The sequence below is a fragment of the Nonomuraea sp. GTA35 genome, from assembly GCF_041950525.1.
Taxonomy (GTDB): Bacteria; Actinomycetota; Actinomycetes; order Streptosporangiales; family Streptosporangiaceae; genus Nonomuraea.
In genome coordinates this window covers 677956-734626 of sequence record NZ_JBGNUV010000004.1, presented here as the reverse complement: position 1 = coordinate 734626, position 56671 = coordinate 677956, and the positions used below count along the sequence as shown (strand labels likewise).

The window sequence follows — 56671 nt, the reverse complement described above, 5'->3', positions numbered from 1 at the left end:
CGCGAAGATCATGGGCTCCCTGCACATGACGATCCAGACGGCCGTCCTCATCGAGACGCTGGTCGCCCTCGGCGCCGAGGTGCGCTGGGTGAGCTGCAACATCTTCTCCACCCAGGACCACGCCGCCGCCGCGGTCGTCGTCGGCCCCAACGGCACGGTGGACGACCCGCAGGGCGTCCCGGTGTTCGCCTGGAAGGGCGAGACGCTGGAGGAGTACTGGTGGTGCACCGAGCAGGCGCTCACCTGGCCTGACGGCGACGCCCCCAACATGATCCTCGACGACGGCGGCGACGCGACCCTCCTCGTGCACAAGGGCGCCGAGTACGAGAAGGCCGGCGCCGTGCCCCCGGCCACGGCCGAGGACCCGGAGGAGTGGCACGTCATCATCGACCTGCTCACCCGCACGGTCGGCGCCGACAAGAAGTGGACCCGGATCGCCGAGAGCATCAAGGGCGTCACCGAGGAGACCACGACCGGCGTGCACCGCCTCTACGAGATGCACAAGAACGGCCAGCTCCTCTTCCCGGCGATCAACGTCAACGACTCGGTCACCAAGTCGAAGTTCGACAACAAGTACGGCTGCCGCCACTCCGTCATCGACGGCCTCAACCGCGCCACCGACGTGCTGATCGGCGGCAAGGTGGCCGTGGTCTGCGGCTACGGCGACGTCGGCAAGGGCTGCGCCGACGCGCTGCGTGGCCAGGGCGCCCGCGTCATCGTCACCGAGATCGACCCGATCTGCGCGCTCCAGGCGGCCATGGACGGCTTCCAGGTCACCACGCTGGACGAGGTCGTCGGCATCGCCGACATCTTCGTCACCTGCACCGGCAACTTCAACATCATCACCGCCGAGCACATGGCGAAGATGAAGCACCAGGCGATCGTCTCCAACATCGGCCACTTCGACAACGAGATCGACATGGCCGGCCTGGGCCGCACCGAGGGCATCGTCAGGAACAACATCAAGCCCCAGGTCGACGAGTGGGTCTTCCCCGACGGGCACTCGATCCTCGTCCTCGCCGAGGGCCGCCTGATGAACCTGGGCTGCGCGACCGGCCACCCCAGCTTCGTCATGTCCAACTCGTTCACCAACCAGGTGATCGCGCAGATCGAGCTGTTCACCAAGACCTCCGAGTACCCGATCGGCGTGTACACGCTGCCCAAGCACCTGGACGAGAAGGTCGCCCGCCTGCACCTCGACGCGCTGGGCGTGAAGCTCACCGAGCTGACGAAGGAGCAGGCCGCCTACATCGGCGTCCACGTCGAGGGCCCCTACAAGTCCGACCACTACCGTTACTGAGAAAGATCAAGCTCCGAGAGGTTGCTGCTCGCCTCTCGGAGCTTTCCCCTTTCCCTCTTCTTACGGCAAGCCGGGGTCACCCGCACGCGCCGACGTCACCTCCGTCCGTCATGGCCGGTCGTGAAGGCTCACGGGCCGGGCGCCGTGACGAGCGTGACCTCGGCCGTCTTCTTCGGTTTAAGGTTGGCCATGGACCTCAGTGAAAGCGGTGAGCGGCAGATCTCCTGGGCCGCCCGCTCGATGCCGGTGCTCACGGCGATCGGTGAGCGGTTCGCGCTCGAACGGCCGCTCGACGGGCTGAGGATCGCGGCCTGCCTGCACGTCACCGCCGAGACCGCCGTGCTGCTGGGCGCCCTGAAGGCGGGCGGGGCCGAGATCGCGCTGGCCGCCTCCAATCCCCTCTCCACGCAGGACGACGTCGCCGACGCGCTCAGAAGTTACGGGATCGCGGTGCACGCCCGCGCCGGGGTCGATCGGGCGACCTACTACCGGCACATCCACCAGGCGCTCGACCTGGGCCCCGAGCTCGTCCTGGACGACGGGTGCGACCTGGTGAACATCCTGCACACCGAGCGCACGGACCTGCTCGACGGGGTCACCGGCGGGTGCGAGGAGACCACGACCGGGATCATCCGGCTGCGGCAGATGGCGGCCGAGGAGGCGCTGCGGTTCCCCGTCGTGGCCGTGAACGACACCCGGACCAAGCGCATGTTCGACAACCGGTACGGGACCGGCCAGTCCACGCTGGACGGGATCATGCGGGCCACCAACACCATGCTCGCCGGGCGGACCGTGGTCGTGGCCGGATTCGGGTACTGCGGGCGCGGGGTGGCCGAGCGGGCCAAGGGGTTCGGGGCGCGGGTGATCGTGACCGAGATCGACGCGGTGAAGGCGCTGGACGCGACCCTGCAGGGGTACGAGGTGCGGCCGATGGCGCAGGCCGCGCTGCTCGGCGACCTGTTCGTCACCGTGACGGGCAACCGCGACGTGATCAGGGCCGAGCACCTGTCGGTGATGAAGGACGGGGCCATCCTGGCCAACGCGGGGCACTTCGACGTGGAGATCGACGTGCGGGCCCTGGACGAGATGGCCCACGAGGTGCACAGGGGCGTGCGGCCCAACACCGACGAGTACGTGATGCCCGACGGGCGGCGGCTGCTGCTGCTGGCCGAGGGGCGGCTGGTCAACCTCACCGCCGCCGAGGGGCATCCGGCGGCCGTCATGGACATGTCGTTCTCCGCGCAGGCGCTCGCGGTGGCGTGGCTCGTCGGGGAGCGGGCGAATCTCGCGCCCGGCGTCTACGACGTGCCGGAGGAGATCGATCACGAGGTGGCCAGGCTCAAGCTCGCCGCCACCGGCATCGGCATCGACCTGCTGACGGCCGAGCAGGAGGAGTACCTGCACTCCTGGCGGATGGGCTCCTAGGGAGCCGTGCGGCGGGTGCGCCCGGCTCCTACGGGGAGCCGTGCGGCTGCGCCCGCGCCGCCCCGGACCGGCGAGGAGTCGTGCGGCGCGAACGGGGCGCGCCCGCGCCGCCCTGGGCCGGCGAGGAGCCGTCAGGCGGACAGGTGATCCCGGGCCGCGTCGGTGAGGCGGGCGCCGAGGTCGCGGATGTGCCGGACGAGCTCGGGCGGCTCGTGCACCTCGAACGGAACGCCGAGCTGCGCGACCCACATGGCCAGCTCGTCGAGGGAGTTCGATCCGGTGCTGAGGACGCAGGCGTCGTCGCCGTCGGGCTCGACCACCGCCATCGTCGGCGGCATCCGGGCGGCGACCACGTCGGCGGAGGCGTGCACCGTGAAGCGGCCGCGGTAGCGGTAGGGGTCGACGGAGATCCGTCCCGAGACGTAGCGGACGAGGTCGTCACCGGGCGGCCGGCGGGGCGTGAAGCGGGGCCCGTTGGGCGTGTGCAGGCGCAGCCGGTCGACGCGGAACGTGCGCCAGCCGGTCCGGCCGGTGTCCCACGCCACCAGGTACCAGCGGCGGCCCGAGTTGACCAGCCGGTACGGCTCGGCGGTGCGGACGTCCTCGGCGCCGTCGTGGGAGCGGTAGTCGAAGCGCAGGCTCTCCCGGTCGCGCACGGCCGCGGCGATCGCGGTGAGCACGGCCGGGTCGACGGCCGAGGCCGTGGACCCGGCCAGCGGGACCGTGACCGACCGCAGGTTGCCGACGCGGTGCCGGAGCCGGGACGGCAGGACCTGTTCGAGCTTGGTGAGGGCGCGCAGCGAGGTCTCCTCGATGCCCGCCACGCCGGAGACGGCGGCGGTGCCGAGCCCGATGGCGACCGCGACGGCCTCGTCGTCGTCGAGCAGCAGCGGCGGGAGCCCGGCGCCCGCGCCCAGCCGGTAGCCGGGGGCGCCCGCGGTGGCGTGCACGGTGTAGCCGAGCTCGCGCAGCCGGTCGATGTCGCGCCGGATCGTGCGGGGCGAGACGCCGAGCCGCTCGGCCAGCTCCGCGCCCGGCCAGTCGCGGGGGGTCTGCAGCAGCGAGAGCAGCCGCAGCAGGCGCGCCGAAGTCTCCGACATGACGTCCATCCTAGGACCGGATCTGTCCTAACCCGTTCCTAGCATGAGGGACATGACCGAAGACGCGCGAATCCACCCCTTCCGTATCGACATCCCGCAGGCGGAGCTGGACGACCTGCACGCCCGGCTGGCGGCGACCCGCTGGCCGGACGAGCTGCCCGGGGTGGGCTGGTCCTACGGGGTCCCCACGAGCTATGCGAAGAAGCTGGCCGATCACTGGCGCACCGGCTTCGACTGGCGTGCCGCCGAGGCCAGGTTGAACGCCTTCCCGCAGTTCACGACCCCGATCGACGGCCAGAACATCCACTTCGTGCACGTCCGCTCGGCCGAGCCCGACGCGCTGCCGCTGATCATCACGCACGGCTGGCCCGGCTCCGTCGCCGAGTTCCTGAACGTCATCGGCCCGCTCACCGATCCGGCGGCGCACGGCGGCGACCGCGCCGACGCCTTCCACGTCGTCGCCCCGTCGATTCCCGGCTTCGGCTTCTCGGGGCCCACCACCGAGACCGGCTGGGACCTGCAGCGGGTCGCGCGGGCCTGGGCGCAGCTCATGGACCGGCTCGGCTACCGGCGCTACGGCGCCCAGGGCGGCGACAGCGGCTCGGTCATCTCGCCGATGCTCGGCCGTACCGTCCCGGAGAACGTGATCGGCGTGCATGTCAACGGCGCGCTCGGGTTCCCCACCGGCGACCCGGCGGAGCTCGCCGGGCTGACCCCCGCCGAGCTGGCACGCCTCGACCAGTACCAGGACCAGGACGGGGCGGGCTACGCGATCATCCAGGCCACCCGGCCGCAGACTCTCGCGTTCGGGCTGCACGACTCGCCCGCGGGCCAGCTCGCGTGGATCGTGGAGAAGTTCAAGGAGTGGACCGACCCGGCCCGCGACCTGCCCGAGGACGCGGTGGACCGCGACCAGTTGCTCACCGACGTGAGCATCTACTGGTTCACCGGGACGGCGGCCTCGGCCGCCCGCCTCTACAAGGAGGGTCAGCAGGGATGGGGTGCGGTGGCCGAGTACTCGGCGCTGCCGCACGGGGTCGCCGTCTTCCCCGGCGACGCGGGGGTCCGCCGGATCGCCGAGCGGGAGCACAACGTCGTGCACTGGTCGGAGTTCGACCGGGGCGGCCACTTCGCCGCGATGGAGGCACCCGACCTGCTCGTGGACGACATCCGGGCCTTCTTCCGCTCCCTGCGATGACCCTTGGGGGCGCGGCCCGGGCGCGGGGCGAGCGGCCAGGCCGGTGCGTGGTTTGTGCTCCCGCCGGCCTCAGGGCGCCGGGTTCTGCGCCAGCAGGCGCTTGCGCTCGGCGGTGTAGTGCCACCACGGGAGGGCCGGCTCGCCCTCGGCCTGGCGTACGGCGGACATGACGGTGTCGAGCAGGCACGGGTCCTCGCGCTTGCCGCCGGCGGCCGACATCCGCTCGTACAGGTCGAGCGGGTCCGCGCGTAGGCGCCGCCGAACTGGCGCGGCTCGGTGACGAAGGGCGACCCGGGCCCGGCCAGGGCGGCGATGGCCTCGACGGCTTCCGGCGTCAGCTCGCGCAGCAGCACGTTCCGGTCACTGCTCGTCCTCATGCAGGCGACGGTATGCGGGGCGCTCCGGGCGCGGCTTGCAGGAATCGGAGGTCCGGCGACGAGCGGGGATCAGGGGCCGGCACTGCGAGGACCGGCCGGTCGGCGGGCGGTCCGGCGAGGGCCGGTCCCGGGGGTTCAGAGGTTCAGGGGGCGGTCTGCATCTCCTGCATGCGGCGGATCTCGGCCGCCTGCTCCACGCTGACGTCGGACGCCAGCTCCTCGATCTTGATGTGCGCCCCGCCGGTCAGCACCTGCTTCGACATCTCGATGGCGCCCAGATGGTGGTCGATCATGAGCTGCAGGAACAGCCGGTCGAACTCCTTGCCCCGGGCCGCCTTCAGCGCCGCCAACTGCTCGGGCGTGGCCATCCCCGGCATGCCGTCGTGGCGGCCGTGGTGGTCGGGCACCGCCTGCTCCTGCTCCCGCAGCCAGGTGGACATGTACTGGATCTCGGGGCCCTGCACGTCCTGGATCCGGTCCGCCAGGTTCTTGAGCTTGGAGGATTCGGCGCGGTTCGGGGCGAGCAGCGCCATGTCCACGGCCTGCCGGTGGTGGACGATCATGTTCTGGACGTACGTCACGTCCGCGGCGTTGGCGGTGGCCGGGGGGACGGCGGTGGCGGCCTCCTCGGGGGAGAGGGTCCTCGCCTGCTCACCCGGGCGGCCGGGGGCGATCACCGGTGCCGAGGAGTCGGCCCTGGGGGCCTGCGGGGTCGTGCCGGAGCTGCAACCCGACACGGCGACGGCAAGGGCCACGACGACGAGCGCAGCGCGCACTCAGCCTCCTGACTGAACGGGGTACAGCATGCGCACTCTAGGTGAAAACCGTACTAATTGAAAGAGGTCGAATCGCAACAAAATTTGACATGTTGGACGCTGGTCGGCGAGGCCGGAAGGGGTGAGGATTGCGTAGATTTACGCCCCCTTTATTGGAGGTTAGGTGTTAACCCCCCGCAAAGCCCTCATCCTGGTGGCGGCGTTCGCCGCGTGCGTGGGCGTGACGGCCCCCGTCCAGGCTGCGGACATCCCGGCTCCCGGCGAGATCGTCATGAGCCCCAACATGAAGCACGTCACGAACGTGCCCAAGCCCCAAGCCCTGTCCGACATCAACACGGACATGGCCTTCCAGGGCGACTACGCCTACGTCGGCAACTACTTCGGCTTCTCGATCTACGACATCAGGAACCCGAAGAGGACCTCGCTGGTCAGCTCCGTCGTCTGCCCCGGCGGGCAGATGGACGTCAGCGTGTACGGCGATCTGCTGTTCGGCTCCGTCGACTCCTCGCGCAACAACGACTCGTGCAGCAGCACGGGGCAGAGCGCCACGATCAAGGAGTCGTGGGAGGGCATCCGGATCTTCGACGTCTCGAACAAGGCCGCTCCGACGTACATCAAGTCGGTCGAGACGAACTGCGGCTCGCACACGCACACGCTGGTGCCCGACCGCAGGCGGCAGAACGTCTACCTCTACATCTCCTCCTACGGCCCGAGCGACACCTACCCGGACTGCAAGACGCCGCACGACCTGATCTCCATCATCAAGGTGCCGCTGCGGAACCCGGCCGCGGCCTCGGTCATCGCCACGCCGAACCTGTTCCCCGACGGCGGGTACCCGGGCGTCCCGCTGCCCTACCCGGACGGCAAGACGGCCACGGCCGGCTGCCACGACATCACCGCCTACCCGGAGAAGGGCATCGCCGCGGGCGCGTGCATGGGTGAGGGCATCCTGCTCGACATCCGCGACCCCGAGCAGCCCAAGGTCACCGCGACCGTCCGTGACGAGACGAACTTCGCCTTCTGGCACTCGGCCACCTTCAACAACGAGGGCACCAAGGTCATCTTCACCGACGAGCTCGGCGGCGGCACCAGGGCGACCTGCAACGAGGCCATCGGGCCGAACCGGGGCGCCAACGCCTACTACGACATCGTCGGCGGGCAGCTCCAGTTCAGGAGCTACTTCAAGATCGCACGGCACCAGGCCGACACGGAGAACTGCGTGGCGCACAACGGCTCGCTGATCCCGGTCAAGGGCCGCGACATCATGGTGCAGGCGTGGTACCAGGGCGGGATCTCGGTGGTGGACTTCACCGACTCCGCGCACCCGAAGGAGATCGCCTACTTCGAGCGCGGCCCCGACAACACCGCCGGGCCGCTGTACGGCGGCTTCTGGTCCGCCTACTACTACAACGGCTACATCTACGGCTCCGACTTCCACCAGGGCCTGGACGTGCTGAAGATCAACGACTGGCGGACGAACCAGGCCAACGGCGTGAAGATGCGCTCGCTGAACGCGCAGACGCAGGCGTCGTACCCCGAGCGCGGGCACGGCCACGGGTAGATCGTGCGGCGGAGCTCCCATCGGGGCCCGCACCCTTCTGTGTTCCGCATCCCACGTGCACGTTCACACTCGTCAGAACGTGATCAAGGAGGCTCCCGAGTGTCCCTGAAGCGCCGTTCCATCGTCATGGTCGCGGCGGCAGCCGTCTTAGCGCTGGCCGGAATGCCCGCGCAGGCCGCCGACATCCCGCCGCCCGACACCGTGGTCACCAGCCCCAACGTGACGCACGTCCTGAACGTCCCCAAGCCCGCCCCGATCGCCGGCACCATCAACACCGACCTCGCCTTCCAGGGCGACTACGCCTACGTCGGCAACTACGGCGGCTTCTCCATCTACGACATCAGGAACCCCAGGAAGGTCAGGCCGGTCAGCTCCGTGGTCTGCCCCGGCTCCCAGATGGACGTCAGCGTCTACGGCGACCTGCTGTTCGCGGCCGTGGACTCCTCCCGCAACAACGACTCGTGCAGCAGCACCGGGCAGAGCGCCTCGATCAAGGAGTCGTGGGAGGGCGTGCGCATCTTCGACGTCTCCGACAAGGCCAACCCGCGCTACATCAAGTCGGTCGAGACCAACTGCGGCTCCCACACCCTGACCCTGGTGCCGGGCAAGGGCCGCGACCGGCACCGGAACGTCTACATCTACGTGTCGTCGTACCAGCCGGCCGACAACTTCCCCGACTGCATGCCGCCGCACGACAAGATCTCGATCATCAAGGTGCCGCTTCATGACCCGGCCGGCGCCGCGGTCGCCGCCACCCCGGTCGTCTTCCCCGACGGCGGCAACGAGACCCAGCCCGGCCTGCTCCTGCCGACCAGCGGCTGCCACGACATCACCGTCTACGCCGAGAAGGACATCGCCGCGGGCGCGTGCATGGGTGACGGCGTGCTGTTCGACATCCGCGACCGGCTGAACCCCCAGGTCACCGCCAGGACGACCGACCCGAACTTCGCGTTCTGGCACTCCGCCACCTTCAGCAACGACGCCAGGAAGGTCGTCTTCACCGACGAGCTCGGCGGCGGCGGCGGAGCGACCTGCAACGAGGCCACCGGACCGAACCGCGGGGCGGACGCCATCTACGAGATCGTGAAGGGGCAGCTCGTGTTCAAGAGCTACTTCAAGATCTCGCGCCACCAGGCCGACAGCGAGAACTGCGTGGCGCACAACGGCTCGCTGATCCCCGTCAAGGGCCGCGACATCATGGTGCAGGCCTGGTACATGGGCGGGGTGTCGATCTGGGACTTCACCGACGCCGCCAACCCGAGGGAGATCGGCTACTTCGAGCGTGGTCCCCGCGCGGCGGGCGGCGGCGGTGGCATCTGGTCCGCCTACTACTACAACGGCTACATCTACGGGGCCGACTTCCACGAGGGCCTCGACGTCATCAAGATCAACGATCCGCTCACCGACAGCGCCAGGTACGTGCGTACCGAGCGGCTGAACACCCAGACGCAGGAGTCGTACCACGGCCGGAGGCACGGCTGAGGTGACGGCTCGCGCGCCCCGTGACCGCGCTCACTGAGGCGGCGCGAACCCGCCCGGGGTCGCCTTCGGCGGCTCCGGCGCGGGTGCGGGCGGAGGCTGTTGCTGCTGGTACGGGGACGGGCCAGGCGGCGCGTACGGTGCCGGTGCCGGCGGCATGTGCGGCCCTGCCGGGCCGTGAGGCCCTGGTTGCGCGTAGGGCCCCTGCGGCGCGTAAGGCGCGGCCGGTGCGTAGGGCCCCTGCGGCGCGTAGGGCCCGGCCGGTGTGTTGGACCCCTGCGGCGCGTACGGGCCCTGCTGCGGCTGACCGTTCCCCAGGCGCTGCGCGAACCGCGCCTGCTCCCGGCGCCGGCGCTCCGCCAGGACGGCGCTCAGGTACGCGTGCGCCGGCACCCCGCCAGGAGCCGCCGGCGAGACGAAGGCCGCCACCTGGGTCGCGATGCGCACCCCCATCTCGTACTGCACCTGCGGCGTGAGGTCGTGCCAGCGCGTCAGGTACTGCCGGGCGGCCTGCGCCACCTCGTCCGGCAGCTGGGACAGCTCCAGCGTGGCCGCCCAGCTCACGAGCTGCGGCGGCATGACGATGACCTGCCCCGAGTCGCGCGGCGCCCGCTCGGAGATCACGATGGTGCCCGCGAACACGTCGCCGAGCCGCTTGCCCCGCTGCGAGACCATCGACGCGATGAGCGCCGGCGCCCCCGAGAACATCCAGAACTCCACGACCCCGGCCAGCCCGCGGAACAGCGCCTGCCTGAAGCGCTCGGGGCTGCCGTCGTCGCCGACCACCCGGAGCCCGAGCGCCAGCTTGCCGAGGCTGCGGCCCCTGCTGAGGGTCTCGAAGATCACGGGGTAGCCGACCAGCACCAGCACGACCAGGACGACCATGACGGCCCCGAACATGGCGGCGTCCGTGATGGCCGCGAACGCTCCCAGCAACGCGTAGGCGGCGACCAGGACGGTGAACTGCACGGCCATGTCGATGACGATCGCCAGGGCCCGGGAGGGCATCTGCGCCACCCGCACTTCGACGACGACGGCGTCGCCGGTCACAACCTCCGACATATGTGGAGCCTAACGGCAATGTCCGGGTGATTGAGCGGCCAGAATGTTCGGGTGGACATCGATGCGTTCGTCACAGCACACCGCCCCGTGTGGGACCGGCTCGATCACCTGGTCAAGCACCGCTCCTCGCTGACCGGTGCCGAGGTGGACGAGCTGGTGGAGCTGTACCAGCGGGTGGCCACGCACCTGTCCATGGTCCGCTCGTCGTCCAAGGACCCGATGCTGGTCGGGCGGCTGTCCGCGCTGGTGGCCAGGGCCAGGTCCGCCGTCACCGGCGCGCACACCCCGGCCTGGCGCGAGGTGACGCGCTTCTTCACCGTGTCGTTCCCCGTGGTCGCCTACCGGGCGCGCTGGTGGTGGCTGGCGGTCACGGTCGCGTTCCTGGTGGTGGGGTGGGTGATGGGCGCGTGGGTGGCGGCCAACCCCGACGTGCAGGCGTCGATCGCCAGCCCCGACGAGATCACCCGGCTCGTCGAGGAGGACTTCGCCGACTACTACTCCGAGCACCCGGCCGCCTCCTTCGCCAGCCGCGTGTGGACGAACAACGCGTGGGTGGCGGCACAGATGATCATGTACGCGGTGGTGCTGGGCCTGCCGATCCCGTACGCGCTCTACGCCAACGCCGAGAACGTCGCCGTCTCCGGCGGCCTGATGGCCTCCCGGGACAAGCTGGACATCTTCTTCGGCCTGATCCTGCCCCACGGCCTGCTGGAGCTGACCGCCATCTTCCTGGCGGCGGCCGTGGGCATGCGCCTGGGCTGGACGGTCATCGACCCGGGGCCGCGCAGGCGGATCGAGGCGCTGGCCGAGCAGGGCCGGGCGGTGATGAGCGTGGCCTTGGGGCTGGTCGTGGTGCTGTTCGTGTCGGGGCTGATCGAGGCGTTCGTGACCCCGTCGGGGCTGCCCACGTGGGCGCGCATCGGCATCGGGGTGCTCGCCGAGGCGGTCTTCCTCGCGTACGTGATCATCTTCGGCCGCAGGGCGCTGCGCGCGAACGAGACCGGCGACATCGAACGGGCGCCCGACGTCGCCCCGACCGCCTGACCGCACGTCACCGGACAGGGGTCCGCCGGAGCGTGCGGGTCTCAGCGCGTCAGAGCCGCCCCGCCGCCTTGAGGGCCAGGTACGCGTCGGCGAGGGCGGGCGCGATGTCATCCGGGGGCGCGTCGACGACCTCGACACCGTGCCGCCGCAGCCTGGCCGTGATGCGCCTGCGGCCGAGCTGGGCCTGCTCGGCCGCCGCCGCGTCGTACACCTCCTCGACCGACCCGCGCCGGCCCGCCATGGCCGCGACGGACGGGTCGGACACCCCGGCCACCAGCACCAGGTGCCGCGCGGAGAGCTGCGGCAGGACCGGCATCAGGCCCTCGTCCATGGCGGCCGGGTTCAGGTCCGTGAGCAGCACGACCAGGCAGCGCCGCTTGGCCCGCGACAGGATGGCGGCCACCATGGCCTGCGAGTCGGCCTCGACCAGCTCCGCCTCGATCGGCGCCATCACGTTGACCAGCGACGACAGCAGCTCGGTGCGCGACGTCCCGCTCACCCAGGCGCGCACGGCACGGTCGTGGGCCAGGAAGTCCACCTGGTCGCCGGCCCTGGCGGCCAGCGCGGCCAGCAGCAGGGCGGCGTCCATCGACCAGTCCAGGCGCGGCCAGCCGGGCGCGGGCCTGGGATCGGGCCGCAGGAACAGCCCGCCGCCGCTCGCGTCGGCCCCCGCGAGGTGGATCGGCGCGGCGCCGACCCGCCCGGCCGAGGTGCGGCCGGTGTCGAGCACGATCAGCACGCGGCGGTCGCGCTCGGGCCGCCAGGTGCGTACGACGACGTCGTGGCGGCGCGCGGTGGCCCGCCAGTCGATGGAGCGCACGTCGTCGCCCACCACGTACTCGCGCAGCGAGTCGAACTCGGTGCCCTGCCCGCGCACCAGCGCCGGGTGCTGGCCGTCGAGCTCGCGCAGCCGGGCCAGCCGGGAGGGCAGGTGCTTGCGCGACAGGAACGGCGGCAGCACCCGCACCGTCCAGGGTGCCTGGTGGTTGCCCTGGCGGGCGGCCAGGCCCAGCGGGCCGATCGAACGCACGGTGATCGCCACGGAGGAGCGGTCGCCGCGCCTGGTCGGGCTGAGCGAGATGACGAGCTTGCGGCGTTCCCCCGCCGGCACGTCCAGCGCGGCCACCCGCGGATGCACCCCCGCGGAGGGCGGCCAGGCGTCCCTGAGCAGGCCGCGCACGCGCCTGCCGCCCGGGTTCTCGACCACCAGCTCCACCGTGGCCTGCTGGCCGAGCCGGACCAGCGTGTCGCCGGACCGGTGGAAGCGCAGCGGCCGCACGGCACCCGCGAACGCCAGGTCCACGGCGATCCCGGCGGCCAGCAGCAGGCAGACCCCGGCCAGCGCGGGCCCCGGCTGCGGCGCGAGCAGCACCACCACGATCCCGACCGCCGCGACCAGCCCGGCACGTCCCGTCAGAGCCATCCCCGCACCACGCTTCCCGTAGCGGCCGTCAACGCGGGACCGGGACCGAGGCCAGGATGCCGTCGAGCAGGCCGTCGGCGGTCGCCCCCTCCAGCTCGGCCTCGGGCCGGAGCTGCACGCGGTGCCGCAGCGCGGGCCTGGCCAGCGCCTTGACGTCGTCGGGAGTGACGTACGGCCGCCCGGACAGCCACGCCCACGCCCGGGAGGCGGCCAGCAGCGCCGTGGCGCCGCGCGGGGAGACGCCGAGCTGCAGCGACGGGGAGTTCCTGGTGGCGCGGGCCACGTCCACGATGTAGCCGAGCACCTCGGGCGCCACGTGCACCTTCGAGGCCGCCTCCCGCCCCGTCGCCAGGTCCTCGGCCGAGGCGACGGCCTTGATGTCCGACAGGTCGCGCGGGTCGAAGCCGCGGGCGTGCCGGTCGAGCACGGAGATCTCCTGCTCGCGCGGCGGCAGCGGCACGGTCAGCTTGAGCAGGAACCGGTCGAGCTGGGCCTCGGGGAGCTGGTAGGTGCCCTCGTACTCGACGGGGTTCTGCGTCGCGCACACCACGAACGGGTCGGGCAGCTCGCGAGCCGAGCCCTCCACGCTGACCTGCCGCTCCTCCATCGCCTCCAGCAGCGCCGCCTGCGTCTTGGGCGGCGTGCGGTTGATCTCGTCGGCGAGCAGCAGGTTGGTGAAGACGGGCCCCTCGCGGAACTCGAACTCCGCGGTCTTCGTGTCGTAGATCAACGACCCGGTCACGTCGCCGGGCATCAGGTCGGGCGTGAACTGCACCCGCTTGAAGTCCAGCGACAGCGCCGAGGACAGCGTGCGCACCATCAGCGTCTTGGCCACGCCCGGCACGCCTTCGAGCAGCACGTGCCCCCTGCACAGCAACGCGATGACCAGCCCCGTCACGACCGCGTCCTGCCCGACCACGGCCTTGGCCACCTCGGTGCGCAGCGCGGCGAGCGCCTCCCTGGCCGAGTCGCCATTGTTGGTCGGCCCGCCGGCCGGCCCGCCGACCGGTCCGACGGCCGGTCCGCTGGTCGGTCCGCTGGTCGGCACGCGGTATGTCTCATCAGAGTTCACTGATCTGCCTCTCCATGAAGTCCAGATATCCGGCCAGCCCGACGAGCCCCGCGTCGTCCGCCGGGGGCGGGCCGTAGAGCGCGGCGCCGACCTGCTGCGCGTCCTGCCCCGTACGGGTGGCGATCGCCGAGACGACCTCCGGCCGGCCCGCTCCGGACGCCAGCCCCAGCCTCGGGGTGAGCCGGTCTATCGTGCCCGCGCGCAGCGCGTCGGCCGCGCGTTCCCTGGCGCGCCTGGCCCGGTAGAGCCGGCCGCGTCCCTCGACGGTCTCGGCGGCCCTGACGATGACCGGCAGCTTCTCCGTCACCACGGGCCCCAGCCGCCGGCCGCGCCAGAACGCGGCCACGGCCACGGCGATGATCGACATGTAGACGGCCCAGCGGATGCCGGCCGGCATCAGGTCGTACATCGACTGGCCGCGCTCGCCGGGCAGGTCGGGCGCGGGCGGCGTCTCGGGCGGCACCAGCCAGGTGACGGGCCTGCCGGTGCCGATGAGGTTGAGTGCCAGTGCCGCGTTGCCGTCCTCGGCCAGGCGCTGGTTGGTCATGAAGCCGCCGTCGCCGACGACTGTGATGACGCCGCTCGCGTACGGGAAGCTGACCAGGGTGTGCCCGTCGTCCGCCGGGTAACAGGCGGTGGCGCCCGACGGGCCGCGCAGCACGACGCCGCCCAGGTAGGCGCTGCCCGCGGCGGTGGCGGCGGGCAGGCCGCATCCGGGCTCGCGGGAGCGGGGCCTGGCCCCGGCCGCCTCGACGCGCACGCCGGGAGCCAGGGCGGACAGGCCGAAGACGTTACCGACGACCAGGCGGTCGCCGGGGATCCTGGCCAGGCTGAACTCGTCGACGTAACTGGTGTCGATGATCAGCAGCAGCCGGTCGCCCGTGGCGGCCTTGGCGGCGGCGGCCTCGACGGAGTCGACCCGGTCGACGGTGACGCCCCGGTCGCGCAGCAGCTCGGCCAGCGCCTTGGAGCCGGACAGCGAAGTGTCGTCGGGGTCGAGGTGGCGCGCCGGGGCACGGTCGGGGCCGAGCAGCACGCCCAGGACGGCGATGAGCACGACGAGGCCGCCCAGCAGCACGATCATCCGGCCGGCCCGCCAGGTGGAGCGGGCGGTGGGGGAGGTCGGGTAGGACTGCCCGGGAGGGGCCTGGGGGGTGACGACGCTCATGCCCCGCCCTCACCGGCCGCGGTCGCGAGGGGCACCGGGCGCGCCTGGCGCAGGCGCTCGTCGAGGCCGGTCATCGTCTCGTACGCCTCCCGCGTCCCCGTCACCCCGCCGTACGTCACGTCGTCGAACGATCGGGCGGCCGCCGCGAGTTCCTGCGCGAACGCGGGCAGCGACACCGCCGCCTCGGCGGCCAGCTCGTCGGCCGTCCGCCCCGGCATGCCGTCGACCAGCGCGCGTTCCTCCAGGTCGCGGGCGATGGCCCGGAGCCGCTCCTGGACGGCCTGGGTCCAGCGGCCCTCGTGGGCCAGGCGCTCGGCGGCCTGCCGGTGCTCGGCCGCGGTCAGCGCCCGCGCGCCGAACAGCGCGCCGGGCGCGAGCGCGTTCCTGCGGGCCGTCTTGCGCAGCCGCCACGCGATCAGCGCGATCAGCCCGAGGAGGATCAGCGTGATCAGCACGGCGGCGATGATCCCGCCCGCCGACCCGCCGCCGGTGGCCGCGTCGAGAAGGTCGCCGAGGAACTGCGTGACGTACCGGTAGATCCGGTCGAACAGCGCTTCCTTCTCGTACTCCGGCTTGAGGAGCTCCTCCGCGGCCTTGCGCGCGGCCTCCTCCCGGTCGATCGGGCTCACGACCTGGCGGAGTTGGACGGGTGCCACAGCTCGTCGGCCGAGGCGTGCACCCAACCCTGGCGCTGCTGCTCGATGGCCGCCGTCTGCAGCACGAGGTCGAACGCCTCGCTGCGCATGCGCCGGTCGGCGTACAGCAGGCCGGAGACGCCGGCCTCGAACGGGTAGGTGAGCATCGCGCCGAGCGTGCCGCCGATCGCGATCAGCACGGCCGACACGATGGTGTTGGTCACCGAGCTCGCGCCCAGCATCCCGAGCATCGTGCCGATCAGCGTGAACGGGAACGTCAGCATGCTCCCGACGAGGCCGACCAGCAGGGACGTGAGCAGCAGGATGCCGAACACCCGCCAGAAGTCGCCGGTCACCAGGTGCCACGAGCGGCGCATCGCGTCGACCGGGCCGCGGCCCTCCAGGACCACGGCCGGCGAGGCGAACGCGAAGCGGGTCCTGAAGAACAGGTAGTAGGCGAGGTAGGCGACGACGAACAGGACCGTCAGCCCGAGGATCCAGCCGAGGGCGGAGGCGTCGGCGTTCATCGCGACCGCCACCATGAGCAGCACGAAGACGATCAGCGGCACCACCATGATGGCGGCCATCATGCCCACCACGCCGAACAGCGCGGGGATCCGGCCCTTGACGAGGCGCCAGGCCTCGCCCGCGCTGATGCCGCCGCCGAAGACGGCCCGGCCCAGGATGCGGGTCAGCACGCCGGTCAGCAGCGTGACGACGACGAACGAGATCGCCGAGGAGATCAGCGTGCCGCCGTACTGGCCGACGATGCCGGAGATGCTGTTGAGGTCGCTCTCGGCGGTGGCGAAGCCCTCGGGGTCGTCGAGCGGGCTGGGCAGGGCGTCGAGCAGGAACGCCTGGCCGATGGCCAGCGGCACGGCGGCGAGCAGGGCGGCCACGGCCGACAGGCCGAGCACGGCCTTCGGGTTCGACCGGATCAGCTTGATCGTGCCGTCCAGGATGTCGCCCAGACCGAGCGGGCGCAGCGGGATGATGCCCGGGCGGAGCGCGGGCGGCGGCATATAGCCGTATCCGGGCTGCTGTTGCGGATAAGGCGGATATGGTGTTTGAGGCGCTTGCCCGTAAGGCCCCTGTTGCGGCGAATGCGGGGGTTGTTGCGGGGGCGGCCCGTACGGCTGCCCGGTGGGCGCCGGCTGTTGCGCGCCGGGGGCGGTCCACGGGGAGGCCGGCGGGGCGCTGTAGGGCGGGGGCTGTTCGGCCGACCAGCCTGATGGCGTCTCGGGCGTGGGACCGTGACCGTCTGACATATCCCAATCCTGGCACGCTGTGCGGGGCATTGGTGTCACGGAGAGGATTCGCGGCCTCATCTTGCCCGCATTCACGGAGGAATCCGGGCAAGGTTCGCGTCCAGGGATGGCCGAAAGTTGCTCTGTTACCGCAGACTGAGATTGCGGTCGCGGGGGCGGACCTAAAATTCGCCTTTTGCAGGGCTCAGGTCACACTCATGGGTCAACCAAGGGTAACCTTCAGCGATCGTGCGGGTATGTCCCACAATGCGTAGAACGAATGAGGGGCCATGAAAGGTCGCGTGCTGGTCGTCGACGACGACGCCGCTCTCGCCGAGATGCTGGGGATCGTGCTGCGAGGGGAAGGCTTCGAGCCGTCCTTTGTCTCCGATGGCGACAAGGCCCTCGACGCGTTCCGGGATACACGCCCGGACCTGGTGCTGCTGGACCTGATGCTGCCGGGGGCCGACGGCATCGACGTCGCGCGCAGGATCAGGGCGGAGTCGGGGGTTCCCATCGTCATGCTCACCGCCAAGAGCGACACGATCGACGTCGTGCTCGGTCTGGAGTCGGGCGCCGACGACTACATCGTCAAGCCGTTCAAGCCGAAGGAGCTGGTGGCCAGGGTGCGGGCGCGGCTGCGCCGTACCGACGAGCCCACCCCCGAGATCCTCCAGATCGGCGACATCACCATCGACGTGGCCGGCCACTCGGTCAAGCGCGGCGAGGAGACGATCAACCTCACGCCGCTGGAGTTCGACCTGCTCGTGGCGCTGGCCCGCAAGCCGCGCCAGGTGTTCACCCGTGAGGTCCTGCTGGAGCAGGTGTGGGGTTACCGGCACGCGGCCGACACGCGGCTGGTCAACGTGCACGTGCAGCGGCTCAGGGCCAAGATCGAGAAGGACCCCGAGCACCCCGAGATCGTCGTGACCGTCCGCGGCGTGGGCTACAAAGCCGGTCCCGCCTAACCCTCGCCCCGCCCCGCCGTGCCCCCGACGAAGAAGAGATCCCGCAGACGGACGCTCCGCCAGATTCTCGGCGGCGTCCGCCGGCGGGTCCGCCGTGCGGCGGGCAGGACACGCAGCGTCTGGCGGCGCTCACTGCAGCTCCAGGTGGTCACCAGCACGCTGGTGATCTCCGTGATCGTGGTGGTGGTGCTCGGCACGTTCCTGTTCGGCCAGATCAACAAGTCGGTCGTGGACAGCAGCCAGCGCACCGCCGCCAGCGAGGCCTTCGCCGACCGGCTGCAGATCGCCGACGCGCTGACGCCCGAGACCGACGATCCCGCCAAGCAGGCCGACGGCGCCGAGCAGGGCGCGGGCAACCTGCTCGACGAGGTCATGGACACCATCACCGGCTCCGGGGAGAACGGCTCCGAGAAGCGGTACGAGCTGCTGATACTCAACCTGACGACCCCGGGCCAGTCGCGGGCGTCGGGCAGCGTCGTGCCCGCCGACGTGCCGCTCACGCTCAGGCTGGCCCTGCAGCGCAACATCCGCGTCTACAAGTGGGAGGCCGCGACCGGCTCCATCCAGACCATCAGGTTCGGCGGTGAGAGCCAGCCCAGGCTGACGTACGTGGTCGGCGGCATCGTGCACCTGCCCACCAACGGGCGCACCTACGAGGTCTACCACTTCTTCCCCTTCGACGAGGAGGAGGAGCTGCTGTCCAACGTCCGGCTGGCCATCGTCGTGGTGGGGCTCGGGCTCGTGCTGCTGCTGGCCGCCATCGCCTACCTCGTCGCCCGCCAGGTCGTCACCCCCGTGCGCCTGGCGCGCCAGGCCGCCGAGCGCCTGGCCTCCGGCAGGCTGGACGAGCGGCTCAAGGTGCGCGGCGAGGACGACCTGGCCCGGCTGGCGAACTCGTTCAACGAGATGGCCGCCAACCTGGCGCTCAAGATCCACCAGCTCGAGGAGCTCTCCCAGGTGCAGCGGCAGTTCGTCTCGGACGTCTCCCACGAGCTGCGCACCCCGCTGACGACCGTCCGCATGGCCGCCGACCTGCTGTACGACGCCCGCGAGGACTTCGAGCCGATGGCCGCCCGCTCGGCCGAGCTCATGCAGGCCCAGCTCGAACGGTTCGAGTCGATGCTGGCCGACCTGCTGGAGATCAGCCGCTACGACGCCGGCGCCGCCACGCTCGACCTGGAGCCCGTGGACATCCGCGACGTGGTGCTGCGCGCGATCGGCGACTCCGAGGCGCTGGCCGAGCGGCACGGCACCCGCTTCGAGCTCAGGCTGCCCAACGAGCCCTGCGTGGCCGAGATCGACAACAGGCGGGTCGAGCGGATCCTGCGCAACCTGCTGTTCAACGCCATCGAGCACGGGGAGGGCAGGGACATCGTGGTCACCGTCGGCGCCGACCGCGACGCCGTGGCCGTCGCCGTACGCGACCACGGGATCGGGCTCAAGCCCGGCGAGGACACCATGGTCTTCGACCGCTTCTGGCGGGCCGACCCGTCGCGGGCCAGGACGATCGGCGGCACCGGGCTCGGCCTGGCCATCTCCCGCGAGGACGCCGGCCTGCACGGCGGCTGGCTGCAGGCGTGGGGGCAGCCGGGCGAGGGCTCCCAGTTCAGGCTCACGCTGCCGCGGAACGCGGGCGTGGACCTGAAGGGCTCGCCGCTGTCGCTGGTGCCGCCCGAGATCGAGATGCGCCGCACCTGGCGGACGTCGATGACGCCCGTGCTGCTGCCGGCGTCCGGGGACGGGGCCGAGCATGACGAGGACTAGCCGGCTCGGCACGGCGCTCGCCATCGTGGCCGCGATGGTCCTGGGCGGCTCGGGCTGCACCGTGATCCCTCCGAACGGCCCGTACACCGTCAACAACGACGAAGGGGCCGGCGACCCGCTCAGCAAGCCGTTCCAGCGCATGATCGCCATCCCGCCGCAGCCCGGCTGGGGCGCCGAGGACACGATCAGGGGCCTGCAGGCCGCCATGGCCGCCTACGCGGACGACCCGTCGGTCCTGGCCGGCTACCTGACGCCCGAGGCGCGGGCCAAGTGGACGGCGGCCGGGCCCGTGACGGTGATCCAGGACCAGTACGAGGTCGTGGTCCCGCCGCCGCGCGAGTCCGAGGCGTCGACGGAGGTCACGCTCAAGGCGCACGTGGCGGCCGTCATCAACGAGGACGACTCGTACAAGCCGACGGGCGGGTCGTGGGAGCGTCCCTTCGAGCTGGTCAAGCTGCCGGAGGGGTACCGCGTCAGCAGCCTGCCCGCCGGGCTGCTGCTGACCGAGTCCGACGTGGCGCGCGCGTACCGGCCGACGAACCTCTACTACGTCAACCGCAGCACGCAGGACCGGCTGGTCGTCGATCGCGTACGCCTGCGGCTCGACACGATGGAGACGTTCGCGCAGACCGTGCTCGAACGCCTGCTCGAACCGCCGACCGAGGCCCTGCGTGGCGCGGTCACCTCCAGCTTCCCGGCCGGCACGAAGATCGAGTCGATCAGGTCGGGCGAGGACCGCGTGATCATCAACCTCTCGGGGCCGCTCGACACCCTCGACCTCAGTACGGAAGAGACCCTCAGAGGCCAGATCAGGAACAGTCTCAACAAGAACGAGATCGCCAAGGGCCGCGTCATCGAGATCCTGGTGGACGGCGAGTCGTACACCGTCGACCGGCCCGACTCCGTCGACCAGTGGCTGGACGACGACGTCCGCGACAGCGCGTACTACGTCGACAGGGGAGCGGTCCACTACCTGACGAAGGACGGCCGGGGAGGCGCCGTGGCGGGCGCGGCGGGTGAGCAGCGCGAGGGGTACAGCCACTTCGCCGTCTCCGCCGGCCCCAACCCGCTCATCGCCGCCAGGACCTCGACCGGCATCTCGGTGGCAGGGCTGGCGCCCGAGGGGGTCTGGCAGGAGGTCATCCAAGGGGACGACCTGACGCCGCCCACGTGGAACAGGGACGGGTCCCTGTGGACGTACGACGGCAAGAACGGCGCCTTGCTGAAGTACGACCCGGTCAGGGGGCGGGTGGATCCCGTGCAGGTGCCGGAGGAACTGGACCGGCTGGAGATCAACCAGTTCAGGATCGCCAGGGACGGGGTGCGGGTGGCGGTGACCACCGGGGACGAAACCGTCCAGATCGGCGCGCTGACCGGTGAGGGCGCCGGGACGAAGCTGGGGAACCTCCAGCTCCTGACCACGACCGAGACCGGGAACGAGATCAAGGACATCGCCTGGCGAGACGACGAGCGCCTGCTCGTGCTGGTGCAGGGGACGGCCGGTCAGACGCTCAACGAGATCAACGTGGGGGACGGGGAGACCACGGGGGTGCCGTTGAAGGACCGGCTGCAGTCGGTGGCGGCGTTCCAGGACCAGGTGCTGGCGGATGTCACGGCGAAGGGGGTGACCAAGCTGATGGCGCTCAGCCAGGACCAGCAGACCTGGACCCCCAAGATCGACACCAACGGCGGCGCCCCCTTGTTCCCCCTGGGCTGACCCACCTCGCCGACGGTTGGCTCGCGACGGCGGCTGGCGCGCTTTGCCGGCGGCTGGCCCGCACCGACGGCGGCTGGCCCGCTCCGCCGGCCGGGCCTGGGACCGCGCCGGGTCGTGTCCCCGCCGCTCCGCGCCGCGCATGTCTCCTGTGCCGTCGCGTGGCCACAGCCTCACGCCTGTGCAGGTGCCATCCCGCGTGGCCGCCGTGTACCGTGGTCCGGACCGGTCCGGCCGTCCGGCCGTGATCCCGCGGCGCTCCTCCCGATGCGCTGCGTCAGCGAGCCGGAACTGTCGGTGGCGCCCGGCATGCTGGGGCCGTGCTGAACGCCCTACTGGATCTGGTCCTTCCTCCGGCCTGCGCGGGCTGTGGCGCCAAGGGGGCGTCGTGCTGCCCGCGATGCTTCGAGGCGCTGACCGCCGAGCCCGCCAGGCGCGGTCCCGTCCCGTGGCCGCGCGGCCTGCCCGACTGCTGGTCCGCGGCGCCGTACGAGGGGGCGGTGCGCAGGATGATCGTGGCCTACAAGGAGCGGGGAGCCGTGGCGCTGGCCGGGGTGCTGGCCGAGGCGGTGACGCGGACGGTGCTGGTCGCCATGGGGCAGGCGGGCGAGTGGGCAGGCGGGCGGTTCGCGGTCGTGCCGGTGCCGAGCGCTCGCAGGAGCGTGCGGGGCCGGGGCCACGATCCCGTGGGGAGGCTGGCGGTGCTGGTCGCCGCCCGGTTGCGGGTGCTCGGGGTGGGGGCGGAGGTGTGGGCGGGGCTGGCGCAGGCCAGGCGGGTGGCCGATCAGGCGGGCCTGAGTCGCTCTCAGAGAGCCGCCAACCTCGCAGGGTCACTTCAGGTCGTCCCCGCCGCGAACGGGCCTCCAGCGTCCCGTGCGCTGCTCCTGGACGACATCGTGACGACCGGCGCCACCCTCGCGGAGGCCGCCAGGTCGCTGCACGCTGCGGGGATCGCGGTGCCCCTGGCCGTCACCGCCGCCGCGACACGCCGAAGATCTTGAAAATCGTCATGGTCACGTTCGGTAAAGAAAGATCCAAATCGGTTTCCTGACCTGGAGGTCACATGTCACTTCCCCTAGACGGGCGCTCGGGCTGTTCAGTGGACGGGAGGCCCCTGCGCATAAGGGTTGCCGATCGGTTAAATGGGGCATCGGAAGGCGCTTACCGGCCTGGTCGATATCACGGACGGTGATCATCCGGTTGAGGCTCAGGCTGACATTCGTGCTGGATGCGGATAGCGTTCCTACATGGCACCCGTTCGGGTCCGTGGTTGCGCAGGGTCGGTGTCCCCGGCTCTGCTAGCCGATGCCAGCCGCAGGCAAAACGGTCCACGTAAGGCGACTCTTTGTCGACCGATCACGGTGCGGCTTAGGGGTAAGTCCTGCCTTCCCGGGGGTCCAGATGTCCCCCGTCAGAAGAGAAGGGCAGTAGTGGCGACAGCGCTGCGAGACCCTCAGCAGGCGGATGTGGGGTCGAAGACCAGGTCGGCCGGGCGGGTGCCTTCCGAGTTCCCGGTGACGCAGCGTCGGAGGAGGGTAACCGTGACAGGAAGGCGGCCAGAAGACCCCGTCCGGAATGCACGCCGTCGGGCGCTCTTGCTCAGTCGTTAGACCGAAGGGGGGCTGTTGCATGGACATCATCGTCAAGGGCCGGCACACAGGAGTGAGTGATCGGTTCCGAGACCACGTGACGACCAAGCTGGCCAGGATCGAACGTCTGGACAACAAACTCATCCGAGTCGATGTGGAGGTGTCCAAGGAGCGTAATCCGCGCCTCGCCGATCAGCGGGAGCGCGTCGAGCTCACCATTCACTCCCGAGGGCCGGCCATCCGCGCCGAGGCCTCGGCCGACGACCGACTCGCAGCCTTCGATCTAGCCCTCGACAAGCTGGAAGGCCGTCTCAGGCGGCTGGCCGACCGGCGCAAGGTCCACCACGGCAACCACTGCCCGCCCTCGGTGGCGGAGATCACCGCGACGCTCCCTGACGCCGATCTGAAGCCCCGTACGCAGCCCGCCGTCCCCGAGCAGGCCGAGCCTGACGAGGACGAGCTGCAGCAGAAGAGCGACCAGCTCTACGACGACATCGTCCCGATCGAGATGGACGGCGACGGGCCGCTCATCGTCCGGGAGAAGTTCCACCGAGCCGAACCCATGACCATCGATCAGGCCCTGCTCGAGATGGAGCTGGTCGGACACGATTTCTACCTGTTCCGTGACAAGGAGAGCGGCCAGCCGTGCGTCGTCTACAACAGGCGCGGCTACAACTACGGCGTGTTGCGGCTCGTAGAGCCCTGATCGCGCGCTAAAAGATCTTCTCGACCACCCGAGAACCGCGGGTACATGCCATCATGGCGGTTCAACGGCTCTGGCCCCCCGACGAGGAGGAGACGTGAGCGAGCTCAGTCAGGTAGGGATGAGCGAGCGAAGCGAGGCAATGGCAGGCGCGAGGCTGATCGTCACGAGGCTGGTCGGCACGAGGCTCACCAAGGAGGCTTCGTGACCGAGTCTGACGAGGCCCGCGCGCAGGCGAGCGAGCCGATCCGCGTGCTGATCGTCGACGATCACGAGCTGATCCGGCGGAGCCTGGCGCTGGCGCTGGCCGCCGAGCCTGACATCGAGGTGGTCGGTGAGGCGAGCGACGGGCAGGAGGCGGTCGAACTGGCCGATCGCCTCATGCCTGACGTCGCGCTCATGGACGTGCGCATGCCGCGGCAGGACGGGATCGAGGCGACGAAGGGCATCAAGGCCTCCGTCCCGAGCACCCGCATCATCATGCTGACGGTGAGCGACGAGGAAGAGGATCTCTTCGAGGCCATCAAGGCGGGAGCCACCGGCTACCTGCTCAAGGACGTCCAGATCAACGATGTCCCCGCCGCGGTGCGTGGCGTGCACGAAGGCCAGTCGTTAATCAACCCGGCCATGGCGGCCAAGCTCATCAGCGAGTTCGCCAACATGAGCCGCAAGGAGGCCGAGCGCCCGCCTCAGCTTCCCGTCCCCCGGCTGACCGACCGGGAGATGGAGGTGCTGCGGCTGGTCGCCAAGGGCATGAACAACCGGGAGATCGCCAAGCAGCTGTTCATCTCCGAGAACACCGTGAAGAACCACGTGCGCAACATCCTCGACAAGCTTCAGCTGCATTCGAGGATGGAGGCCGTGGTGTACGCGGTGCGGGAGCGGATGCTCGAGATCACCTGAGCCGCGGGACACGGCCCTGGGGCCGGTCGCATGACCGCCGGTCGTGCTCGTGGGCGAGGGAGTCGCGGGTGCCTGGGGCATGCAGTGCTCTCCCGCGGGGCCGCCGCGTGGCGCCGGCCGTGCCGCGCACATGGCGTGATGCGTGTCGTGCTCATACGGAGGGGCTGATGCGTGTCGTGCTCATGCTGCGAAGGGGCTGATGCGCGTTGTGCTCACGCCGCCGCCCGCCCGGGCCGGTCGCGGTGCGGGGCCCGGGCGCGCGTGGGTGCGTGACGCCGCTCAGCTCCCGTTCGGCGAGGCCGCCGGGTGTGCGGGGGTCGCGTTCAGCAGGGGGAGCAGCTCCGGCGGGTCGGCGCGTTCGACGCGTACGGCGTCGCAGCCCACCCACTCGGCGGCCGACCACAGAGCCTCGCTCAGGGCGTCGGCCCACTTGGCGGGCGAGAGACCCGGCTCCAGGTGGAGCTGCCTGGCCACCAGCGTGGAGCCCTCGCGGGCCGGGTCGACGCGCCCGATCAGCCGCCCCCCGGCCAGCACCGGCATCGTGAAGTAGCCGTGCACGCGCTTGTGCTTGGGGACGTAGAGCTCCAGCGTGTAGGTGAAGCCGAACACCCGCTTGGTGCGCTCGCGGTGCCAGATGAGGGAGTCGAACGGCGACACCAGGGTGGTGCGGTGGCGGCCGCGCGGCTCGGACTCCAGGGCCTCGGGGGCTGCCCAGGCGTTGGCCTGGCCCTTCTTGCCCGGCCAGCCGGCGACGGTCACGGGCACCAGGCCCGCCGCGCCGCTGAGCAGGACCTCGTCGAGAATCGCCGCGTAGCGGCCCTTGAGGCGGAGGAAGTCGATGAGGTCGGTGCGGTTGGCCACGCCGAGGGAACGCCCGGCCACGCCCGCCAGGCGTACGATGCACTCCTCGTCGGACAGGTCGTCGGCCAGCAGGTCGGCGGGGACCACGCGCTCGGCCAGGTCGTAGACGCGGCGCCAGCCGACGCGGCGGCTGCACACCAGCTCCCCGATGTCGAGCAGCCACTCCAGGCCGATCTTGGAGTCGGACCAGTCCCACCACGGGCCGCCGTTCTTGGCGCCGCCCACGTCGGAGGTCGTCAGCGGGCCCGACTCCCTGACCTGGTCGAGCAGCTTCTCCACGTTGTCGGGCACCTCGTGCCAGCGGTAACGCCGCTCACGGTAGGCCCGGCGGCGGAAGGAGTAGAGCGGCCAGTGCTCGATGGGCAGGATGCAGGCCGCGTGGCACCAGTACTCGAAGCTCTGGGCCGGATTGTGCCAGTAGGCGCGCTCGACCTTGGAGCGGCCCACCGCGCCGAGGCGGGCGTAGGCGACCAGCTCGTGCGAACGGGCCAGGACCGAGATCGTGTCGAGCTGGACGGCACCCAGCCTGCGCAGCATGGCGTGCACGCCGCCCTTGCGCACGTCGGCGCCCATGAAACCCTGCGCGCGCAGGACGAGCCGGCGAGCCTCTTCGGCGGTCAGATCGGTCACACCGGTCATGCCCGCGCCTCCATATGGCGATGCATGCGAGCAATCTAGCCACGGGCACCGACAGAAATCGCCGCCGCCTACCAGGCGATCACATCTGGGCCCGTCTCGCCTCCGCGGCGGGCGCACCCCTCAAGGCGCACCGCACCCGCCTGGCGGTTGCACGCACCCGCCTGGGAGGCGCGATGCATGGGCTTGGAGGTGCAGCTCACCGGCCTGGGAGGCGTGGCGCGCCGGTCTGGAGGCGTGGCGCATCGGCCTGGAGGCGGGGCGCGCACGTCTGAAGGCGCGCGCATGCCTGGAGGTGCCTCGTGCTCCCGGCAGGCGCGCCCGGGCGGGCGGTCACGCGGCCCGGGATCGTGCCCCGGCATGCGAACGGCGGGCGGCCCGGGGTCGGGCGCCCGCCGTTGGAACCAGGTTTCAGCGGTGATCCTCAGCGCGCATGCCCACTCGCGGAGCGTCGATCACGACGTCGGTGAAGATATCGAAGACGAGGGCGAGGATGCCGCCGACGACGAACAGCCCGGCGCCGATCCAGATGAGCGTCCAGTTCGCGGCCGTCATGCCGAAGCCGGCCACCACGGTGCCCACCAGCATCACGGTCACCGCGAGCCACGAGGACGCGCGCCCGCCGTGGCTGCCGAGATTCTCCGTATGCTCCGACTTCTTCCCCTCAACCATGACAAATCCTTCCTTTGCCGGATATCCCGCTATTGGTGCGAGCCGGCTCTCCACCGGCATACCCTCTGCCTTGTCCCCATTCTCCCAGACAGGTTCTGCGCCCTCGTCGTCACGGTGGCTGTGTCTGGTTGCGGAACCGCCTACGATGGCTAACGGGGAAGTTTGTCTCGGCCTCTCCTCCTGGCGGCGCCGCCGGGGTAGACCTGCGAGGAGCTTTACATAAAGTGGCAGCCATTCTCGACAAGATCCTACGTGCCGGCGAAGGCAAGATCCTGCGCAAGCTCAAGCGGATCGCAGACCAGGTCAACTCCATCGAGGACGACTTCACGAGCCTGTCCGACGCGGAGTTGCGTGCGCTGACGGACGAGTTCAAGCAGCGCTATGCCGACGGCGAAAGCCTTGACGATCTGCTTCCCGAGGCGTTCGCGACCGTGCGCGAGGCGGCCCGCCGCGTGCTCGGCCAGCGGCCCTACGACGTGCAGATCATGGGCGGCGCCAACCTTCACCTGGGCAACATCTCCGAGATGAAGACCGGTGAGGGCAAGACGCTGACCTGTACGTTGCCGTCCTATCTCAACGCCATCGCCGGCAAGGGCGTCCACGTCATCACGGTCAACGACTACCTGGCCAGGCGTGACGCCGAGACCATGGGGCGCATCCACCGCTTCCTCGGCATGGAGGTCGGCTGCATCGTCTCCGGCCAGCAGCCCGACGAGCGCCGCAAGCAGTACGAGGCCGACATCACGTACGGCACGAACAACGAGTTCGGCTTCGACTACCTGCGCGACAACATGGCGTGGTCGCTCGACGAGTGCGTGCAGCGCGGTCACTTCTTCGCGATCGTCGACGAGGTCGACTCGATCCTGATCGACGAGGCCCGCACGCCGCTGATCATCTCCGGTCCCGGCGAGCAGTCGGGCAAGTGGTACCAGGAGTTCGCCAAGATCGTCCCCCGCCTGCGCAGGGGCGTCGAGGCGAAGAACCCGGGCGAGGAGAGCACCGGCGACTACATCGTCGACGAGAAGAAGCGCACGGTCGGCATCCTGGAGGCCGGCGTCGAGAAGGTCGAGGACTGGCTCGGCATCGACAACCTGTACAAGCCGGAGCACACCCACCTCGTCGGCTTCCTGAACAACGCGCTCAAGGCCAAGGAGCTGTTCAAGAAGGACAAGGACTACATCGTCGCCGACGGCGAGGTCCTGATCGTCGACGAGTTCACCGGCCGCATCCTGCACGGCCGCCGCTACAACGAGGGCATGCACCAGGCCATCGAGGCCAAAGAGGGCGTGAAGATCAAGGACGAGAACCAGACTCTCGCCACGGTCACCCTGCAGAACTACTTCCGCCTCTACAACAAGCTGGCCGGCATGACCGGTACGGCCGCCACGGAGGCCAACGAGTTCCACCAGACGTACAAGCTGGGCGTCGTCCCGATCCCCACCAACCGCCCGATGATCCGCAAGGACCAGCCGGACGTGGTCTACAAGACCGAGGACGCCAAGTTCGACGCGGTGGTGCAGGACATCAAGGAGCGCTACGAGGCCGGCCAGCCGGTGCTCGTCGGCACCACGTCGGTGGAGAAGTCCGAGCGGCTGTCGAAGGCGCTCAAGCGGCGCGGTGTGCCGCACGAGGTGCTCAACGCGAAGAACCACGCGCGTGAGGCGTCGATCATCGCCGAGGCGGGCCGCAAGGGCGCCGTCACCGTCGCCACCAACATGGCCGGTCGAGGCACCGACATCATGCTCGGCGGCAACTCCGAGTTCCGCGCCGACCTGGAGCTGCGCCAGCGCGGCCTCGACCCGGTCGAGACGCCGGAGGAGTACGAGAAGGCCTACCCCGAGGCGCTGGAGAAGGCCAGGGCGGCGGTCAAGGCCGAGCACGACGAGGTCACCGAGCTGGGCGGCCTGTACGTCCTGGGCACCGAGCGGCACGAGTCGCGCCGCATCGACAACCAGCTGCGCGGCCGTTCCGGCCGTCAGGGCGACCCCGGCGAGTCGCGCTTCTACCTGTCGCTCGGCGACGACCTGATGCGCCTGTTCAACTCGGCCAGGGTCGAGATGATCATGACCAGGCTGCAGATCCCCGACGACCAGCCGATCGAGTCCGGCATCGTCTCCAAGGCCATCGCCTCCGCCCAGCACCAGGTCGAGCAGCAGAACTTCGAGATCCGCAAGGAAGTTCTGAAGTACGACGAGGTGATGGACCGCCAGCGCAAGGTCATCTACGCCGAGCGCCACCGCGTGCTGGAGGGCGCCGACCTGCACGAGCAGGTGCGCGGCTTCATCGGCGAGGTGATCGACGGCTACGTCCAGGGCGCCACGGCCGAGGGCTTCGCCGAGGAGTGGGACCTCGACAAGCTGTGGAAGGCGTTCGGCGAGCTCTACCCGGTCTCCGTCCGGGCCGAGGACCTCGTCGAGGAGGCCGGCGGCCGCGAGGAGCTGACCGCCGAGCTCATCAGCGAGAAGGTCAAGGCCGACGCGCTGGCCGCCTACGACCGGCGCGAGGAGGAGTTCGGCCCGGAGACCATGCGCGACCTGGAGCGCCGCGTGATCCTCTCCGTGCTCGACCGCAAGTGGCGCGAGCACCTCTACGAGATGGACTACCTGCGCGAGGGCATCGGCATGCGGGCCTACGCGCAGAAGGACCCCAAGATCGAGTACGCCCGCGAGGGCTTCGAGATGTTCACCGCGATGCTGGAGGGCATCAAGGAGGACTCCGTCGGCTTCCTGTTCAACCTCGAGGTCGAGGTGCAGGAGAACCCGATCGTCGAGGAGGAGGACGCGGCCATCGCGGAGACCCGCTCGATCATCGCGCGCGGGCTGCGCGGCCCCGAGCGGCCGGCCGAGCTGGAGTACTCCGCCCCCGGCGAGCAGGGTGACGTCGAGCACGTCCGCGTCCGCACGACTCAGGAGGAGCGGGCGGCGTACGGCAACGTGGAGCGTAACGCGCCCTGCCCGTGCGGGTCGGGCAAGAAGTACAAGCGCTGCCACGGAGACCCGAAGAACGCCGCCTGACCCGTCATTCCTGGGCCCCCACTTCCTGCGGAGGTGGGGGCCTGCCTTTTCGCCGGGTCCCCACGCCTAGGCCGTTTCGAATTCGGTGCACAGCCACTGGCTGCCATGTCGTTCCAGGCGCAGGGCGAGGACGTGGTTGCGGTCGCCGCAATGGACGAGCGCGCACATTTCCACGGCGCCGTCGCGTGGTTGCTTCATATGGACGCTTCCGGTGAAAGGCGGGCGGTCGGCGTGGATCATCTGGCCCGCCCGTACCAGCTCCTTGTAGGCCCGCTCGGTGAGCCGGTCGGCCAGGACCTGTGGCGGGCGGCGACCGGCCAGCACCTCCGCCAGGGCCTGGGTCAGGTGGCGCAGCTTGCGCTCGTCCGGTTGAGCGCCCGGCGGGCCCCAGGTCATGGGGGTCGTCAGGGCCAGCGCGCCGTCGATGTCGTGGGCCATGGCTGCTCCGATTCTCTGCATGGAAGAAAGAGTCGATAAAAGGGAGTTTTCGGCCCGGCTGAGGAATACAGAAAGCGCCAACTTGTGCGTCCGCGGCGGAAGTTCGTCCGGTATTGCGGCGGAAATTTTGCGGAAGCTGGAGCGCTCCGGCCTTTTGGGATGGGCGAGTGGCGGGTTTAGGGCTCCCGGCCGGGGGTGGGCAGGTCGAGCCGGCGGATGAGCAGCGTGAACAGGGCGTAGTAGATCAGCAGGTACGCCAGGCCGAACCCGATGATCAGGCCGAGGCCGTGCGTGTTGGACTTGCTGGCGTTCAGCAGCAGGTCGATGGCGCCCCCGGAGAACGTGAAGCCCAGGCGGGCCCCGAGCTCGGCCATCAGGGCCATGGACAGGCCGGTCAGGAGGGCGTGGGCGGCGAAGAGGGCGGGGGCGACGAAGATGAAGGCGAACTCCAGCGGCTCCGTGATGCCCGTGATGAAGGCCGTCAGGCCGGCCGACAGCATGATGCCGCCGACCGGCTTCCTGCGCTCGGGCGGGGCGGCGCGCCACATCGCCAGCGCGGCCCCCAGCAGGCCGAACATCATCACGGGGAAGAAGCCGGTCATGAAGATGCCCGCGCCCTGCTCCCCGGCGAAGTAGCAGTTCAGGTCGCCCGCCGCGTCCCGGGTGGCGCCGTTCACGCCCGCCCGGCACTCGGGGACCGTGAACCAGACGATGGTGTTGAGCACGTGGTGCAGGCCGAGCGGGATGAGCAGGCGGTTGGCCACGCCGTAGATGCCGGTCCCCGCCGTGCCGTGGGCGGAGAGCCAGTCGCCCGCCTGCGCCAGCCAGTCGCCGACCGGGCGCCACAGGAGGCCGAACAGCACGCCCAGGAGCAGGGCGGCCACGGCGGTGATGATGGGCACCGAGCGGCGCCCGCCGAAGAAGGCCAGCCAGGACGGCAGCTTGACGCGGTGGAAGCGTTGCCAGAGGAGGGCGGCCGTGAGGCCGATGAGGATGCCGCCGAGCACGCCGGTGGGGTTCGGGGCGCCCAGGTCGAGCGCGGGGGTGCCGTTCTGGAGGGTCACCGAGACCTTGTCGTGGACGGCGCCGTGCCCGGCGTCGAAGAAGAGCGTCTTGGTCACGTGGTCGAAGACGAGGTAGCCGACCAGGGCCGCCAGCGCGGTGGAGCCGTCGGACTTGCGGGCGAAGCCGATCGCCACCCCCACGGCGAACAGCAGCGGGAGGTTGTCGAACAGGGCGGCGCCGGCCGCCGCCATGACCTTGGCCACCGGGAGGAGCCAGGGGAGCGCGCCGCCGAGGCCGCGCGCGCCGAGCAGGTCGTCCTGGCCGAAGCGGTAGAGGAGCCCGGCGGCGGGGAGCACCGCGATGGGCATCATGAGGGAGCGGCCGATGCGCTGCAGCACGGAGAAGGCCGACGACAGCCGGGACGGCGGCGGGGCCTGGCCCTGCATGGTCGTGGTCACCCCCACGTGAGCGTCGACGCGGGGTCCGGTCGGTTACTACCCCGTGGTGGATCTCCCCGAACCGTGCTCGGTCTCGCCCGAGTCGAGGTCGGGCTCGGGCTCCCGGCCGGGCGTCATGATGTCGAGCCTGCGGATCAGGAACGTGAACACGGCGTAGTAGACCAGGCCGTAGATCAGGCCCAGGATCAGGATGCCGGGTAAGTTCTCGGTGTTGGACTTGCTGGCGTTCAGCAGCAGGTCGAGCAGGCCGGCGGAGAAGCCGAAGCCGAGCTGGCCGCCGATCAGCGTGGTCAGCGCCATCGCCAGGCCCGTCAGGATCGCGTGGACGACCAGCAGCAGCGGCGCGACGAAGATGAAGGCGAACTCGATCGGCTCCGTGATGCCCGTGACGAACGAGGCCAGCGCCGCGGAGAGCATGATCCCGCCCACGGTGGCCCGCCGGTGCGCGGGGGCGGCGCGCCACATGGCCAGGGCGGCGGCGGGCAGGGCGAACATCATGACGGGGAAGAACCCGGCCATGAACTGGCCGGAGTACGGGGCGCCGCCGAAGTAGCAGTTCCAGTCCCCGCCCAGCACCTGGCCGCCGACCTCGCACTGCGGCACCACGTACCAGACCACGGAGTTGACGAAGTGGTGCAGGCCGAGGGGGATGAGCAGGCGGTTGATCAGGCCGTAGATGCCGGTGCCGATCGGGCCGATGGCGGCCAGGGCCTCGCCGGCGTGCCGGATCCACTCGCCGATCACCGGCCACAGCCAGCCGAAGGCCACGCCCATGAGCAGGGCCACGATGGAGGTGATGATGGGCACGAAGCGCCGGCCGCCGAAGAAGGCCAGCCAGGACGGCAGCTTGATGCGGTGGAAGCGCTGCCACAGGAGCGCGGCGACCAGGCCGATGACGATGCCGCCGAGCACGCTGGTGGGGTTCTGGATGCCGTTGTCGACGATCTCCTTGATGCCCTGGGTCTCGACCACCTTGACGGCGACGGTGTCCCTGATGTCCGAGCCGAAGAACATGGCCTTGGTCACCCGGTCGAAGACGAGGTAGCCGACCACGGCGGCCAGCGCGGTGGAGCCGTCGGACTTGCGGGCGAAGCCGATCGCCACCCCCACGGCGAACAGCAGCGGCAGGTTGTCGAACAGGGCCGCCCCGGCGGCGGCCAGCACGTGGGCGACCTCGTTCATCCAGGCCATCCCGGCGACGTCGGCCAGGCCGCCCGGCTCGACGCCGTTGGAGCCGAGCATGTCGGGCTGGCCGAAGCGCTGCAGCAGGGCGGCGGCGGGCAGGGCGGCGATGGGCAGCATGAGAGAGCGGCCCAGCCGCTGGAGCACGGTCATCACGCGGGCGAGCGGCGAGGGCCGGGCGGCGGCGGAGGTGTCGTTCACGTCTGGTTCACCGGGCGTTCCTCCGGGGCCTGCAGGAAGTGCCAGGAGTCATGGGGGACGCCCCACGGGCGCGGCTCGGCCGTGCCCGGCGGGCGTGGGGACACGGCTCAGCCGCGTCTGGCGGGCATTTCGAGGATGGTGCGGAGCTGGTAGCGGTCGGCGCGGTAGGTGGACACGCCGAGCTCCGCGCAGACCCCGCCGGAGAACGACCGGCGCTGCAGCAGCAGCACGGCCCCGCCACGGGGGAGCTTCAGCAGGTCGGCGTCGCTCGGGTCGGCGATGCCGCCGTCGATGGTGAGCTCGCCGGCGTCCATGACGAGCCCGTAGCGCCGCTCCAGCAGCTCGTACAGCGATCTGTCCGACAGGTCGTGGTCGGCCAGGTCCGGGGCGAGCTTGACCGGGATGTGGGCCCGTTCGATGGACAGTGGCTCGCCGTCGGCCGTACGCAGGCGCTCGATGAAGTGCACCTCCTCGCCCGGCTGGATCCCCAGCTCCTTGGCCAGGTGCGCGCTGGCCCGCACGACGCGGCGGTCCAGGTCGCGCGAGCCGGGGATCATGCCCCGCGCCCGCATGTCGTCGGTGAACGACGTGAGCTGCAGCGCCAGCTCGATCTTCGGCCGGGCGACGAACGTGCCCTTGCCGGGCACGCGGTGCAGGCGGCCCTCGGACACGAGGTGGTCCACGGCCTGCCGCACGGTCATCCTGGACAGGCCGAAGCGCTGGCAGAGCTCACGCTCGGACGGGATGGCCGCTCCGATGCTCAGCTCGTCGCTGTCGATGAGGTCCAGCAGGATCTCGCGAAGCTGGAAGTACTTGGGCACCGGGCTGTCCGGATCGATGTGCGCCACGGATCCTCCCCTCGTCTCTACCTGGGCAATGGGCTATGGTTCGTACTGGTCTAGTCCGGACTAGACCACATGTCGCGAAAGACGGTCAAGTCTGAACCGCAATGACCCGAGGGATGAGCCGAAGATGACCACCAAGATGCGCAGCGAGATCGCCGAGCAGCCGACCGCGCTGCGGGCCACACTCGACTCCCTGCTCCCCAAGATCGACGAGATCAAGGCCATGGGCGAGCAGACCCGCCAGCTGCTGTTCATCGCGCGTGGCACCTCCGACAACGCAGCAGTGTACGGGCGTTACCTGGTCGAATCGCACGCCGGCCGCCTGTCCGCGCTGGCCGCCCCGTCGATCGCGACCACGTACAAGCGCAAGCTCGACCTCGACGGGGTGCTGGCCGTCGCCATCTCGCAGTCCGGGCGGACCGAGGAGATCGTCGAGACCCTGGCGTGGGCGAAGGACTGCGGGGCGCGCACCGTCGGCGTCACGAACGGCGGCGAGGACAGCCCGCTCGCGCAGGCGGCGGACGTGGCCCTGTGCACGGTGGCGGGCGAGGAGAAGGCCGTCCCGGCGACCAAGACGTACACGACGCAGCTCGCCGCCCTGGCCGTGCTCGCGATCGGGCTGGGCGCCGACGTGGACGTGGACGAGTTGCAGCGGGTGCCCGAGGCCGTGGAGAAGCTGATCGCCGAGCCCGGGGACATCGAGGCCGTGGTCGAGGGGCTGGCCGACAAGCAGGGCGTGGTCGTGTCCGGGCGCGGGCTGGCGTTCTCGACGGCGCTGGAGACCGCGCTGAAGCTCAAGGAGGCCTGCTACCTGCACGCCATGGGCCTGTCGTACGCCGACCTGCTGCACGGCCCCATCGCCGTGGTGGACGCCGACACGCCGGCGCTGCTGGTGGCCGCCGAGAACAGCCCCACCCTGCAGGGCACGATCGCGCTGGCCGAGCGGGTGGTGGCCGCGGGCGCGGCGGCGTACACGATCGGCGGGGGCGGCGCGCTCGCCCGGGCGGGCACGGCCGCGCTGAACGGCCCCGACCTGCCGGAGTGGCTGGCCCCCATGGGCCTGATCATCCCCGGCCAGCTCCTCACCGAGGCACTGGCCCGCAGGCTCGGCATCGACCCCGACGCGCCGCGGGGCCTGAACAAGGTCACCCAGACCGACTGATCTAGCCTGGTCAGAGTGCTAATCCTAGGGAGGACCGGATGGCGGCGGACGTGAACGCGATCATCGCCGCGCTGGGCGGCGCCGACAACATCATCGACATCGAGCCCTGCATCACCCGCCTGCGTACGGAGGTGCGCGACGCGTCGAAGGTCGACCAGCCGGCGCTCAAGGCGGCGGGCGCGCACGGCGTGATGGCCGCGGGCAACGTGGTGCAGGTCGTCGTCGGGCCGGAGGCGGACACGATCGCCAGCGACATCGAGGATGTCATCGGCTGAGGGCGAGACCATGACGACTGTTCTCGCCCCGATGGAGGGGACGGCTGTGGGGCTGGCGGCCGTGCCCGATCCGGTGTTCTCCGCGGGCATGGTCGGGCCGGGAACGGCGATCGACCCGCTGCGGGGGCCAGGCAAGGCCGTGGCCCCCATAGCGGGAAAGATAATGAAACTGCACCCGCACGCGTACGTCATCGTGGGGGACGATGGCAAGGGCGTGCTGGTGCATCTGGGGATCGACACGGTCCAGCTCAAGGGGGCGGGGTTCCAGCTCCTGGCTGCGGAGGGCGACAGGGTGAGCGCCGGGCAGCCGGTGGTGGCCTGGGACCCGTCGGCCATCGAGGCGGGCGGTCGCTCGCCGGTCTGCCCGGTCGTCGCGCTGGACGCGCTTTCCGAGGAGCTCACGGGGGTAGCGGAGGGGACGGTGCACGTCGGGGACGAGCTCTTCAGGTGGGGATAGCGGCCGTTCGCCCGGGGTCGGCCTCACCCGGCACAATGAACGGGTTGTCCGTGTTTACCGCGATGACGGAGAAGGCCGGCCGGTCTGGACCGGCACGAGAAGGAGGAGCAGCAAGATGGGTGAGCGCAAGGTCACCGTGGCGGCGGAGGTAGGGCTGCACGCCCGTCCCGCGGCGACGTTCGTCCAGCGGGCCAAGCTAGCCCCGATGGACATCACGGTGGCGAAGTCCCACGGCGGTGGGCCGGTCAACGGCAAGAGCATTCTCGCGATCATGGCGCTCGACGTCCGCCAGGGCGAGTCCGTCGTGATCAGCGCGGAGGGCGAGGGCTCCGACGAGGTGCTCGACGAGCTGGCGAAGATAGCCGGCACGCCATGAACCTCCGGGGGGTGGGGGTCAGCCCGGGCATCGGGCACGGACCCTCTTACGTGCTGACCGTCTCTGTGCCCGAACCCCCCGAGGGCGCCACCTACACCGGTGAGGCGGAGCAGGAGAAGGAGCGCGCGATGGCCGCGCTCACGCAGGTCGCGGGCGAGCTGGAGGCCCGCGGCAACCAGGCGGGCGGCGAGGCCGAGGAGATCCTCAAGGCCCAGGCGCTGATGGCCGAGGATCCCGGGCTGGTCGTGAAGGTGAGATCGCTGATCGACCGCGGTCTGGCCGCCCCCAGGGCGGTCTTCGAGGCCTTCACGAAGTACCGGACCGTGCTGCAGGGGTCCGGCGGATACCTGGGCGAGCGGGCCGCCGACCTGGGCGACATCAGGGACCGCGTGATCGCGTTGCTCACCGGGCAGGCCATGCCGGGGCTGCCGGTGGCGCCCGAGGAGCCGTACGTGCTGGTCGCCAGGGATCTCGCCCCCGCCGACACCGCGCTGCTGTCCAGGGACGACGTGGTGGCGTTCGTCACCGAGGAGGGCGGCCCGACCAGCCATACCGCGATCATGGCCAGGTCGATGGGCGTGCCCGCCGTCGTGGCCTGTCCCGGCGCCACCCGCATCCCGCCCGGCGTGCAGGTGATGGTGGACGGCACCTCCGGCGACGTGCGCGTGGAGCCGGCCGAGGCCGACGTGGCCGACGCGGTCGGCGCCGCCACGGCCCGGCAGGCGGCGCTGGCGTCGTGGACGGGGCCGGGCGGGACGGCAGACGGGCATCCCGTGCCGCTGCTGGCCAACGTGGGCGGCCCGGCCGAGCTCGACGCCGCCGTGGCCGCGGGCGCGGAGGGCATCGGCCTGTACCGGACCGAGTTCCTCTTCCTCGACCGGCCCGAGCCGCCCTCCGCCGAGGAGCAGGAGCGTGCCTATCGGGCGGCGGTGGAGGCGTTCCCCGGCGGCAAGGTGGTGGTGCGGACGCTCGACGGCGGCGCGGACAAGCCGCTGGCCTTCCTGCAGGCGGCCGCCGAGCCGAACCCGGCGCTGGGGGAGCGGGGGCTGCGCAGGTTCGCCCGGTTCCCCGAGGTGATGGACGTCCAGCTCGGCGCGGTGGCCGCGGCCGGCGGGGCCGCCGTGATGGCGCCGATGGTGGCCACGGCCGAGGAGGCCGCCTGGTTCGCCAGGGAGTGCTACAGCAGGGGGCTGGAGGAGGTCGGCGTGATGATCGAGATCCCGTCCGCCGCGCTGCGGGCCGGCGATCTGCTCGCCATGGTCGACTTCGTCTCGATCGGCACCAACGACCTGAGCCAGTACGCCTTCGCCGCCGACCGCCAGCTCGGCGCCGTGAGCGCGATGCACGACCCCTGGCAGCCCGCCCTGCTCGACCTGGTCGCCACCACGGCCGTCGCGGCTGCGCGGGCCGGCAAGCCGTGCGGGATCTGCGGCGAGGCCGCCGCCGACCCGGCCCTGGCCTGCGTGCTGGTGGGGCTCGGGGCCTCGTCGTTGTCGATGGCGCCCTCGGCGCTGGCCGCCGTACGAGCGGGGCTGGCCGCGCACACGATGGAGCAGTGCGAGGCGGCGGCCGACGCGGCGCGGTCACAGTCCTCGGCGGCCGAGGCGAAGGCGGCGGCTCAGGCTCACCTGCCAGGGCTCGACAGTCTGGGGTTGTAGGCGGCCCGGGCGGGGTCGTCATCTGGATACCTTGGAGTCATGCTTGGACGGATCGGTACGACAGGGCTCCTGGTGATCGCGCTCACCGCGTGCGGCGGTGGCGACGGCGCGGCGGAGGTGGGGCCGACCGGAGGCAAGGCGGCCCCACCCGCGACCACGGCGGCCGCCCCGGCGACCACGGCCCCGCAGCAGAGCCCCGTGCAGCGGGTGCTGGGCAGGATGAGCGTCGAGGAGAAGGTCGGCCAGCTCTTCATGCCCGTCCTGTACGGCACCGCCGCCGACACGGTCTCCGGCGAGAACCAGGCCAGGTACGCCGCCAGGACCCCGGCCAAGGTGATCGCGAAGTACCACCTCGGCGGCGTGATCCTGTTCCCGCAGAACGTCAGGAGCGCCGGCCAGGTCGTCGGCCTGACCAACGGCATGCAGCGGGCGTCGAAGAAGGTCCCGCTGCTGATCGGCACCGACCAGGAGAACGGCCTGGTGTCCCGGATGTCCGCGCTCATGACCGACTTCCCGGGCGCGGCGGAGATCGGCGCGACCAAGGACACGGACCTGTCGCGGGAGGTGGCCAGGGCGACCGGCGAGGAGCTGCGCGCGCTCGGCGTCAACCTCGACTTCGCGCCGGTCGCCGACGTGAACGTCAACCCGCGCAACCCCGTCATCGGCCGCCGCGCCTTCGGGAAAGACCCGCAGAAGGTGGCCAGGATGGTGGCCGCGGCGGTCAAGGGGTTCGGCGAGGCGAAGATCGCCGCCACCGCCAAGCACTTCCCCGGGCACGGTGACACGTCCGTCGACAGCCACACGGGGCTGCCGGTGATCAAGCACACCAGGTCGGAGTGGGAGCGCATCGACGCGCCGCCGTTCAAGGCCGCGATCGACGCCGGGGTGGACGCGGTGATGAGCGCCCACATCGTCTTCCCCAAGCTGGACCCGTCGGGCGACCCGGCGACGCTGTCCAAGCCCATCCTGACCGGGCTGCTCAGGGAGAAGCTCGGGTTCAAGGGCGTGATCTCGACCGACGCGCTGAACATGGGCGGGGTGCGCAAGAAGTACGGCGACGGGGAGATCGCGGTGCGGGCCGTGCTGGCCGGGGCCGACCTGCTGCTCATGCCGAACGACCTGCCCAAGGCGTACGACGCGGTGCTGGCGGCGGTGAAGTCGGGCCGGATCTCCAAGGAACGCCTCGACCAGTCGGTCACCCGGCTGCTGACGCTCAAGCAGGCCAGGGGGCTGCTGACCGAGGCGCCCGTGGCCTCGGCGGAGCGGGCGGCCGAGGTGCTGCGCTCGCCTGAGCACCGCAAGCTGGCCGCCCGCGCCTAGCGGGTCAGTGCGAGCCGTGCAGCCCGCTGGCGATGTACATCGCGGCGAGCATGGCGAACAGGAACGCCTGCAGGAACATGATGAACATCTCGAACGCGGTGATCACGATCGTCATGGCCACGCCGAGCACGCCGAGGCCCGCGCCGAGCGGTGTGAGCTGCTGGAACAGGAAGTAGAAGCCCACCGAGCCGAAGAAGGCCACGAGGAGGTGGCCCGCGAACATGTTCGCGAACAGGCGGATGAAGTGGGTGAACAGCGAGGTGAGGAAGACCTCGGCGAGGATCAGCGGGGCGTAGATGGCGTACGCCCAGCCGGGCAGGCCCTCCAGGTACACCACGCCCCGCAGGTAGCCGCGGACGCCGTGATGGCGCACGCCGAGGTACACCTTGAGGACGTACACGGAGATCGCCAGCACCGCCGCGAAGTTGACGTGCGCGGCGACGGGGAACTGGATGAACGGGACGACGCCCATCAGGTTCCAGATGAGCACGGTGAGGAAGATCGTCAGGAGCAGGCCCATCCATCGGTCGGAGTCCTTGCCGAGGCTGGGCTTGGCGATCTGCTCGCGTACGAAGAAGTAGGCGTACTCGCCCATGCTCTGCCAGCCCCTTGGCACGATCTTGGGCTTGGCGAATGCCGCCCAGCACAGCGCGATGGCGATGACCGCGCTGAACAGGACGATGAGGATCGGTTTGGTGAACCATTCCGGTCCACCGGGGATGATGGGGGGAAATTCGAAGAGTTCGGAGCCCGGAGCGGTCCACTCTTCAGGGGAGGTGATCAGGATCGTCGTCCGCACGGCGGTCCCTTCTGGGTAGCGATTTACGCTGGAAAGACACCTTAACGGGATATTTCGGGCACCCTTTTTCTGGGGTTTTATCCACCTATTAAGGGGCGGGCTCCGGTAAAAGTCGCAACCGTGACGCTCTACCCTAGAACGATGGTTACGGGTGTGCTCATCGACTGGGGCGGCGTGCTCACGACCAGCCTCTCCGACTCCATCGCCCGGTGGATCGCGGCCGACAGGATCGACGCCGACCGCTACTACACCGTGATGCGCGAGATGATCGACCACGCCTACCGGGGCGGCGACGGTGAGAGCGTCGTGCACGCGCTCGAAAGGGGCGAGATCGACGGGGCCGCCTTCGAGCGCGACCTCGCCGCCCGGCTGCTGACCGTGGACGGCGTGCCGCCGGTGGCCGAGGGGCTGCTGGAGCGCATGTTCGCGGGCTTCGAACGGGTCGAGGCCATGTACGACATGCTGCGTGACGTCCGCAGCAACGGCGTCAGGACCTGCCTGCTGTCCAACTCCTGGTCCAACACCTACCCCAGGGACGACTGGGACGAGGTCTTCGACGCGGTCGTGATCTCCGGCGAGGTCGGCATGCGCAAGCCCGAGCCGCGCATCTTCGAGCACGCGCTCGGCCGGATAGGGCTCGCGGGCGCGGAATGCGTGTTCATCGACGACATCGAGGCCAACATCGACGCCGCCCGCGCCCTCGGCATCGCCGGGATCCACCACCGCGACGCGGCGACGACCATCGCCGAGCTGGAGACGGTGCTGCGGCTCGCGTTGCGCAAGTAGCCTGCCGATGCGGTCGTGACCAGGCACTATGAGTAAGGTGGCGGGGCCTGGTGAGGCAGGTTCTGCCCACAGCAGAGTGTTGGAAAGGTTCGTCATGCGCGTGTATCTGCCGTGCACTCTTCCGGCCCTGGCCGCTGCGGTCGAGGCCGGGGAGCTGGGCCCGGCTCCGCTGACCGGTTACGCGGTGACGCCCGCGCTGATCGAGTGGTACGCCTCGGGCGACACCGAGGAGCTCGAGTACGTCGCGCTCACCGAGGCGGCCCGCGCCTCGCTGCGCATGCTGGCCGCCGACCGCGCCGGCGGCACCCCGGCCGCGCCCCGCCGCGTGGTCGTCGCCGCCGAGGTGCCGGAGCGCTCCGCCACGGTCGGCGTCGACCTGGAGGAGCGTGCCAGGGTACGCCTCGCCGAGCCGATCCCGCTGGCCAAGGTGGCCGCGGTGCACATCGACGACGAGTACGCGGTGCCCGACATCGAGGCCGCCGTCGCCGCGCTGCCGGCCTCCGACGAGGGCGACGACGACGCGCGGTTCACGGTGGACGGCGCCGAGGCGCACGAGCTCATGTGGTACGCGACCCAGGAGATCCCCGAGCTCCTGCGCCCATAACGGTGCGATCACAGACAGGCGTGGCTCCTGACGTGCGCAGCCGATCTCGCTAGGGTCGCCACCCAGCACGAGTCGTCTGACAGAAGGAGTCGGTTCCACGTGATGCGTCGAGTCGCAGCGATCGCTGTAGGTGCGGTGACTCTCCTGGCCGGTTCGCCAGCGCAGGCCCAGGCCGCGCTCAAGCCGTACGACCACCAGGACCCCTACCGGTCGGGCTGCGGCAACTCGGCCAGGGTCGTGAAGACCGCCGCGATCAAGAGCAGGATCCACGGAGAGGTCGGCACGATCAAGCTCATGTGGTCCGGCCGGTGCCAGACCAACTGGATCGAGGTCAAGACCGCCTCCTCCGCGCGCGGCACCATCAACGTCTACACCGCGGACGGCCGGCACAACCGGTTCAGCTTCAAGGCCGGCAACGGCGGCCGCCACTGGGGCGACATGCTCTGGGCCAAGGACATGTGCGCCTGGGGCAGCGCCAGCATCCAGTGGAACGGCGGCAACGGCGGCCAGAACGGCCAGGGCACCACGGGCAAGGCCTGCCGCTAGCGGCGGCGAGGGGCTGCGGCCGCGCGGTCGCAGCCCCCGGTTCATCCGGAGGTCACACCGGCCCTCTAGGCTAGCCTCGACATGACGAAGCACATCATCTGGGATTGGAACGGCACGCTCTTCCACGATTCCGAAGCCGTGGTCCAAGCCACCAACGCGATCTTCAAGCCCTACGAACTGCCCGAGCTGACCCTCGACGGCTTCCGCGCCGTCTTCACCCGCCCCATCTGGGTGGCCTACGAGCGCCTGCTCGGCCGCCCGCTCGCCGAGGACGAGTGGCAGCAGCTCGACGCCGGGTTCCACGAGCACTACTTCCGGCTGTGCGACGTGTGCCAGCTGGCCTCCGGCGCGGAGGTCATCCTCTCGACCTGGACGGGCACGCAGTCGCTCTGCTCGATGGCCCCGCACGAGCACCTGGTGCCCAAGGTCGAGTCGTTCGGCATCACCCGGCACTTCACCAGGATCGACGGCCTCACCGGCGCCCTCGGCGGCGAGAAGGCCGCCCACATGACCGCGCACATCGAGGCCATCGGCGTCGACCCCGGCGAGATCCTGGTGATCGGCGACAGCGTGGACGACGGGCTCGCCGCCAAGCACGTGGGAGCCAGGGCGGTGCTCTACACCGGCGGCATGACCACCAGGGCCGAGCTGGAGGAGACCGGGCTGCCGGTGGTCGACCGGCTCTCCGACGCGCTCGACTACGTCTGACCATGCTGTAATCGCTCAGGCGGGCGCCCAGACGGCGGCGACGGCCGTACCCTTGCAGGGACCCCTCAGGAGGCTGCCATCAACCGCCTTGTGCTGTGGAACGTCGATCTGACGCTCGTCGACGTCGCCATCGTGACCAGAGACGCCTACGCCGAGGCGTTCCGCGTCGTGACCGGGCGACCGCTGGTCAAGCTCGTGCCGCCGATGGGGCGGCCCGACTCCGAGATCGTCTTCGAGACGCTCGCCGTCAACGGCATCGTGGCCGAGGACGATCACCTGCCCAGGTTCCTGTCGGCGCTCGCCACGGCCTTCGCCGACCGGCGCGGGCGGCTGGCCGGGGACGGGCGGATGATGGCCGGGGCCAAGGCGGCGCTGAAGGCCGTCTCGCGGCTCGACGGGGTGGTGCAGACGGTGCTGACCGGCACGATCCGGGCCAACGCCGTGCACAAGCTGAAGGCGTTCGGGCTCGACAAGTACGTGGACTTCGAGCTCGGCGGGTACGGCGAGGAGGTCTACCCCAAGGCGACCCTGCTGCAGGTGGCGCAGTCGCGCGCCAAGCAGCGGCTCGGGACGCCGTTCACGGCCGCCAACACGGTGGTGATCGGCGACTCCACGCGGGACGTGCAGGCGGCCAAGATCGGCGGGGCCGGGATGATCGGGGTCGCCTCCGGGCGGTCGATGGCCTCCGAGCTGCGCGAGGCCGGGGCCGACATCGTGCTGCCCGACCTGTCCAACGCCTCGGAGGTGGTGGCGGCGGTCGCGGCCCTCACGGCCCCCCTGGACCGGGCGTCGCGCTGACGGCCTCACCGGCCTGCGCCTCGCGCTGGCGCCGCCCCGCACGCTCGTCGCCAGGCCGGCGCCGTGCGGGGCGCGCTGGTCGCCTGACCGGCCGCCGCCGCCCGGCGATCCGCCGCACTCCGGCGGGTCCCTGGTGAGGGGAGCGCAGGGCGCGCGGCGAGACGCGCGGGGACGCAGCGGGTGTCAGGGGAGGGCGCGGAGGAAGCGGGCCGCGATCGGGGCCGCGACGGCGGACCCGGCGCCGCCGCCCTCGACGATGACGGAGAACGCCAGGTCGCCCTGGTAGCCGATGAACCACGAGTGCGCGGGCGGCTCCTTGCCCGAGCCGTACTCCGCCGTGCCCGTCTTGCCCGCCGTGCCGGCCGGGAAGCTGACCCCGTGGGCGGTGCCGTCCGTGACGACGGCGGGCATGAGCCGGCGCAGGGCCTTGACCACGCCACCCTCCAGCGGGCGCGGGCCGGCCTGCTGTTGCCCGGGGACGGGCTCGCCGGTGACCAGCCGGGGCGGGATGTAGGAGCCGGAGGCGATGGCGGCGGCGACCGAGGCCATGTTGAGCGGGCTCGCCAGCACCCTGCCCTGCCCGATCGAGGCGGAGGCGAGGTCCGTGTCGTCCTTGGGGTCGGGGAACTCGGCGCGCACGGCCGGCACCCCTGGCGTGATCGCGGTGCCGAAGCCGAAGCTCCTGGCGACCTCGCCGAGCCGGCCACCGTTCAGCTCGGCCACGCTCATCTCGCCGAACGTCGTGTTGCACGAGTGCGCGAACGCGTCGCGGAACGACAGCGTGCCGAAGTCCTCGAAGCCCGCGTTGTGGAACGGGAAGCCGCCGATGTTCTTCTCGGCCGGGCACGTCACCTGCTGCCCCGGCTCGACCCCGCCGGCGACCAGCGCGGAGGCCGTCACGACCTTGAACGTCGAGCCCGGCGGGTACTTGCCGAGCAGCGCCCGGTTGAACCCGCCCGGCGCGTTGACCACGGCCAGGATCTCCCCGGTGGAGGCCCGCAGCGCGACCAGGGAGGCCGGCTTGTCCGTGCCCTCCAGTGCCTCGGCCCCCGCGCGGTGCACCTTCAGGTCGATGGTGGTCTGGATCGGCTCCTTCCCGGCCTGCTGCTCGGCGACGGTCTTGACGCGTTCGTCGCCCTGGTAGAGGTCGATCCTCGTCCGGGACAGCTCCTCGAAGCGGTCGGGAAAGGTCTGCTTCATACCCTCGACGAGCTGCTGCACCGAGCCGGGTGCGCTCGCGGTGTTGAGGTTGGCGCCGTCGGCGGCCAGGACGCGGACGGGGTCGCCCTTCTGCGCGACCACCTTCAGCGACATGCCCTTCTTCAGCAGGGGGTGCAGGGTGGCGGGCGTCCAGGCCACCTTCCAGGTGCGGTCCCGCTCGACGAGCCGGAGCCTGCCGTCGTACTCCCAGTTGCGCGCGCCGGTGAGGGCAGCCTTGAAGGCGACGGCGTCGCCGTCGGACGCCTCGCCGGGGCGGAAGGCGGCCCGGGTGGCCTTGAGGTCGGTGAGGAAGCGCCGGTGCAGGCGCTCGAAGTCGGCGGGCGGGTCGGCGACCAGCGCCCGCATCGCCGCGTAGTCCTGGGCGGACCAGGCCGCCAGGTACCGCTCGGCCGTCTCCTCGGGCGAGCCCTCGACCCGCAGCGCCCAGATGACACCGCCCGCCACGAGGGCCGGGATCAGGAGTGCCGCCACGATCCACGGCCATCGCCTGCGGTGTCGTCTGCCATAGATTCGCCCCGTTTGTGGTGCCATGACGCAGAGGACACCAGAGCCCGCGCCACGGTGTCCAATATTGATATGGGCGATTCCCAGATATAAATCTGGATATAGTGGCTGGTCATGGACCTAGTCCGACATCTCCGCTACTTCATCGTGGTGGCGGAGGAGCTGCACTTCGGCAACGCCGCCATCCGGCTCGGCATGGCCCAGCCGCCCCTCAGCCAGCGCATCAAGCGGCTGGAGGAGGAGCTCGGCGTGCGGCTGTTCGACCGGTCCGCCCGCCAGGTCCGGCTCACCGAGCCGGGCCGGCTGCTGCTGGGCGAGGCCCGCGAGATCGTCGGCCGGGTGGACCGGCTGCACGAGCTGGCCAGGCAGGGCGGCCGGGGCACGGTGCTGAAGGTGGGGGTGCCGCCCGACCTGGCCGCGACGGTGCTGGCCGCCCTGGTCGCGGCCTTCCGCGAGAGCAGCCCCGAGGTACGCCTCGCGCCCGCCGAGATCTGGACCGCCGACCAGGTGACGGCGCTGGCCGAGGGCACGATCGACGTCGGCCTCGTCCGCCATCCCGTGACCGCGCCCGGCCTGACGTTCGGCCAGGTGCTGGTGCAGGCGCAGGGCGTGCTGCTGGCCGAGGGCGACCCGCTGGCGAGCGTCGGCGAGGTGCATCTGGCCGACCTGGCGGGGCGCGAGCTGCTGATGCCGCCCAAGGAGGGCGAGCCGGGCTGGCGCGCCGAGGTGCTCGCGGAGTGCCGCCGCCAGGGCTTCGTGCCCGCGCAGGTGCACGAAGGCGCCGGGCTCGGGCTGGTACTGGCGGGGGCGGCGGTGGCGTTCGGGCCGAGGATGGAGCTGCCGGGGCTGGCCTGGAGGCCGCTGCTAGGCTCGCCGATCACGAGCCGGGTCTCCACCGCCTGGCGCGCGGCCACGCCTGCGGTCGGCGACTTCTCGGCCGCGGCCGTACGTACGTTGAAGGAGAGCGCCGGGATGACCCACGAAGGCGCCGCACCCGTGCGGCGGGTCAGCCGCAGGCCGGGGATGCTGGCATGAGCGCGCCGGCCTTCGACCAGCTGTTCCGGGCCGCCGGGGTCACCGGCTGGCTGTACGCGGCCGACGTCGACACCGGGCACGACCTCGGGCACGGCGCCGACGAGCCGATGCCCACGGCCTCGATGTTCAAGGTGCCGCTGCTGGTGGCGCTGTGCCGGCAGGCCGACGCCGGGCTGCTCGACCTGACCGAGCGGGTCACCGTGACGGCGGCCGACCGGGTGTCCGGGCCGACCGGGATCTCCTCGATGCTCGACGACGTGACGATCTCGCTGCGCGACCTGGCGTACCTGATGATCGCCCTGAGCGACAACACCGCGGCCGACAAGCTGCTGGGCAGGGTGGGGTTCGACGCGATCAACACCATGCTGGAGGCGTTCGGGCTGAAGGAGACCCGGGTGGTGCAGGGCTCGGGGGAGATGCTCGGCAGCATGGACGTGGACACCGGGCACGCGTGGCCGTTCGTGGATCCCGACGACATCGCCCGGCTCAGCGTGCTGGACCCCGCGCGGACCAACCGCAGCACCGCGCGGGAGATGGCCCGGCTGTTCGGGATGATCTGGCGCGACGAGGTCGCCTCCGCGCCGTCGTGCGCGTGGATGCGGGGCGTGCTCAACATGCAGGTGTGGCCGCACCGCATGGCCTCGGGTTTCCCGTACGACGACGTGGCCGTCAGCGGCAAGACGGGCACGATGCCGACGCTGCGCTGCGAGACGGGCGTCGTCGAGTACCCCGACGGCGGCCGGTACGCGGTGTCGGTCTTCACCCGCTCCTTCGGCACCGCGCTCATCCAGCCGCGCGCCGACGCGGTGATCGGGACAGCCGCGCGTATGGCGGTGGACCACCTACGGAGGTAGCAAGTTATGGGGAAGGCCGGGTATGACTTTCCCCCGTACGGGCGACAGGATGAGGCATATGGTTGCTGAGGGCGAGCTTCTCTGGGAGCCGAGCGAAGAGATCGTCGAGTCCGCCAGGCTGACCCACTACCTGCGATGGCTGGGCCGGCCCGTCGACTACGAGGACGCGTGGCGGTGGTCCGTCGATCGGCCCGCGGAGTTCTGGACGTCGGTCTGGGACTACTTCGAGGTGATCGGCGATCGGGGTGACGGGCCCGTGCTCTCGGGGACGATGCCCGGCGCCACGTGGTTCGCCGGCAGCTCGCTCAACTACGCCGAGAACGCGCTGCGGCGCACCGACGAGGGCATCGCCCTCGTCTTCGTCTCCGAGGACGGCGGCCGGCAGGAGCTGACCTGGGCCGGGCTGCGCGAGGAGGTCGCCAGGGTACGCACCGGGCTGCTGCGGCTCGGCGTCGGGCGCGGCGACCGGGTGGCCGCCTACCTGCCCAACATCCCGCAGGCCCTGATCGCCTGCCTGGCCACCGCCTCGCTGGGCGCGATCTGGTCGGCCGGCTCGCCCGACTTCGGCGTGCCGAGCATCGTCGACCGGTTCAAGCAGATCGAGCCCAAGGTGCTCATCGCCGTGGACGGTTACCACTACAACGGCAAGAGCTACGACCGCTCGGCCGCGGTCAACGAGATCGCCGCCGAGCTGCCCACGCTGCGGGCGACCGTGTGGATCCCGTACCTGGCGGCGGCCGAGGAGGGCCGCGCGCCGCAGCAGGCCGAGCCCGCCCCCGGGCGCACCAGCCAGGTGCCGCACGGCGAGGTGATCGGCTGGGAGGGCCTGCGGGCGGAGGAGGGGCCGCTGGAGTTCGAGCGGGTGCCGTTCGACCACCCGCTGTGGATCCTCTACTCCAGCGGCACGACCGGGCTGCCCAAGCCGATCGTGCACGGGCACGGCGGCGTGGTGCTCGAACACCTCAAGTCGCTCGCCTTCCACCAGGACCTGGGCGAGGGCGATGTGTTCTTCTGGTACACCACCACGGGCTGGATGATGTGGAACTACCTCATCGGCGCCCTGCTGGTGGGGGCCACGCCCGTGCTGTACGACGGGTCGGCCACCCACCCGTCGCCCGCCGCGCTGTGGCGGATCGCCGACACGGAGGGCGTGACGTACTTCGGGGTCGGGGCGCCGTACATCATGGCCTCGCTGAAGGCCGGCATCCACCCCGAGGGGCTGGAGCGGCTGCGCGGCGTCGGCTCCACCGGGTCGCCGCTGCCGCCGGAGGGGTTCGCCTGGGTGGCCGCCGAGCTGCCGGGGGTGCCGATCGGGTCGTTCTCCGGGGGCACCGACGTGTGCACGGGGTTCGTGGGGGCCACCATGCTGCACCCGATCAGGGCGGGGATCATCCCGTGCCGGTCGCTGGGGGCGCGGGTGGAGTCGTACGACGCCCTGGGCAAGGCGGTCGTCGGCGAGGTGGGGGAGCTGGTGCTGAGCCTGCCGATGCCGTCGATGCCGGTCATGTTCTGGAACGACCCCGGGGGCGAGCGGTACACCGAGAGCTACTTCGACGTCTATCCCGGGGTGTGGCGGCACGGCGACTGGATCAAGATCAACGAGGACGGGAGCTGCGTGATCTACGGGCGCTCCGACTCGACGCTCAACCGCGGCGGCGTGCGGATGGGCACCAGCGAGTTCTACCGGGTCGTCGAGCGGTTCGAGGAGATCGCGGACAGCCTGGTGATCGACACGGGCCAGCTCGGGCAGGAGGGACGGCTGCTGCTCTACGTGACGCTCATCGAGGGCGCCGAGCTGACCGACGCCCTGGAGCGGGGGCTGTGCGACGCGCTGCGCAGGGAGCTGTCGCCCCGGCACGTGCCGAACGAGATCCGCGTCGTCCCCGGCATCCCGCGGACGTTGTCCGGCAAGAAGCTCGAGGTGCCGGTACGCAAGATCCTGCTCGGCACGCCCGTCGAGGACGCGGCCAATCCCGACGCCATGGCCAACCCCGAGGTGTTGCGCCACTTCACCCCATGAGGATGGTGATTTTTCCGCGGAGGTCGCCTGCCTCGGCTCGCCGGTGGAGCTGGGCGAGCTCCGCCAGCGGGTGTGACTCCGCGATCTCGACCGTGAGCGCGCCGTCGTCGATCAGGGCGGCGAGGGCGGCCAGCTCGCCCGGGTCGTAGCGCATCACGAAGTGGCCGTCGCCCCCGGCGATCGAGACGGTCGTGCGGGCCTGCCCGGCCGGCTCGCCGGCTGGGACGGTCGTGCGGGACTGCCCGGCCGGCTCGTGCGCGGCCGGGATCAGGTTCAGGAGCACGTCCACGTCGGCGGGCAGCGGTGTCGTGGTGTAATCGATCACGTCGTCGGCCCCGAGCCGCCGGACCGCGGCGGCGCTGCGCGGGCTCGCGGTGGCGGTCACGTGCGCGCCGGCCAGCTTGGCGAGCTGCACGGCGAACATGCCCACCCCGCCGCCCGCGCCGTTGACCAGCACCCGCTGGCCCGGCGTGACGCGGGCGTGCTCGTGGACCGCCTGCCAGGCGGTGAGCCCGGCCACGGGGACGGCGGCGGCGTCGGCGAGCGGGATGCTCCGCGGAGCCTTGGCCAGAACGTCCGCCGGGGCCACGACGTACTCCGCCGCCGCTCCGTCCACCATCCCGAACACCCGGTCCCCTGGCTCCAGGCCGCCGGCACCCGCGCCCGTCTCGACGACCGTGCCCGAGACGTCCCAGCCGAGGGTGTGCGGCAGGCTCGCCCGGAACACCTCGGGCAGCAGCCCGGAGCGCAGCCCGATCTCCGAGGGGTTGAACGAGGTCGCGGCCACCTCCAGGAGCACCTCCCCGGGGCCGGGGCGGGGGATCGCCACCTCGTCGGCGCGGATCACGGAAGCGTCCCCGAACTCGTGGATCCGCGCCGCCCGCATCGCGGAAGCCGCCTGCGGGACGGCGCTGAACGCGGCGGCGTGTTCCCGAACCCACTCGCGGAACGGCCTCGCCGGAGCCTTCGTGACCTCCTCGACCGCGGACGTGACCGGCACCGGCCGGCTCACCAGCTCCGCCTGGGCCCGCAGCATTTCCTCCACCGCGCCGCGCGGCCGGCCCCCGGCCAGCAGGGCGGCGCGGGCCTGATCGGGCGCCAGTTCCTCCCACCGCACCGGAAGCCCGGTGACCTCGGAGACGATCCGCACCTGGTCCGCCTGGGAGAGCGTCTCGGGCCCGGTCAGGGCGTAGGCCGCGCCGTGGTGCCCGGCGTCCAGCAGCGCCCGTACGGCCACGGCCGCGATGTCCCGCTCGTGCACCACCGGCATGCCCGCCGCCCCGTACGCCGCCCGCACCACGCCCGCCCGCACCTGCCGGGCCCACCGCAGCGCGTTCGCCGCGAAGGCGTGCGGGCGCAGGAAGGTCCACTCGCCGGCCACCTCCTCGACCAGCCGCTCGACCTCGCGCTCCCACCCGCGCCGCGCGGCGGAGGACAGGTAGACCACGCGCCGTCCCGCCAGCGCCCGCAGCACCTCCCGCGCGCCGTCGGCGGTGGCGAACGGCCAGATCAGCAACACCGACGTCACCCCGTCCAGCGGCGGCAACGTCGCCGGGTCCCGCAGGTCGCCGTCCCTGCCGCTCAGGGTCACCACCTCGGCCCCGGCCTCGCGCAGCAGCGCCACCGCGTGCCGCCCCACCGTGCCGGTCGCCCCGGTCACCAGAATCCGTCCCACTCTCGCTCTCCTCTCGTCGCACACCACCGTAGGGAGGGCTGCAGAGATGACCAATGCGTTCAGATCTTCCATTCATACGCCAGCGTCTTCCGCGCTAGAGTTCCCGGCATGGACGTGCTCAGCGACGTGATCGCCGTCATGCGGACCGGCCGGCCCCGTTCCGCCCGGATCGAGTGGCGCGCGCCCTGGGGCCAGCGGTTCCCGGCGGCGCCGGGGTCGGCCGGGTTCCAGGTGGTCCTGCGCGGGGCCACGTGGCTGCTGCCGCCCGACGGGCCGCCGGTCGCGCTGTCCGCGGGTGACGTCGTGTTCTTCCCGCGCGGGCACGGCTACGCCATGGCCGACAGCCCGTCCACACCGGTGGCCGAGCCGCACTGCGACCCGTACACCGACGAGGCCGGCCTGTTCGCCTCGGCCTCGATGGAGGGGCAGGGCGCGGCCACGGTGCTGCTGTGCGGCGGCTACCGGCTCGATCCCACCCGGGCGCACCCGCTCCTGCGCGACCTGCCCGACCTCATCCACCTGCCGGCGGTGCCCGGCCTGCACTCCGAGGTGCGCGCCGCCGTCGAGCTGCTGGGCGCCGAGATCCACCGCCCTGGGCTGGGCGCCGACACGGTCGTGTCGTCCCTGCTCGACATGCTGCTGCTGTACATCCTGCGGGCCTGGTTCGCGGCCGAGCACGGGCACTGCGAGGTCACCGGCTGGGCCGCGGCGCTGGCCGACCCGGCCGTCAGCGCGGCGCTCGACGCCATGCACCGCGACCCGGCCCGCCCGTGGACCGTGGCCGACCTGGGCACGCGGGCGGGGCTGTCGCGGGCGGCGTTCGCGCGCCGGTTCGCCGAGCTCGTGGGGCAGCCGCCGCTGGCCTACCTGACCTGGTGGCGCCTGTCGAGCGCCGGCCGCCTGCTGCGGGAGACTGACGCGCCGCTGAGCGAGATCGCCGCCAGGGTGGGTTACGGCTCGGAGTTCGCCTTCGCCAACGCCTTCAAGCGGGAGTACGGCGTGGCGCCCGGCAGGTACCGCCGCACGGCCTGCCCGGCCCGGCCGGAGGAGGCCGCCCTCACCCGCTGAGCCTCAGCCGCGTTCGCCGGGGACGACCAGGCCCGACTCGTACGCCGTGACGACGGCCTGAGTCCTGTCGCGCAGGCCGAGCTTGTTCAGCACGCGGCTCACGTGGGTCTTGACCGTCTCCTCCGTGACCACCAGCCGGTCGGCGATCTCGAGGTTCGACAGGCCCTCGGCCACCAGCCGCAGGACCTGCGTCTCGCGCGGGGTGAGCGCCGACAGGGCCGCGCCGGGCCGGCCCCGCGCGGGGGTCAGGCGGGCGAACTCGCCGATCAGGCGGCGGGTGACGGCCGGGGCCAGCAGCGCGTCACCGGCGGCGATCACGCGGACCGCGTCGAAGAGGCGCTCGGCCGTGACGTCCTTGAGCAGGAAGCCGCTGGCGCCCGCGCGCAGGGCGTCGTAGACGTACTCGTCGAGGTCGAACGTCGTCAGGATGAGCACCCGCGGCCCCTCGGGGCCCGCCACCAGCCTGGTGGCCTCGATGCCGCTCATGCCCGGCATGCGCACGTCCATGAGCACGACGTCGGGGGACAGCTCGCGGCACATCCGCACCGCCTCGGCCCCGTCGGGGGCGGTGCCGACGACCTCGAAGTCCGGCTGGGTGTCGAGCAGCTCGGCGAACCCCGTACGGACGACCAGGTGATCGTCGGCGATGACGACCCGGATCACGAGGCATCCCTGCCGGGAAGCCGCGCCTCGACCAGGAAACCGCCGCCGGGCGCGGGCCCCGTGCGCAGCTCGCCGCCGGCCGCCGCCGCCCGCTCCCGCATGCCGGACAGCCCGTGCCCGCCGGCCCCCTCCGCGGGGCCAGGGCCGTTGTCGCGGACGAGGAGGCGCAGGGTGTCGCCGGTGTAGTCGAGCTCCACGTCCACCGCCGCTCCCGGCGCGTGGCGGCGGGCGTTGGTGAGTGCCTCCTGGACGATCCGGTACGCGGCCAGCTCCACGCCGGGGTCGAGCTCCACCGGCGCGCCGCGCAGGATCAGCCGGGTGCTGGTGCCCGACGCCTCGCGGGACTCGTCGAGCAGCTCGTTCAGCTCGTCCAGGCGCAGGCCGGGCTGCGGGCGCCAGGTCGTCGCCGCCTCCGCGTCCTCGCGCAGGACGCCGAGCAGCCGGCGCATCTCCGTCAGCGCCGCCCTGGCGGTGTCGCCGATCGCCAGCAGCCGCTCCGCGCCCGCCGCGGGCATGCCGGGGACGGCCAGCCGGGCGGTCTCGGCCTGCACGGCGACCATGGAGATGTGGTGGGCGACCACGTCGTGCAGCTCCCTGGCGATGCGGGCGCGCTCGCCGCGGGCCGTGTGCTCCAGCAGGCTGTCGGCGATGACCTGCCGGGCGGCCGTGTCGGCCCTGGCCTGGTGGCGGGCGCGGCGGGCGATCCCGGCCAGCGCCGCGGCCGGTGCCAGGCAGCCGAGCAGCAGCGTGAGCAGGCGTACCGAGCCCCCGGACCGGGCGGCCGCCTCCGCCACCACCGCCAGCAGCGGGAACGGCGCGGTGAGCGCCACGGCGCGCCACGGCGGCCCGCCGAACCGGTAGGCCGCGACGAGCTGGACGGCCAGCCCGGCGGGGGTGAAGGTGTGGAAGGCCGTGATCGACAGCAGGCTCGCGCCCGTGACCAGGAGCCCGGCGGTGCCGGGCTGGTTCCACAGGAGAGCGGGCGGGAGCGTGGTGGCCAGTGCGAGCAGCGGGAAGAGAATGGTCGGCGGGACCGGTTCCGGGCGCCCGTCCGGCGGGAGCCGCGTCCCGGGCTCGGTGCCGGCCGGGCCGCGCGCCGTGCCGGCCGGGACGGCTTCGGTGTTCGAGAAGACCAGGCCCGGGCCGTGCTCCGCCTGCGCGATGGCCTGGGCCACGCCGACCAGTGCCAGCAGCGCGATGAGCACGACCGGCGCGTACCGGGCCGTGGCGATCCGCCGAGCGGCGCTCGCCCACGCCCCTGGCGGCCGGGACGCGCCCGTCCCGAGCCGCCTGTACGGCCCCGGCCCCGCCGCCCGCCGGTCGTACGCTCGCTCCACGGACCCCATTGTTTCCCCGCCACCCCCCGCATGACATCCCTCCCAGGAGGGACGGCCCCTCCCGGGCACGAGTGATCCCGAGGATCGCTCCCCGGCGTGACGACCACCCCGGGCGCCGCTGCCTAGTGTGCCTGGACATGGAAGCAACCATCGAAGTCGCCGGGCTGCGCAAGCGGTTCGGCCGGACGACGGCGCTGGACGGGATGACGTTCACGGTGCTGCCGGGCCGGGTGACCGGGTTCGTCGGGCCGAACGGCGCGGGCAAGTCCACGACGATGCGCGTGGTGCTCGGCCTGGACGCGCCCGACGAGGGGCGCGCGCTGGTGGGCGGCAGGCCGTACCGGAGCCTGCGCCGCCCGCTGAGCCAGGTCGGCGCGCTGCTCGACGCGGGCGCGCTGCAGCCGAGCCGCACGGCCCGCAACCACCTGCTGTGGCTGGCCCACTCGCAGGGGCTGGGGGCGCGGCGCGTGGACGAGGTGCTGGCGCAGGTGGGGCTCGCGGCGGCGGCGCGGCGCAGGGCCGGGGGGTTCTCGCTGGGCATGCGGCAGCGGCTGGGGATCGCCGCCGCCCTGCTCGGCGACCCGCCGGTGCTCATGCTGGACGAGCCGTTCAACGGGCTGGACCCGGAGGGCATCGTGTGGATCCGCGGGTTCCTGCGGTCGCTGGCCGCCGAGGGGCGCGCGGTGCTGGTCTCCAGCCACCTGATGAGCGAGCTGGAGGACACCGCCGGCCATCTCGTGGTGGCGGGGCGCGGCCGGGTGGTCGCGGACGTCGCGGTGTCCGAGCTGATCGCCTCGGCGTCCCAGGACCGGGTGACGCTCCGCACCGCGTCCCGGTCGGCAGCCATGGCGGCGCTGGCCGGGGCCGGGGCGACGGTGGCCGTCAGCGAGCGGGACACGGTGGTCGTCTCCGGGATGCCCGCCGAGGAGGTGGTGCGGCTGCTCGGCGCCTGCCAGGTGCCGTTCTCGGAGGTGAGCGCGCACCGGGCGACGCTGGAGGAGGCGTACCTGGAGCTGACGAGGGACGCCGTGGAGTTCAAGGGGGCGGCGCGATGAGCTTCCGCCACGTGCTGCTCGCGGAGTGGACCAAGCTCAGGACGGTACGCGGCTGGGTGGCCGGGCTGGTGGCCGTCTGCCTCACCGTGGTCGGGCTGGGCCTGCTCTTCGCCACCGGCAGCCACTCCTCGTGCAGCAATGGCCCGGTCGAGGTGCCCTGCCCGGAGCCGGTGCTGGGCCCCGGCGGCGCGGCGGTCGTCGACCGCTTCTACTTCGTCAGCATGCCGCTGGACGGCAACGGCGCCATCACCGCCCGGGTGAACTCCATGACCGGCCAGATCCGCCTGCCCGACGCGACCCCCGGCGTCCGGAACGTCGTCGCCGGCGTCGTGCCGTGGGCGAAGGCCGGCCTCATGGTCAAGGAGAGCACCGAGCAGGGGGCCGCGTACGCCGCGGTCATGGTCACCGGCGCCCACGGCGTGCGCATGCAGCACGACTTCACCGAGGACGTGGCGGGCGGCGCGCACGGCGTGTCGCCCGGATCGCCGCGCTGGCTGCGCCTGAGCCGCGACAACGACACGATCACCGGCGAGGAGTCGCCGGACGGGAAGCGGTGGACCAGGGTCGGCACGGCCCGGCTGGACGGGCTGCCCGCCAAGGTGCGCATCGGCCTGTTCGCCGCCTCGCCCCCGGACGTGCGGGTGGAGAGCAACCCGCTCGGCGGCACGGCCTCGGCCGGGCGCTTCTCCGAGGTCACCGCGCTCGTGGACCAGGTCGGCGTGGCCGGCGCGACCGCCGGCGGCGCGTGGAGCAGGGACGACATCGGGGTCGACCTCAACATCGACGGCACGCCGCACCATCCCGGCGGCCTCGTCAGGAACGGCGACACGTTCGCCATCACCGGGACGGGCGACATCGCCCCCAACACGACCGAGGGCACCATCGAGCGGACGCTGACCGGAGCGCTGATCGCGCTCGTCGTGGTCATCGTGGTGGCGGTGCTGTTCGTCACCGCGGAGTACCGGCGCGGCCTGATCCGCACGACGCTGCTGGCAGGCCCGCGGCGCGGCCGGACGCTGGTGGCCAAGGCCGTGGTGGTGGGCGCGGCCACGTTCGCGGCCGGGCTGGTGGGGGCCGCCGTCACGGTGCCGCTCGCGGTGCGCGTCCTGCGCGGGAACCGGATCTTCACGCTGCCGGTGAGCACGCTCACGGAGGTGCGGGTGATCGCGGGCGCCGCGGGCGTGCTCGCCGTGTCCGCCGTGCTCGCCCTGGCGCTGGGCGCCCTGTTCCGGCGCAGCGCGCCGGCGGTCATCGCGGCGATCGTGGTGCTCGTGGTCCCGTACGTGCTGGGCACCGCGTCCATCCTGCCCGACGAGGTGTCGCGCTGGCTGCTGCGGCTCACCCCGGCCGCCGGGTTCGCGATCCAGCAGAGCGTGCCGGAGTACGAGCACGTGATCTCGCACTACGTGCCCGCGATGGGGTACTTCCCGCTGCCGCCGTGGGGCGGGTTCGCGGTGCTGTGCGGGTACGCGGCCCTCGCGCTCGGCCTGGCCGTCCGCCGCCTGAACGGGAGGGACGCGTGAGGCGGGAACTGCACGCCGAGTGGACCAAGCTGCGCACGGTGGCCGGGCCGGGCCGGCTGCTGCTCGGGATCGTGGTGCTGACCGTGGCGGGCAGCGCCGCCGCGGCCGGCGCGATGGAGTGCCCGTCGGCGGGCTGCGGCCAGGACGCCACCCGGATCGGCCTGTTCGGGGTGCAGCTCGGCCAGGGGCTGGTGGCGCTGCTGGCCGTGCTGGCGGTCTGCGGGGAGTACAGCACGGGGATGATCCGCACCAGCCTGACGGCGATGCCGCGCCGGATGACCGCGCTGGCCGCCAGGACCGCCCTGCTCGCCGGGCTGACATCGGCCGCGGGGGCGCTCGGCGTGCTCGGCTCCCTGCTGGTGGCGCGGCTGCTGCTGCCCGGCAACGGCTTCACGCCCGAGCACGGC

Annotated in this window: 50 protein-coding genes and 1 pseudogene (2 of these 51 running past the window's edge); 31 read left to right on the top strand and 20 right to left on the bottom strand. The window is 71.6% G+C overall.

The annotated features are described in order from the left end of the window. A protein-coding gene (ahcY, locus tag ACBJ32_RS21855; protein WP_375128256.1) for an adenosylhomocysteinase crosses the window boundary here: on the top strand, window positions 1-1300 show its 3' portion. The gene continues 128 nt to the left of window position 1, outside the view; 1300 of the gene's 1428 nt are visible here — the last part of the coding sequence; its start codon lies off the left edge, out of view; the stop codon is at window positions 1298-1300. Between the two features lie 189 nt (window positions 1301-1489). Further along, window positions 1490-2725, top strand: a complete 1236-nt coding sequence (locus ACBJ32_RS21850; protein WP_357873277.1) for an adenosylhomocysteinase — start codon at window positions 1490-1492, stop codon at window positions 2723-2725. A gap of 131 nt (window positions 2726-2856) precedes the next feature. On the opposite strand, the gene ACBJ32_RS21845 is transcribed toward ACBJ32_RS21850, so the two are convergent. Next, entirely contained in the window at window positions 2857-3825 is a 969-nt protein-coding gene (locus ACBJ32_RS21845; protein WP_375128255.1) for a helix-turn-helix transcriptional regulator, read from the bottom strand. Window positions 3826-3868: 43 nt separating this feature from the next. Between ACBJ32_RS21845 and ACBJ32_RS21840 the strand changes: the two genes are divergently transcribed. Continuing rightward, window positions 3869-5023 carry an epoxide hydrolase family protein gene (locus ACBJ32_RS21840; RefSeq protein ID WP_375128254.1) on the top strand — a complete coding sequence of 385 codons (1155 nt, stop codon included), beginning with the start codon at window positions 3869-3871 and terminating at the stop codon, window positions 5021-5023. Between the two features lie 69 nt (window positions 5024-5092). Here ACBJ32_RS21840 and ACBJ32_RS21835 read toward each other — a convergent pair. Both ACBJ32_RS21835 and ACBJ32_RS21830 read right to left on the bottom strand, forming a co-directional pair. After that, window positions 5093-5257, bottom strand: a pseudogene (locus tag ACBJ32_RS21835) (helix-hairpin-helix domain-containing protein); the annotation flags it as partial. 286 nt (window positions 5258-5543) lie between these two features. Continuing rightward, on the bottom strand, window positions 5544-6176 hold the full coding sequence (locus ACBJ32_RS21830) for a DUF305 domain-containing protein (RefSeq protein WP_375128253.1): 633 nt from the start codon (window positions 6174-6176) through the stop codon (window positions 5544-5546). Window positions 6177-6339: 163 nt separating this feature from the next. Here ACBJ32_RS21830 and ACBJ32_RS21825 point away from each other — a divergent pair, with 163 nt between their 5' ends. Together ACBJ32_RS21825 and ACBJ32_RS21820 are read left to right on the top strand one after the other, a co-directional pair. Beyond that, window positions 6340-7737: an LVIVD repeat-containing protein gene (locus tag ACBJ32_RS21825; RefSeq protein ID WP_375128252.1), complete on the top strand. Its 1398-nt coding sequence runs from the start codon at window positions 6340-6342 to the stop codon at window positions 7735-7737. A gap of 99 nt (window positions 7738-7836) precedes the next feature. Then, window positions 7837-9219, top strand: a complete 1383-nt coding sequence (locus ACBJ32_RS21820; RefSeq protein ID WP_375128251.1) for an LVIVD repeat-containing protein — start codon at window positions 7837-7839, stop codon at window positions 9217-9219. Between the two features lie 30 nt (window positions 9220-9249). On the opposite strand, the gene ACBJ32_RS21815 is transcribed toward ACBJ32_RS21820, so the two are convergent. Next, window positions 9250-10278 (bottom strand): RDD family protein, encoded by a 1029-nt coding sequence (locus ACBJ32_RS21815; RefSeq protein WP_375128250.1) that lies wholly within the window; start codon window positions 10276-10278, stop codon window positions 9250-9252. A gap of 51 nt (window positions 10279-10329) precedes the next feature. Here ACBJ32_RS21815 and ACBJ32_RS21810 point away from each other — a divergent pair, with 51 nt between their 5' ends. Beyond that, window positions 10330-11322, top strand: a complete 993-nt coding sequence (locus tag ACBJ32_RS21810; protein ID WP_375128249.1) for a stage II sporulation protein M — start codon at window positions 10330-10332, stop codon at window positions 11320-11322. A gap of 49 nt (window positions 11323-11371) precedes the next feature. On the opposite strand, the gene ACBJ32_RS21805 is transcribed toward ACBJ32_RS21810, so the two are convergent. From ACBJ32_RS21805 to ACBJ32_RS21785, 5 genes are read right to left on the bottom strand one after another with little or no spacing between them, the layout of a single operon-like run. Then, the gene (locus ACBJ32_RS21805; protein WP_357873305.1) at window positions 11372-12745 is read right to left on the bottom strand and encodes a DUF58 domain-containing protein; all 1374 of its coding nucleotides are present in this window, start codon (window positions 12743-12745) and stop codon (window positions 11372-11374) included. Between the two features lie 28 nt (window positions 12746-12773). Beyond that, window positions 12774-13793 carry an AAA family ATPase gene (locus ACBJ32_RS21800; protein WP_375128248.1) on the bottom strand — a complete coding sequence of 340 codons (1020 nt, stop codon included), beginning with the start codon at window positions 13791-13793 and terminating at the stop codon, window positions 12774-12776. A 13-nt stretch (window positions 13794-13806) separates the two neighbouring features. Further along, a complete protein-coding gene (locus ACBJ32_RS21795) occupies window positions 13807-14985 on the bottom strand; it encodes a DUF4350 domain-containing protein (RefSeq protein WP_375128247.1) in 1179 nt (392 codons plus the stop codon). Continuing rightward, window positions 14982-15614: a DUF4129 domain-containing protein gene (locus tag ACBJ32_RS21790; protein ID WP_375128246.1), complete on the bottom strand. Its 633-nt coding sequence runs from the start codon at window positions 15612-15614 to the stop codon at window positions 14982-14984. The genes ACBJ32_RS21795 and ACBJ32_RS21790 overlap by 4 nt, the downstream gene beginning before the upstream one ends. Next, the gene (locus tag ACBJ32_RS21785; protein ID WP_375128245.1) at window positions 15611-16642 is read right to left on the bottom strand and encodes a glycerophosphoryl diester phosphodiesterase membrane domain-containing protein; all 1032 of its coding nucleotides are present in this window, start codon (window positions 16640-16642) and stop codon (window positions 15611-15613) included. Before ACBJ32_RS21785 ends, ACBJ32_RS21790 begins: the two co-directional genes overlap by 4 nt. Window positions 16643-17157: 515 nt before the next feature. Between ACBJ32_RS21785 and mtrA the strand changes: the two genes are divergently transcribed. The 6 genes from mtrA (at window position 17158) to ACBJ32_RS21755 (ending at window position 24508) form a co-directional block, all read left to right on the top strand. Continuing rightward, entirely contained in the window at window positions 17158-17835 is a 678-nt protein-coding gene (mtrA, locus tag ACBJ32_RS21780) for an MtrAB system response regulator MtrA (protein ID WP_043620615.1), read from the top strand. Between the two features lie 18 nt (window positions 17836-17853). Further along, window positions 17854-19599, top strand: a complete 1746-nt coding sequence (gene mtrB, locus ACBJ32_RS21775; protein WP_375128244.1) for an MtrAB system histidine kinase MtrB — start codon at window positions 17854-17856, stop codon at window positions 19597-19599. Then, window positions 19586-21316, top strand: a complete 1731-nt coding sequence (locus ACBJ32_RS21770) for an LpqB family beta-propeller domain-containing protein (RefSeq protein ID WP_375128243.1) — start codon at window positions 19586-19588, stop codon at window positions 21314-21316. Before mtrB ends, ACBJ32_RS21770 begins: the two co-directional genes overlap by 14 nt. 317 nt (window positions 21317-21633) lie before the next feature. Further along, a complete protein-coding gene (locus ACBJ32_RS21765; RefSeq protein WP_375128242.1) occupies window positions 21634-22314 on the top strand; it encodes a ComF family protein in 681 nt (226 codons plus the stop codon). 628 nt (window positions 22315-22942) lie between these two features. Further along, window positions 22943-23608: a ribosome hibernation-promoting factor, HPF/YfiA family gene (gene hpf / locus ACBJ32_RS21760; protein WP_375128241.1), complete on the top strand. Its 666-nt coding sequence runs from the start codon at window positions 22943-22945 to the stop codon at window positions 23606-23608. A gap of 201 nt (window positions 23609-23809) precedes the next feature. Beyond that, window positions 23810-24508, top strand: coding sequence for a response regulator transcription factor (locus ACBJ32_RS21755; protein WP_253751634.1), 699 nt, complete (start codon window positions 23810-23812; stop codon window positions 24506-24508). A 279-nt stretch (window positions 24509-24787) separates the two neighbouring features. On the opposite strand, the gene ACBJ32_RS21750 is transcribed toward ACBJ32_RS21755, so the two are convergent. Both ACBJ32_RS21750 and ACBJ32_RS21745 read right to left on the bottom strand, forming a co-directional pair. Continuing rightward, window positions 24788-26008 (bottom strand): winged helix-turn-helix domain-containing protein, encoded by a 1221-nt coding sequence (locus tag ACBJ32_RS21750; RefSeq protein ID WP_375128240.1) that lies wholly within the window; start codon window positions 26006-26008, stop codon window positions 24788-24790. Between the two features lie 408 nt (window positions 26009-26416). Beyond that, window positions 26417-26677, bottom strand: a complete 261-nt coding sequence (locus tag ACBJ32_RS21745; protein WP_225271727.1) for an HGxxPAAW family protein — start codon at window positions 26675-26677, stop codon at window positions 26417-26419. 224 nt (window positions 26678-26901) lie between these two features. On the opposite strand from ACBJ32_RS21745, the gene secA reads away from it, so the two are divergent. Continuing rightward, window positions 26902-29691, top strand: coding sequence for a preprotein translocase subunit SecA (gene secA / locus ACBJ32_RS21740; RefSeq protein ID WP_375128239.1), 2790 nt, complete (start codon window positions 26902-26904; stop codon window positions 29689-29691). 66 nt (window positions 29692-29757) lie between these two features. Here secA and ACBJ32_RS21735 read toward each other — a convergent pair whose 3' ends face one another. From ACBJ32_RS21735 to ACBJ32_RS21720, 4 genes are all read right to left on the bottom strand, one after another. Further along, a complete protein-coding gene (locus ACBJ32_RS21735; RefSeq protein WP_375128238.1) occupies window positions 29758-30129 on the bottom strand; it encodes an Rv3235 family protein in 372 nt (123 codons plus the stop codon). 176 nt (window positions 30130-30305) lie between these two features. After that, on the bottom strand, window positions 30306-31580 hold the full coding sequence (locus tag ACBJ32_RS21730) for a PTS transporter subunit EIIC (protein ID WP_375128464.1): 1275 nt from the start codon (window positions 31578-31580) through the stop codon (window positions 30306-30308). A gap of 48 nt (window positions 31581-31628) precedes the next feature. Further along, window positions 31629-32975 carry a PTS transporter subunit EIIC gene (locus ACBJ32_RS21725; RefSeq protein WP_357873339.1) on the bottom strand — a complete coding sequence of 449 codons (1347 nt, stop codon included), beginning with the start codon at window positions 32973-32975 and terminating at the stop codon, window positions 31629-31631. 107 nt (window positions 32976-33082) lie between these two features. Continuing rightward, window positions 33083-33823 (bottom strand): GntR family transcriptional regulator, encoded by a 741-nt coding sequence (locus ACBJ32_RS21720; protein WP_375128237.1) that lies wholly within the window; start codon window positions 33821-33823, stop codon window positions 33083-33085. 124 nt (window positions 33824-33947) lie between these two features. On the opposite strand from ACBJ32_RS21720, the gene ACBJ32_RS21715 reads away from it, so the two are divergent. The 6 genes from ACBJ32_RS21715 (at window position 33948) to nagZ (ending at window position 39068) form a co-directional block, all read left to right on the top strand. Then, window positions 33948-34982, top strand: coding sequence for an SIS domain-containing protein (locus tag ACBJ32_RS21715; protein ID WP_357873345.1), 1035 nt, complete (start codon window positions 33948-33950; stop codon window positions 34980-34982). A gap of 38 nt (window positions 34983-35020) precedes the next feature. Further along, complete coding sequence (locus tag ACBJ32_RS21710) at window positions 35021-35257, top strand: PTS glucose/sucrose transporter subunit IIB (RefSeq protein WP_344491617.1); 237 nt, start codon at window positions 35021-35023, stop codon at window positions 35255-35257. Window positions 35258-35267: 10 nt separating this feature from the next. Continuing rightward, window positions 35268-35714, top strand: coding sequence for a PTS glucose transporter subunit IIA (locus ACBJ32_RS21705; protein ID WP_357873349.1), 447 nt, complete (start codon window positions 35268-35270; stop codon window positions 35712-35714). Window positions 35715-35829: 115 nt separating this feature from the next. Beyond that, window positions 35830-36090 (top strand): HPr family phosphocarrier protein, encoded by a 261-nt coding sequence (locus ACBJ32_RS21700; RefSeq protein ID WP_357873352.1) that lies wholly within the window; start codon window positions 35830-35832, stop codon window positions 36088-36090. Further along, window positions 36087-37748, top strand: coding sequence for a phosphoenolpyruvate--protein phosphotransferase (ptsP, locus tag ACBJ32_RS21695; RefSeq protein ID WP_375128236.1), 1662 nt, complete (start codon window positions 36087-36089; stop codon window positions 37746-37748). Before ACBJ32_RS21700 ends, ptsP begins: the two co-directional genes overlap by 4 nt. Before the next feature lie 39 nt (window positions 37749-37787). After that, on the top strand, window positions 37788-39068 hold the full coding sequence (nagZ, locus tag ACBJ32_RS21690; RefSeq protein ID WP_375128235.1) for a beta-N-acetylhexosaminidase: 1281 nt from the start codon (window positions 37788-37790) through the stop codon (window positions 39066-39068). 4 nt (window positions 39069-39072) lie between these two features. On the opposite strand, the gene atpB is transcribed toward nagZ, so the two are convergent. Next, window positions 39073-39867 carry a F0F1 ATP synthase subunit A gene (gene atpB, locus ACBJ32_RS21685; RefSeq protein ID WP_375128234.1) on the bottom strand — a complete coding sequence of 265 codons (795 nt, stop codon included), beginning with the start codon at window positions 39865-39867 and terminating at the stop codon, window positions 39073-39075. Window positions 39868-40008: 141 nt separating this feature from the next. On the opposite strand from atpB, the gene ACBJ32_RS21680 reads away from it, so the two are divergent. The 5 genes from ACBJ32_RS21680 (at window position 40009) to ACBJ32_RS21660 (ending at window position 43309) form a co-directional block, all read left to right on the top strand. Further along, window positions 40009-40653, top strand: a complete 645-nt coding sequence (locus ACBJ32_RS21680) for an HAD family hydrolase (protein WP_375128233.1) — start codon at window positions 40009-40011, stop codon at window positions 40651-40653. Window positions 40654-40747: 94 nt separating this feature from the next. Further along, the gene (locus tag ACBJ32_RS21675) at window positions 40748-41257 is read left to right on the top strand and encodes a DUF6912 family protein (RefSeq protein ID WP_357873365.1); all 510 of its coding nucleotides are present in this window, start codon (window positions 40748-40750) and stop codon (window positions 41255-41257) included. A gap of 135 nt (window positions 41258-41392) precedes the next feature. Continuing rightward, window positions 41393-41803 (top strand): DUF2690 domain-containing protein, encoded by a 411-nt coding sequence (locus ACBJ32_RS21670; protein ID WP_375128232.1) that lies wholly within the window; start codon window positions 41393-41395, stop codon window positions 41801-41803. A gap of 81 nt (window positions 41804-41884) precedes the next feature. Continuing rightward, on the top strand, window positions 41885-42511 hold the full coding sequence (locus tag ACBJ32_RS21665) for an HAD family hydrolase (protein ID WP_375128231.1): 627 nt from the start codon (window positions 41885-41887) through the stop codon (window positions 42509-42511). Between the two features lie 90 nt (window positions 42512-42601). Next, window positions 42602-43309: an HAD family hydrolase gene (locus ACBJ32_RS21660; RefSeq protein ID WP_375128230.1), complete on the top strand. Its 708-nt coding sequence runs from the start codon at window positions 42602-42604 to the stop codon at window positions 43307-43309. A gap of 183 nt (window positions 43310-43492) precedes the next feature. Here the strand turns inward: ACBJ32_RS21660 and ACBJ32_RS21655 are convergent, their stop codons facing one another. After that, a complete protein-coding gene (locus tag ACBJ32_RS21655; RefSeq protein ID WP_375128229.1) occupies window positions 43493-45001 on the bottom strand; it encodes a penicillin-binding transpeptidase domain-containing protein in 1509 nt (502 codons plus the stop codon). A gap of 147 nt (window positions 45002-45148) precedes the next feature. Between ACBJ32_RS21655 and ACBJ32_RS21650 the strand changes: the two genes are divergently transcribed. Genes ACBJ32_RS21650 through ACBJ32_RS21640 form a run of 3 tightly spaced genes read left to right on the top strand, consistent with a single transcriptional unit; the run spans window position 45149 to window position 48943 of the window. Further along, window positions 45149-46069, top strand: coding sequence for a LysR family transcriptional regulator (locus ACBJ32_RS21650; RefSeq protein WP_375128228.1), 921 nt, complete (start codon window positions 45149-45151; stop codon window positions 46067-46069). Next, a complete protein-coding gene (locus ACBJ32_RS21645; RefSeq protein WP_375128227.1) occupies window positions 46066-46923 on the top strand; it encodes a serine hydrolase in 858 nt (285 codons plus the stop codon). The genes ACBJ32_RS21650 and ACBJ32_RS21645 overlap by 4 nt, the downstream gene beginning before the upstream one ends. Before the next feature lie 58 nt (window positions 46924-46981). After that, window positions 46982-48943, top strand: coding sequence for an acetoacetate--CoA ligase (locus ACBJ32_RS21640; RefSeq protein WP_375128226.1), 1962 nt, complete (start codon window positions 46982-46984; stop codon window positions 48941-48943). On the opposite strand, the gene ACBJ32_RS21635 is transcribed toward ACBJ32_RS21640, so the two are convergent. After that, a complete protein-coding gene (locus tag ACBJ32_RS21635) occupies window positions 48933-50618 on the bottom strand; it encodes an alcohol dehydrogenase catalytic domain-containing protein (RefSeq protein WP_375128225.1) in 1686 nt (561 codons plus the stop codon). The genes ACBJ32_RS21640 and ACBJ32_RS21635 overlap by 11 nt on opposite strands. A gap of 108 nt (window positions 50619-50726) precedes the next feature. Here ACBJ32_RS21635 and ACBJ32_RS21630 point away from each other — a divergent pair, with 108 nt between their 5' ends. Beyond that, complete coding sequence (locus ACBJ32_RS21630; RefSeq protein WP_375128224.1) at window positions 50727-51686, top strand: AraC family transcriptional regulator; 960 nt, start codon at window positions 50727-50729, stop codon at window positions 51684-51686. Between the two features lie 3 nt (window positions 51687-51689). On the opposite strand, the gene ACBJ32_RS21625 is transcribed toward ACBJ32_RS21630, so the two are convergent. Both ACBJ32_RS21625 and ACBJ32_RS21620 read right to left on the bottom strand, forming a co-directional pair. Then, on the bottom strand, window positions 51690-52349 hold the full coding sequence (locus tag ACBJ32_RS21625; protein WP_375128223.1) for a response regulator: 660 nt from the start codon (window positions 52347-52349) through the stop codon (window positions 51690-51692). After that, entirely contained in the window at window positions 52346-53686 is a 1341-nt protein-coding gene (locus ACBJ32_RS21620) for a sensor histidine kinase (RefSeq protein ID WP_375128222.1), read from the bottom strand. Before ACBJ32_RS21620 ends, ACBJ32_RS21625 begins: the two co-directional genes overlap by 4 nt. 137 nt (window positions 53687-53823) lie before the next feature. On the opposite strand from ACBJ32_RS21620, the gene ACBJ32_RS21615 reads away from it, so the two are divergent. The 3 genes in view from ACBJ32_RS21615 to ACBJ32_RS21605 are tightly spaced (each overlapping or abutting the next) and all read left to right on the top strand, a layout consistent with a single transcriptional unit that may run on beyond the window. Next, the gene (locus ACBJ32_RS21615) at window positions 53824-54741 is read left to right on the top strand and encodes an ABC transporter ATP-binding protein (protein ID WP_375128221.1); all 918 of its coding nucleotides are present in this window, start codon (window positions 53824-53826) and stop codon (window positions 54739-54741) included. Beyond that, on the top strand, window positions 54738-56264 hold the full coding sequence (locus ACBJ32_RS21610; RefSeq protein WP_375128220.1) for an ABC transporter permease subunit: 1527 nt from the start codon (window positions 54738-54740) through the stop codon (window positions 56262-56264). The genes ACBJ32_RS21615 and ACBJ32_RS21610 overlap by 4 nt, the downstream gene beginning before the upstream one ends. Continuing rightward, window positions 56261-56671 carry the 5' portion of an ABC transporter permease gene (locus tag ACBJ32_RS21605; protein WP_375128219.1) on the top strand. It continues 366 nt past the right edge of the window, so only the first 411 of its 777 coding nucleotides appear in the window; its start codon is at window positions 56261-56263; its stop codon lies beyond the right edge, outside the window. Before ACBJ32_RS21610 ends, ACBJ32_RS21605 begins: the two co-directional genes overlap by 4 nt.

Excerpts from the sequence above, each read along its gene's own strand:
- ACBJ32_RS21850 (WP_357873277.1), top strand. The coding sequence starts at position 1,490 with ATGGACCTCAGTGAAAGCGGTGAGCGGCAGATCTCCTGGGCCGCCCGC.
- ACBJ32_RS21845 (WP_375128255.1), bottom strand. The coding sequence starts at position 3,825 with ATGTCGGAGACTTCGGCGCGCCTGCTGCGGCTGCTCTCGCTGCTGCAG.
- ACBJ32_RS21840 (WP_375128254.1), top strand. The coding sequence starts at position 3,869 with ATGAGGGACATGACCGAAGACGCGCGAATCCACCCCTTCCGTATCGAC.
- ACBJ32_RS21815 (WP_375128250.1), bottom strand. The coding sequence starts at position 10,278 with ATGTCGGAGGTTGTGACCGGCGACGCCGTCGTCGTCGAAGTGCGGGTG.
- ACBJ32_RS21805 (WP_357873305.1), bottom strand. The coding sequence starts at position 12,745 with ATGGCTCTGACGGGACGTGCCGGGCTGGTCGCGGCGGTCGGGATCGTG.
- ACBJ32_RS21795 (WP_375128247.1), bottom strand. The coding sequence starts at position 14,985 with ATGAGCGTCGTCACCCCCCAGGCCCCTCCCGGGCAGTCCTACCCGACC.
- ACBJ32_RS21785 (WP_375128245.1), bottom strand. The coding sequence starts at position 16,642 with ATGCCGCCGCCCGCGCTCCGCCCGGGCATCATCCCGCTGCGCCCGCTC.
- mtrA (WP_043620615.1), top strand. The coding sequence starts at position 17,158 with ATGAAAGGTCGCGTGCTGGTCGTCGACGACGACGCCGCTCTCGCCGAG.
- ACBJ32_RS21770 (WP_375128243.1), top strand. The coding sequence starts at position 19,586 with ATGACGAGGACTAGCCGGCTCGGCACGGCGCTCGCCATCGTGGCCGCG.
- hpf (WP_375128241.1), top strand. The coding sequence starts at position 22,943 with ATGGACATCATCGTCAAGGGCCGGCACACAGGAGTGAGTGATCGGTTC.
- ACBJ32_RS21750 (WP_375128240.1), bottom strand. The coding sequence starts at position 26,008 with ATGACCGGTGTGACCGATCTGACCGCCGAAGAGGCTCGCCGGCTCGTC.
- ACBJ32_RS21745 (WP_225271727.1), bottom strand. The coding sequence starts at position 26,677 with ATGGTTGAGGGGAAGAAGTCGGAGCATACGGAGAATCTCGGCAGCCAC.
- ACBJ32_RS21735 (WP_375128238.1), bottom strand. The coding sequence starts at position 30,129 with ATGGCCCACGACATCGACGGCGCGCTGGCCCTGACGACCCCCATGACC.
- ACBJ32_RS21730 (WP_375128464.1), bottom strand. The coding sequence starts at position 31,580 with ATGCAGGGCCAGGCCCCGCCGCCGTCCCGGCTGTCGTCGGCCTTCTCC.
- ACBJ32_RS21715 (WP_357873345.1), top strand. The coding sequence starts at position 33,948 with ATGACCACCAAGATGCGCAGCGAGATCGCCGAGCAGCCGACCGCGCTG.
- ACBJ32_RS21710 (WP_344491617.1), top strand. The coding sequence starts at position 35,021 with ATGGCGGCGGACGTGAACGCGATCATCGCCGCGCTGGGCGGCGCCGAC.
- ACBJ32_RS21705 (WP_357873349.1), top strand. The coding sequence starts at position 35,268 with ATGACGACTGTTCTCGCCCCGATGGAGGGGACGGCTGTGGGGCTGGCG.
- ACBJ32_RS21700 (WP_357873352.1), top strand. The coding sequence starts at position 35,830 with ATGGGTGAGCGCAAGGTCACCGTGGCGGCGGAGGTAGGGCTGCACGCC.
- ptsP (WP_375128236.1), top strand. The coding sequence starts at position 36,087 with ATGAACCTCCGGGGGGTGGGGGTCAGCCCGGGCATCGGGCACGGACCC.
- nagZ (WP_375128235.1), top strand. The coding sequence starts at position 37,788 with ATGCTTGGACGGATCGGTACGACAGGGCTCCTGGTGATCGCGCTCACC.
- ACBJ32_RS21680 (WP_375128233.1), top strand. The coding sequence starts at position 40,009 with ATGGTTACGGGTGTGCTCATCGACTGGGGCGGCGTGCTCACGACCAGC.
- ACBJ32_RS21675 (WP_357873365.1), top strand. The coding sequence starts at position 40,748 with ATGCGCGTGTATCTGCCGTGCACTCTTCCGGCCCTGGCCGCTGCGGTC.
- ACBJ32_RS21665 (WP_375128231.1), top strand. The coding sequence starts at position 41,885 with ATGACGAAGCACATCATCTGGGATTGGAACGGCACGCTCTTCCACGAT.
- ACBJ32_RS21650 (WP_375128228.1), top strand. The coding sequence starts at position 45,149 with ATGGACCTAGTCCGACATCTCCGCTACTTCATCGTGGTGGCGGAGGAG.
- ACBJ32_RS21645 (WP_375128227.1), top strand. The coding sequence starts at position 46,066 with ATGAGCGCGCCGGCCTTCGACCAGCTGTTCCGGGCCGCCGGGGTCACC.
- ACBJ32_RS21640 (WP_375128226.1), top strand. The coding sequence starts at position 46,982 with ATGGTTGCTGAGGGCGAGCTTCTCTGGGAGCCGAGCGAAGAGATCGTC.
- ACBJ32_RS21630 (WP_375128224.1), top strand. The coding sequence starts at position 50,727 with ATGGACGTGCTCAGCGACGTGATCGCCGTCATGCGGACCGGCCGGCCC.
- ACBJ32_RS21615 (WP_375128221.1), top strand. The coding sequence starts at position 53,824 with ATGGAAGCAACCATCGAAGTCGCCGGGCTGCGCAAGCGGTTCGGCCGG.
- ACBJ32_RS21610 (WP_375128220.1), top strand. The coding sequence starts at position 54,738 with ATGAGCTTCCGCCACGTGCTGCTCGCGGAGTGGACCAAGCTCAGGACG.